Raw genomic sequence first — 56,732 nt, 5'->3', positions numbered from 1 at the left:
ACGCCCGGTTACATTCCGAACCCGGAAGCTAAGCCTCACAGCGCCGATGGTACTGCAGGGGGGACCCTGTGGGAGAGTAGGACACCGCCGAACAAATTTTAGGGAAAACCCCGCACCTCACGGTGCGGGGTTTTTCTGCGTTCAGGGGCTTTTCAGGGTGTTCTTTCCGTCCCCTTTCCGTTTCTGGGGCGGAAAGGGTCCGTGTTTCACAGCCGGCCCGCTGCTTTCAATGCCAGGTAGGCGTCCGCGAGTGCGGGAGCCAGGTTGTCCGGAGTCGCGTCGACGACGGTGACTCCCTGACGGCGCAGTTGTTCCGCGGTGCGCTGGCGTTCGCCCTGGGCCTGGGCCGCCGCAGCGGCTTCGTACACCGCGTCCGTGCTGCCCCGGGCGGCGGCCATGCGGGCCACGTACGGGTCCGCGACCGAGGCGACCAGTACGGTGTGCCGTTGTGTGAGCTGGGGGAGGACCGGGAGCAGGCCCTCTTCCACGGGGGCCGGGTCCAGGCTGGTGAGCAGGACGAGCAGGGAGCGGCGGGGCGCCGTGCGCAGTGCGGTCGCCGCGAGGCCCCGGGCGTCCGTCTCGATGAGTTCGGCTTCCAGCGTCGCCATGGCGTTGACCAGGGACGGGAGGAGCATTCCCGCGGCGCGGCCCTGGACGAGGGCCCGTACCCGGCGGTCGTAGGCGAGGAGGTCCACGCGGTCCCCGGCCCGGGAGGCGAGGGCGGCCAGGAGCAGGGCGGCGTCCATGGCGGCGTCCAGGCGGGGCGCGTCAGCGACCCGGCCGGCCGAGGTGCGGCCCGTGTCGAGGACGAGCAGGATGTGGCGGTCGCGTTCGGGGCGCCAGGTGCGGACGGCGACCGCGGACTGGCGGGCGGTGGCACGCCAGTCGATGGACCGGGTGTCGTCCCCGGGCACGTAGTCGCGCAGGCTGTCGAACTCGGTGCCCTCTCCGCGGGTGAGGACGCTGGTACGGCCGTCGAGTTCGCGGAGCCGGGCCAGTTTGGACGGCAGGTGCTTGCGGCTGGTGAACGGGGGCAGGACCCGTACCGTCCAGGGCACCTGGTGGGTGCCCTGGCGGGAGAAGAGGCCGAGCGGGCCGTAGGAGCGGACGGTGACACGGTCGGCCCGGCGGTCGCCGCGGCGGGTGGGGCGCAGCCGCGTCGTCAGCCGGCGGCGTTCACCGGCGGGGACGGTCAGGCGGTGGCGTGAGGCGTCGGTCTCCGTGCCGGGCTGCCAGCTGCTGGGCGGCCAGGCGTCGCGGATCCGGGCCCGGAGGGGGCGGCCGGACGGGTTGGTGACGGTGAGCGTGACATCGGCGGTGTCGCCCAGGCGTACGGAGGTGTCGCCGGAGCGGCTCAGGCCGAGGCGGCGTACGGGCGCGGCCAGGGCGTAGTCGCAGGCGCAGGCGACGGCGAGGGGCGCGTTGACGGCGAGGACGCCGGTCCAGCCGGCGTCCAAGAGGCCGACGGGGACGGAACCGAGGGCCGCGAGGAGTGCGGCGCGTCCGGTGAGGGCCATCAGCGGGGGACCGGGACGTGGGTGAGGACCGCGGTGATCACCGAGTCGGCGGTGACGCCTTCCATCTCCGCTTCCGGGCGCAGCTGTACGCGGTGGCGCAGGGTGGGCAGGGCGAGGGCTTTGACGTCGTCGGGGATGACGTAGTCGCGGCCGGTCAGCCAGGCCCAGGCGCGTGCGGTGGACAGCAGGGCGGTGGCGCCGCGCGGGGAGACGCCCAGGGAGAGGGACGGGGACGCGCGGGTGGCGCGGCAGATGTCGACGACGTAGGCGGCGATCTCGGGGGAGACGGTGGTCGCGGCGATCGCGGTGCGGGCGGCTTGCAGGTCGGCGGGGCCCGCCACGGGGCGTACGCCGGCGGTGTGCAGGTCGCGCGGGTCGAATCCGGCGGCGTGCCGGGTGAGGACGTCGATCTCGTCGTCCCGGGAGGGCAGGGGGATGGTCAGCTTGAGCAGGAAGCGGTCCAGCTGGGCCTCGGGCAGCGGGTAGGTGCCCTCGTACTCGACCGGGTTCTGGGTGGCGATGACCAGGAAGGGGGCGGGGAGCGGGCGCGGTGTGCCGTCGACGGTGACCTGGCGTTCCTCCATGGCCTCCAGCAGCGAGGACTGGGTCTTCGGCGGGGTGCGGTTGATCTCGTCGGCGAGGAGGAGGTTCGTGAAGACCGGGCCGGGCTGGAAGGAGAACCGGGTGGTGCGGGCGTCGTAGACGAGGGAGCCGGTGACGTCGCTGGGCATCAGGTCGGGGGTGAACTGGACGCGTTTGGTGTCGAGTTCGAGTGCGGCGGCGAGGGTGCGCACGAGGAGGGTCTTGGCGACTCCGGGGACGCCTTCGAGCAGGACGTGGCCGCGGCAGAGCAGGGCGACGACGAGACCGGTCACGGCGGGGTCCTGGCCGACCACGGCCTTGGCGATCTCGGCGCGCAGGGCCTCCAGGGAGGACCGGGCGGCGGTCGCGTCCCCGGTGTGCCCGGCGTTGTCAGTGGTCGGGTCCATCATGGACGGCGTACCTCTCTTTCGAGGGCGTCGAGTCGGTCGGCGAGGGAGACGAGGGCCGCGTCGTCGCCGGGCGGCGGGCCGAAGAGCAGGTCGTGCAAGGGCTGTGCGCCGCCGTCCAGGCGGGCGGACAGGGCGGGGAGGAGTGCCTCGGGTGTGTGCGCCTGGGTGGTGGGGATGCCGACGAGGGGAGCGAGGCGGGTGCGGGTGGCGGAGCGAAGAGCGGTGGCGGCGCGGTCGCGGGCGTTCACCTTGCGGTAGAGGCGGGCGCGGCCCTCGGTGGTTTCGGAGGCGCGGATCGCGACGGGGAGTTTCTCGGGCACGAGGGGGCCGAAGCGGCGTGCCCGCCACAGGGCCGCCAGTGCGGCGGCGATGAAGAGCTGGAGGGTGCCCCAGAGCCAGCCGGAGGGCAGCAGGTCGAAGAAGCCGCGCTCGCCGCTGTCGGGGGCGGAGGCGTCGTCGAGCGAGGGGAGGTACCAGACGAGATGGGGGCGCGAGCCGAGGAGTTGGAGGGCGAGCGAGGCGTTGCCCTGCTGGTCGAGGCGGTTGTTGAAGAGGATGGCGGGCGCGCCGAGGACGACGGTGTCGCCGCGCGCGGCCTGCGGGATGCGCAGCAGGGTGGGCAGGCCGTCGCTCGGGTAGCAGGAGTCGGCGCGCACGGTGGTCGAGTAGCGGATGCCGTCGCCGAGTTCGGCGGGTCCGGCGCGGCGGGCGGCGGGCAGGGCGCAGCCGGGTGCGAGCACGGTGTCGAAGCCGGGCGCGGTGTCGACGGTGACGCCGGGGGCCAGGCGGTCGAGGGAGGGAGTGCCGGGGGCGACGAGGACGGTGCGTCCGCCGGTGCCGGCGGTGGCGGCGCGCAGCCGGGACTGCTGGTCGCGCGTCAGCAGGTCGGGGACGGCGACGAGCAGGGTGGTGTCGGGTCCGGCCGCGGCGCGTGCCTCGTCGAGGCCGGTGACGACGCGGCTGCTGACGTGCCGGTCGGCGAGGAGAGCGGCGACGGCGCGGCTGCCGTGCGGGTCGGCGGAGCGCGGGTCGAGGCGGCCGTGCCGGTCCCCGGAGCGCAGTGCGGCCAGGACGAGGCCCGCGGCGAGCAGGATCAGCAGTGCGAGCAGGATGCCGCGCGCGCGGGTCCAGGTCTGCCGGGCGGTGGGCGAGGTCGAGGTGGCCGGGGGCGGGGCCGTGGTGGTTGCCTCGGTGGTCATCCGGCGGCTCCCCGGTGGGTGGTGCCGGTCGTGCTCGTCGTGCTCGCGGTCAGCTGGGGCCGGGTGTGCTCCAGGTCGCGGTCGAGTGCGGCGATGTGGCGGTACGTCTGCTCGGTGGCGCGGCGGCCGCCGTATGTGACGCCGTCGAAGTCGCGGGCGGCGGTGTGCAGCCGGTCGGCGTGGGCGGGCAGGGTGCGGCCCGCTTCGGCCGCGGCCTCGTCGGCGGTGCGGCCGGGGCGGGTGTCGAGGAGGGCGCGTTCCTCCAGGGAGCGGACGAGGGCGCGCATGCGTTCCTGGACGGCGGGGTTCCAGTGGCCCTGGGCGGCGTGTGCCTCGGCGGCGGCGCGGTGTTCGGCGGCGCTGCGGGGACGGTCGTCGAACAGGGCGGGGGCGGAGGCGGGTTCGCGGTGCGGTGTGCCCAGGCGCCACCACAGGGCGCCCAGTACGGCGAGGACGGCCAGGACGATCACGACGAGTCCGGCCGTGCCGCCGGGGGTGGCCGTCGAGGCGGAGTCGAAGAGTCTGCCGACCCAGTCCCAGAAGTGGTCGAGCGCGCGTTGGAACAGGCCGGGGTCGTTCTCGTGGTACACGCGCTTGGACAGTTCGCGGCGGGCGGCCTCCCGCGCGGGGTCGCGCGGGAGGGTCACCGGTGGTGTGCCGCCGGGGTCCGGCTGGGCCAGGGCGAGCGTGTGCCCGATGCGCGGCAGGGACCGCAGGATCCCGTCGGCGTGGTCCGCCGCGCGCGCGGGCGCGGGCGGCGCTGTGAGAACTCCCCCCGGCAGGCTCACGGCATCAGCTTCCGGAGGCGGGTGCGTCGGTGCCGTGGCCCTGGACGCCTGCGGCGCGGGCCAGTTCCAGGTCGAGGGCTTCGCGGCGGATGCGCTGGTCGACGTAGAGGAGCACGGTGACACCGGCCGTGATCGGAAGTTTGATCATGGAGCCGATCACCGAGCCGATGCCGGTGATGACCAGGTACGTCCAGCTGAGCTGGGTGCTGCCGTCCAGGAGGCCGGAGAACCCGCCGTCGCTGAAGGCGGAGGCGATCAGGCTGAAGGGGATGACGATGATCGCCGAGATGATGCCGACGATCAGCGCGGTCAGGAGCTGGATGCCGAAGATCCGCCACCAGGAGCCGTTGACCAGCTTGACGGAGCGGCTCATCGCCTTCTTGATGCCCTGCTTCTCCAGCATCAGCGCGGCCGGGGAGAGGGAGAAGCGGACCGCGAGCCAGATGGCGACCACACCGGCGCCCAGTGCGCCGAGGACGGCGATCGCGGTGCCTCCGACGGGGGACCCGGTCGCGGCGACGATGAGGCCGGGCACCATGCCCACGGCGAAGACGCCGAGGCAGATGACCAGCAGCACGAGGAGCAGACCGAGCAGCCTGGGCAGTTGGGGAGCGGCGTCGCGCCAGGCCTCGCGCAGGGTGACGGACCTGCCGAGCACCGCGCGGCTGGTGACCGTGGTGAGCAGGCCGGTGGCGAGGACGATGCCGACGACGCCGACCAGGAAGATGATGCCGGAGCCGAGGAGGCTGTCGCCCGTGGCCCGGAGCACTTCGCGGGGCGTGGCGTTCGGGTCCTTGAGCGCGTCGTTGTCGATGACGCCGTTCAGCGCCAGACGCTGCACCAGGATGACGACGATCTCGGTGACGACCGCGATGGCCAGCGCGATGCCGAGCACGGCCCGCCAGTGGGCGCGCATCGTGGACACGGCGCCGTCGAGGATCTCGCCCAGGCCGAGCGGGCGCAGCGGGATCACACCGGGCTTGGCCGCGGGCGGCGGCCCGCCCCAGCCGGCGCCCCAGGCGCCGTATCCGCCGGGACCGGGTCCGTGGCCGCCGGGTCCGTAGCCACCTGGGCCGCCGTACCCGCCGGGGCCTCCGGGGGCGCCGTACCCGCCGTATCCGTAGCCGCCGCCCGCGGGCGGCGGGGCGCCCCAGCCGGAGGGCGGCGGGGGCGGGGTCTGGCCGGGTGCCGGGGCCGCGGGACCCCCGGTGGGCGCGGACCACTGGCCGGCCGGAGGCTGCTCCTTGGACCACCTGGGGCCGGGGTTCTGCGGCTGCGCTCCGGGCTGGTCCGCGGGCCGCTCGGGCTGGGCCGGCGCGGACGGGTCGGGGCGGCCGGCGGGGTCGGCAGGGCCGGACGCGCCGGGTTCCTGCCCGTCGGACGGGGCGGATCCGGGCGAGGCCCAGCCCGGAGTGTCGTTCATCGTCGCTCCTTCACGGTGCCCGTCCGCGGTCGCGGCGGCAGGTGGGGTGCCATCGTGCCATGGGGCGGTGTCAGGGTGATCTGCCGCGGTGGCCGCTGTACGCCTTCCATTGTCCGCGGGATACGGGGAACACTGACGGCATGGCTGATCAGTACGCGCAGGCTCGCGAGGACAACCGGCCGCCGGGGATTCCCGCCCTTCGCTGGGAGGAGCCGCCCGAGGGCCCCGTCCTGGTCCTCCTCGACCAGACGAGGCTGCCCGCCCAGGAGGTCGAGCTGGTGTGCACGGACGCGCCCGCGCTGGTGGAGGCGATCCGGTCGCTCGCCGTGCGCGGGGCGCCGCTGCTGGGCATCGCCGGGGCGTACGGCGTCGCGCTCGCCGCCGCGCGCGGCTTCGACGTGGACGACGCCGCCGACGCGCTCGCGGGAGCGCGGCCGACCGCGGTGAACCTCTCGGTGGGCGTGCACCGGGCGCGGTCGGCCTATCACACCGCGCTGGCCGAGACCGGTGATCCGCTGCTGGCCGCTCCGGCGGCGCTGGCCGCGGCGCGGCAGCTGCACCGGGAGGACGCGCGGGCCAGCGCGCGCATGGCCGAGCACGGGCTCGCGCTGCTGGACGAGCTGCTGCCGGCCGGTGGGCACCGGATCCTCACGCACTGCAACACCGGGGCGCTGGTGTCGGGCGGGGAGGGCACGGCGTTCGCGGTGGCGCTGGCGGCGCACCGGGCGGGCCGGCTGCGCCGGCTGTGGGTGGACGAGACCCGGCCGCTGCTCCAGGGGGCGCGTCTGACGGCGTACGAGGCGGCGCGCAACGGTCTGGCGTACACGCTGCTCGCCGACAACGCGGCCGGTTCGCTGTTCGCCGCCGGTGAGGTGGACGCGGTGCTGATCGGCGCGGACCGCATCGCGGCGGACGGCTCGGTGGCCAACAAGGTGGGCAGCTATCCGCTGGCGGTGCTCGCCCGCTACCACCACGTGCCGTTCATCGTGGTCGCCCCGGTGACGACGGTGGACGAGCGGACTCCGGACGGGCCGTCCATCGAGGTGGAGCAGCGTCCGGGGCACGAGGTGACGGAGCTGGCGGCACCGCAGGCCCCGGGGACGGGCGCCGGGGGCGGCATCCCGGTCGCGCCGCTCGGTACGCAGGCGTACAACCCGGCGTTCGACGTGACCCCGCCGGAGCTGGTGACCGCGATCGTCACCGAACAGGGCGCCCTGTCGCCGGTGACGGCCGAGGGACTGGCCGAGCTGTGCGCGCGTTCGCGGCGGGCGGCGGAGGAACACGGGAGAGGGTAGGCGGCGGGGCGGAGAAGGGCACCGGCCGGGGCTCGTGCGGTGCCCGTTCCCGGGACGCGGGCAGACAGTGACGGCTCCGTACGACTATCGTCACAGGCCAGTGAGCTGTCTCACCTGGATCTTCGCCACCGTTACGAGAATGGGATGATGTCGTTTATGAAGGGACGAGTCCTTGTCGTCGACGACGACACCGCACTGGCCGAGATGCTCGGGATCGTGCTGCGTGGTGAGGGTTTCGAGCCGTCGTTCGTGGCTGACGGCGACAAGGCGCTGGCCGCTTTCCGGGAGGCCAAGCCCGATCTGGTGCTGCTCGACCTGATGCTGCCCGGCCGGGACGGCATCGAGGTCTGCCGCCTGATCAGGGCCGAGTCCGGCGTGCCGATCGTGATGCTGACCGCCAAGAGCGACACCGTCGATGTCGTCGTGGGCCTGGAGTCCGGGGCCGACGACTACATCGTCAAGCCGTTCAAGCCGAAGGAGCTGGTCGCCCGGATCCGGGCGCGGCTGCGGCGCTCGGAGGAGCCCGCTCCCGAGCAGCTCGCCATCGGTGACCTGGTCATCGATGTGGCCGGGCACTCCGTGAAGCGGGACGGGCAGTCGATCGCGCTGACCCCGCTGGAGTTCGACCTGCTGGTCGCGCTCGCCCGCAAGCCGTGGCAGGTGTTCACCCGCGAGGTGCTCCTGGAGCAGGTGTGGGGCTACCGCCACGCGGCGGACACCCGCCTGGTGAACGTGCATGTCCAGCGGCTGCGTTCCAAGGTCGAGAAGGACCCGGAGAAGCCGGAGATCGTGGTGACCGTCCGTGGTGTCGGCTACAAGGCCGGACCGAGCTGAGATGTCCGGGGACAGTGCCGCTTCGGCGCCCGGACGGACCGGGACCCGCGCGGAGCGGCCTGTCGGCCGGAAGGGCGCGGGTTCCCGCTGGCGACGCCTCCTGGAGGGCGGGCTGCTGCACGGCGGTGTGCAGGGCAGCCCGGTGCTGCGGCTGCTGATGCGCTGGGTGCGCAGGCCGCTGCTGCCCGTCATGCGCCTGTGGCGGCGCAACATCCAGCTCAAGGTCGTCGCCACCACCCTGCTGATGTCGCTGGGTGTCGTGCTGCTGCTGGGCTTCGTCGTCATCGGCCAGGTCCGTAACGGTCTGCTCGACGCCAAGGTCAAGGCGTCGCAGAGCCAGGCGACGGGCGGGTTCGCGGTCGCCAAGCAGCGGGCCGACGAGGCCGCGAGCGGCGCCGGGGACGATGCCGCCGGCACGCCCGCTGACGGGCACGCCTCGCAGAACGTCATCTCCTGGATGAGCGAACTGGTCTCCTCGCTCTCCAGCGGCGGCCAGGGCGCCTTCGACGTGGTGACGCTGCCCGCGGGCGAGGAGAGCGTCGGCGGGCGCGGTCCGCGCGCCTCCGGCCAGGTGGATCCGACCGTGAGCGTCCCGGAGGACCTGCGTGCCCGGATCAACGGCAGCATGACCGCCGCACAGAGCTACACGCGCATCGTCTACAAGGACGCCGACAAGGTGCCCCAGCCCGCCCTGGTCATCGGCAAGCAGGTCAACGACCCCAACGGCGACCCGTACCAGCTGTACTACCTCTTCCCGCTCACCCAGGAGGAGAAGTCGCTCGGCCTGGTCAAGGGGACGCTGGCCACGGCCGGGCTCTTCGTCGTCGTCTTGCTCGGCGCGATCGCTTGGCTCGTGGTGCGCCAGGTGGTGACGCCGGTGCGCATGGCCGCCGGGATCGCCGAGCGGCTGTCGGCCGGGCGGCTCCAGGAGCGGATGAAGGTCACCGGCGAGGACGACATCGCCCGTCTGGGTGAGGCGTTCAACAAGATGGCGCAGAACCTCCAGCTGAAGATCAACCAGCTGGAGGACCTGTCCCGGATGCAGCGCCGGTTCGTCTCCGACGTCTCGCACGAACTGCGGACACCGCTGACGACCGTACGGATGGCCGCCGACGTCATCCATGAGGCGCGCGAGGACTTCGACCCGGTCACGGCGCGGTCGGCGGAACTGCTGCTCGACCAGGTGGACCGGTTCGAGTCGCTGCTCGCCGACCTGCTGGAGATCAGCCGCTTCGACGCGGGCGCCGCGGCCCTGGAGGCGGAACCGGTCGACCTGCGCGAGGTCGTGCGGCGCGTGGTCAGCGGCGCCGAGCCGCTCGCGGACCGCAAGGGCACCTGCATACGCGTCACCGGCGACCAGCAGCCCGTCGTCGCCGAGGTCGACGCCCGGCGGGTGGAGCGCGTCCTGCGCAATCTGGTCGTCAACGCCGTCGAGCACGGCGAGGGGCGGGACGTCGTCGTCCGGCTGGGCACCGCGGGCGGCGCGGTCGCCGTCGCGGTGCGCGACTACGGCGTCGGGCTCAAGCCGGGTGAGGCGACCCGCGTCTTCAGCCGCTTCTGGCGGGCCGACCCGGCACGCGCGCGTACCACCGGCGGTACGGGTCTGGGGCTGTCGATCGCCCTGGAGGACGCCCGGCTGCACGGCGGCTGGCTCCAGGCGTGGGGCGAGCCGGGCGGCGGTTCGCAGTTCCGGCTGACGCTGCCCAGGACGGCCGACGAGCCGCTGCGAGGTTCGCCGATACCGCTGGAGCCCAAGGACTCGCGGCGCAACAGCGGCCGCGACGCGGCCGGTGCGGGCCGCGCCGCGAAGCGGGCCACCGTGCCCGCCCAGCCGACCGCGGAGCGCTGCGCGGGACAGAGCCGGGACCCGATAGCGGCCCGGTCGCCCGTGGCGGCCCCCACCGCCGATCCGACCGCGCTGCCGGGCAACGGCGCGCGCGTGGTGCCGCGGCCCGCCTCGGGCACACGGCGGCAGGACACCACCGCGTCGGCGCCGGAGGCGGGGACGTCCGCCGTGGAGCGGCCGGCCGAGGAACGTGCGGGCGGGGCCGCGAGCCCGGAGGGCGCCGGGCCCGGGGCCGCGAAGGAGCAAGGGGAGGCATTTCGTGGGCGCTGACCGCGAGGGGGGCGCGCGGCGTCGGCGGATGCGTGCGCTGGTGTGCGCCGCCTGGGGGGTTGTCCTGCTCGCGGGGTGCGCCTCGATGCCCGACAACGGCGACCTGCGGGACGTGGAGTCCACGCCGCGCCAGGACACCGAGGTACGGGTGTTCGCCATGCCTCCCAGGGACAACGCACCGCCGTCCGAGATCGTGCAGGGCTTCCTTGAGGCGCTGACCAGCGACGACCCGCAGTACGCGACGGCCCGGCAGTATCTGACGACGACGGCCGCGCGGCAGTGGCGGCCCGAGACGTCCACGACCGTGCTCGCCGACGGATGGGACATCGAGGTCGACCGGGCCACGGCGCACGAGGACACCGGCGACTACGCGTTCACGCTCACCGGCAGCAAGGTCGCCCGGGTGGACGAGCAGCAGTCGTACGCACCGCTGGACGGCCGCTACAGCCAGGCGGTGCACCTGACGCGCGACAGGAAGTCCGGGCAGTGGCGCATCGACACGCCGCCGCAGGGGGTCCTCATGGGCCGCTCGGACTTCCAGCGCAACTACATGCCCGTCAACAAGTACTACTTCGCCTCGAACACGCCGGGCGGCGTCGGGAGACCGGCCACGGCCGTCGCCGATCCCGTGTACGTACGGCAGCGCGTCGACGCCATGACCCAGGTGGTCCGCTCGGTGCTCACCGGCCCGACCCGCTGGCTGGACCGGGTGGTCAGGTCGAGCTTCCCGACCGGGACGGCGCTGCGCAAGGACGTCACCGGGCTGGCGCCCGACGACCAGAACCGGCTGACCGTGCCGCTGAACGCCAAGGCGTCCGGCGTCGGCGGCGAACGCTGCTGGGAGATGGCCGCGCAGGTGCTGTACACGGTGCAGAACCTCACGCCGACCGTGGAGACGGTGGCGTTGCAGCGCGCCGACGGGAGCACGCTGTGCACGCTCGGCGCGGACCGGGCCCGCACCGTGGCCACCCGCGGGCCGGTGAAGCGGCCCGAGTACCTGTACTTCCTCGACGACAAGCGCCGGCTGGTGCGGATCCCCGGCGCCAGCTCCGGGACGACCGTCGAACCGGTGCCGGGCGCCCTGGGCGAGGGCGTCCAGCGGCTCGGCTCGGCGGCGGTGGCATGGGACGAGCGCAGCGCCGCCGGGGTCAGCAACGACCGCAGGGAACTGTTCGTCGGGCCGCTGGAGCAGGGCGGCGCGCTCGGTACGCCGGTGCTGCGGAGCAACGGCAAGACGGAGAACGACCGGCTGACACCGCCGAGCTGGGACGCGCGCGGCGACCTGTGGGTGGCCGACCGCGATCCGGCCCGGCCGCGGCTGATGGTGCTGGAGCAGGGCACCGGCCAGCCGGTCGGGGTGGCCGTCCCCGGTCTCGACGGACGCATCGACGCGGTGCGGGTCGCCGCCGACGGTGTGCGCATCGCCCTGCTCGTGGAGCACAAGGACCACACCAAGTCCCTGCTCATCGGGCGGATCGAACGGGATGCCAAGGCCGATGGGCGGTCCGCGGTCGCGGTGCTCGAACTGCGGTCGGCGGCCCCCGACATGGAGGATGTCACCGCCATGTCCTGGGCGGGCGACAGCCGCCTCGTGGTCGCCGGACGCGAGCAGGGCGGTGTGCAGACCATGCGGTACGTGCAGGTCGACGGCTCCACGCCGGACGTCCCCGCGCCCGCCGCGCTCACCGGGGTGCGCTCCATCGCCGCGTCCGAGGACGAGCGGCTGCCGCTGGTGGCCTACTCGGAAGCGGACGGGCTGGTGCGGATGTCGTCCGTGGCGCAGTGGCAGAAGGTGGTCAAGGAGGGGGCGGAGCCCGTCTATCCCGGGTGAGTCTCGGCTTCGAGGTGAGTACGGCTTTCCTCCGGCCTCCGGCCTCCGGGCCCCGGGCCCCGACCCCGGTCCCGGTCCCTTCTTGGGCCGGGGCCTTCACTCGTGCGGGTGAAGCCCTGCCCGGCGTCGTAGGGGTTGTCCACAGGGCGTCGCGCCCCGTTGTCCACAGGGGTGGCCGACGCGGCGCCGCCTCGGCACAGTGGATGTATGCGCAGGTGGTGGCGGGACCTCACCGACCTGGTACTGCCGACCGAGTGCGGAGGCTGCGGCAGGCCGCGCACGGTGCTCTGCCCCCGGTGCCGTGCGGCTCTCGGCCGGGCCGCGCCGGGCCGGGTGCGGCCGGACCCGGCGCCGCGCGGTCTGCCGCCCGTGCACGCGGCCGCTCCGTACGCGGACGAGGTCAGGGCGGCTCTCCTCGCCCACAAGGAAAGGGGAGCGCTGGCCCTGGCCGGACCACTGGGCGCGGCGCTGGCGGGCGCCGTGCGGTCCGGGCTGCGCGCGGCCGGGACCCGGGACCCGGTCCGGGGCGGCACCAGACCGGTGCTGCTGGTGCCGGTGCCCTCCGCGCGGGGCGCCGTGCGGGCCCGGGGGCACGATCCGGTGCGGCGGATCGCGCTGGCGGCCGCCGGTGAGCTGCGCCGTTCGGGACTGCCGGCCCGGACGCTCACCGTGCTGCGGCAGCGGCGCGCCGTGGCCGACCAGTCGGCGCTCGGCTCCCGGCAGCGGCAGGCGAACCTCGCCGGTGCGCTGCGGACGGTCCCGGGCGGCGGCCCGCTGCTCCTGGAAGGGCCCGTCGTGCTGGTCGACGACCTGATGACGACGGGTGCCTCGCTGACGGAGGCGGCGCGCGCGGTGAGGTCGGCCGTGTACACGGCGCGGGTCCGGGAAGGGATGGAGGAACGGAAGCCGGTAACACGGCGGAAGGAGGGGAACCCGTTGTACGGCACATCCGAATTGGCGGATGCCGGCGCAAGCGGTGACGTGATCTGCGCGGCCGTCGTCGCCGCTCCACCGGATTCCTTCGAAATAGAAGGAACTGACAGCGGAGACGCATCGTTGCAGGTAATGACAGGGTCAATTCACCTGGATGGAGGTACACCGCGGTAGAGGGTGACGCCATCCCACCCGGCGAGATATGTTCGGGGTGTGAGGGAAAGGCGCAGGCCGTTCCCGTCATATCCGAATGCCGTGCCGCGAGTTTGCGCTTTTTCGCAATCTCCCCGTATCGGCAGGGTGGAGATCTCGCACGCGGGGAAGGGGAGGTGGACGTCACCGAGTCCGAGGTTCCGGACCTGACCGGAACCGGGTGCGAAAGGGAGATGCTCCGCCGTCGAAGCGGAGCGATCCGGGAACGGAGTTCTGCGTGGACATCGTCGTCAAGGGCCGCAAGACAGAGGTGCCCGACCGGTTCCGCAAGCACGTGGCCGAGAAGCTGAACCTGGAGAAGATCCAGAAGCTCGACGGCAAGGTGATCAGCCTCGACGTCGAGGTGTCCAAGGAGCCCAACCCCCGGCAGGCCGACCGTTGCGACCGAGTGGAGATCACGCTCCGCTCCCGCGGTCCGGTGGTCAGGGCGGAGGCGGCGGCCAGCGACCCGTACGCGGCACTCGACCTCGCGGCGGAGAAGCTGCACGCGCTGCTGCGCAAGCAGCACGACAAGCGTTTCTCCCGGCGCGGTGCGCGGCGGATCCCGGCGTCCGAGGTCCCCGACCGCGTGCCGGGTGTGGCCGCGCTCAACGGCAGCGGGCAGACCGCCGCCGAGGAGGCCGCTGACCACGTGCCGACGAAGAGGGTGGGCTCGCTGGAGGTGCAGGGCGACGGCCCGCTCGTGGTCCGCGAGAAGACCCACCTCGCCGCTCCGATGACCCTCGACCAGGCTCTTTACGAGATGGAGCTGGTCGGGCACGACTTCTACCTGTTCGTCGACTCGGAGACCAAGGAACCGAGCGTGGTCTACCGGCGGCACGCCTACGACTACGGCGTGATCCACCTCAGGACCGACACGATGGTGGCGGTGGAGAACTCGCCCGAGGCGGGCGGCATGCTGGGCGGCTGACCACCCGCCCCGTCCCGCTCCGGCGGACACAGCCGGGCCGGTGCCCCCGGAGTGCGCGTGTGCGCCCCCGGGGGCACCGACGTGCGACCCCCTCGCGCCTCGCTCGGTCACCGCGGGGGGCGCCGAGCATGGAATCATGGCCGCAACGGCCCAACGGCTGGGCCGTTGCCTCGGGTTGGCCAGCCACGGCACCCCACACCGGGCCACAGCCTCAGGGGGAGGAACAACGATGACGGACAGCTTCGGACCGATGCGGGACGAGGACGCCGACCGCGGCGCCGTCGGCATGGGTCCGGACACGGGCCCGTCCCGTGCGGAGCCGATCAGGGTCCTGGTGGTCGACGACCACGCCCTCTTCCGCCGCGGCCTGGAGATCGTGCTCGCCGCCGAGGAGGACATCCAGGTCGTCGGCGAGGCGGGCGACGGCGCGGAGGCCGTGGACAAGGCCGCCGACCTGCTGCCCGACATCGTCCTGATGGACGTGCGGATGCCCCGGCGCGGCGGGATCGAGGCGTGCACCTCCATCAAGGAGGTCGCCCCCAGCGCGAAGATCATCATGCTGACGATCAGCGACGAGGAGGCCGACCTCTACGACGCGATCAAGGCGGGCGCGACCGGATATCTCCTCAAGGAGATCTCCACGGACGAGGTGTCCACCGCGATCCGCGCGGTGGCCGACGGGCAGTCGCAGATCAGCCCGTCCATGGCGTCCAAGCTGCTCACCGAGTTCAAGTCGATGATCCAGCGCACCGACGAGCGCCGTCTCGTGCCCGCCCCCCGGCTGACCGACCGGGAGCTCGAGGTCCTCAAGCTGGTGGCGACGGGAATGAACAACCGGGACATCGCCAAGGAGTTGTTCATCTCCGAGAACACCGTGAAGAACCACGTCCGCAACATCCTGGAGAAGCTCCAGCTGCACTCCCGGATGGAAGCGGTGGTGTACGCGATGCGGGAGAAGATCCTGGAGATCCGCTGAGCCGCCGCGCTTCCTCTCCCAGCCCCGTGTCTCCCCGCCCCGGTCGTCCCTCCCGCCCGCCGCCTGCCGCCCCGTTCGGCACCGCTGTCGGCCGCCTCTCTCCGTGCGAGCGGTCAGCGCAGGGCCGCGGCCAGCGCCCGGCTCACCTCCTGGGTGAGGGGTTCGCGCAGCTCCGGGGCGTCCACCCGCTCCACGCGCACGTCCGTGATGCCCACCCAGCCCGCCGCCTCGACCAGCGCCTGGGCCACCGCGGGGACCGCCTTGGGGCCGTCCAGGGTGACCTGCCTGGCCACCAGCGTGCGGCCCTCGCGGGCCGGGTCGACACGCCCGACCAGCCGGCCGCCCGCCAGCACCGGCATCGCGAAGTAGCCGTGCACCCGCTTGGGCTTGGGGACGTACGCCTCCAGGCGGTGGGTGAAGCCGAAGATCCGCTCGGTGCGCGCCCGGTCCCAGATCAGCGAGTCGAACGGGGACAGCAGAGTGGTGCGGTGCCGGCCGCGCGGCGGGGTCGCCAGGGCCTCCGGGTCCGCCCAGGCGGCCCTGCCCCAGCCCTCGACCGTGACCGGGACCAGACCCGAGTCCGCGATCACCGCGTCGACCTGGTCGCCCTTGAGCCGGTGGTAGTCGGCGATGTCCGCGCGCGTGCCCACGCCCAGGGACCGGCCGGCCAGCCCGACCAGGCGGCGCAGGCACTCGGTGTCGTCCAGCTCGTCGTGGAGCAGGTCGGCGGGGACGGCGCGCTCGGCCAGGTCGTACACCCGCTTCCAGCCGCGGCGCTCGACGCAGACCACCTCCCCGTACATCAGGGCGCGCTCGACGGCGACCTTGGTCCCCGACCAGTCCCACCAGTCGCTGGTCCGCTTGGCGCCGCCCAACTCGGTCGCCGTCAGCGGGCCTTCGGTGGTCAGCTGCTTGATCACCTGGTCGTAGGTGCCGCCGGGCAGCCGGTGGTTCCAGTGCGGGCGGCCCCGGTAGGCGCGGCGGCGGAAGGCGAAGTGCGGCCACTCCTCGATGGGCAGGACGCACGCGGCGTGCGACCAGTACTCGAAGGCGTGGGTGCCGGTCCAGTAGGCCTGCTCCACGGTGGTGCGGCCCACCGCGCCGAGCCGGGCGTAGGGGATCAGCTCGTGGGAACGGGCGAGCACCGAGATGGTGTCCAGCTGGACCGCGCCGAGATGGCGCAGCACGCCCCGCACACCGGACCTCCGGTCGGGGGCGCCGAGGAGGCCCTGGGCGCGCAGGGCGATACGGCGGGCTTCGTCGGCCGACAGATCGGCGATGGGGCGCGGGACGCTCGTCATGGACCGCACGATAGGGCCTGCCACTGACAGCCCGCCCCGGCCTGGGCGTCATCCGCCGGAGGACCGGGCAGGGGCGGGCACATAGGGAGCCGTCGCGGGCAGCCCCAGGTCGGAGGGGAGCAGGGAGCCCACCCAGCAGTCCCGCCGTACGCCCTTGTTGTCGAGCGCCGCGCGCAGGGTGCCCTCGACGGTGAAACCGGTCCGCTCGGCGACCGCGCGGGAGGCGGTGTTGCCGACCTCGGCGCGCCACTCCAGGCGGTCCACGGCCAGGTGCGCGAAGGCCCAGCGGGCGGTGGCGCGGACCGCCTCGGAGACATAGCCGTTGCCGCGGTGCTCCCTGGTGCCCCAGAAGCCGACCTCGGCCGTGCCCGGGGCGCGCCGGGTGATGCCGAGCATGCCCACCAGGCTGTCGCCGGGCGCGGGCAGGAAGAGCCCGAAGGTGAACATCGAGTCGTCCGCCCAGCCGTCGGGCGCGATCCGCTCGGTGAAGCCGCGCGCGTCCTCGTACTGATAGGGGGAGGGGACCGTGGTCCAGCGCTGGATGTCCGGGTCGAGCGCCGCGGCGTACACCGCGTCGGTGTCCTTGGACCCGACGGTGCGCAGGACGAGACGGGCGGTGGTCAGGATGACGGGTTCCATCGGCCGATTCTGCTCGCGGGCCGCGGGGGGCGCCATCGTGTTTCCCGCGCGGTGATCGGGCGGTCACGGTTCGCGCACATCCCGGGGCGGGCGCGGCACCATCCGCGGCTCCCGTCCGTTGTTCCCTGTGGAGGCGGCGCGGGGCACAGTGGAGGAGTGCCCTCGCGGCAGGCCCTCCCGGCTGGGCCGGGTCCTCGCATACGATGGCCGTTGCTCAGCCAAGCCAATGGAAACCGACCGTCCCAGGCCCGACCGGCAAGGAGACCAACCCCCGTGTCCGTCCTCTCGAAGATCATGCGTGCAGGCGAAGGCAAGATCCTGCGCAAGCTGCACCGCATCGCGGGCCAGGTCAACTCCATCGAAGAGGACTTCGTCGACCTCTCCGACGCCGAGCTGCGGGCCCTCACCGATGAGTACAAGCAGCGGTACGCCGACGGCGAGAGCCTGGAGGACCTGCTGCCCGAGGCGTTCGCCACCGTACGCGAGGCGGCCAAGCGCGTCCTGGGCCAGCGGCACTACGACGTGCAGCTGATGGGCGGCGCCGCCCTGCACATGGGGTATGTCGCCGAGATGAAGACGGGTGAGGGCAAGACGCTCGTCGGCACCCTGCCCGCCTATCTGAACGCCCTGTCCGGCGACGGCGTCCACATCGTCACGGTCAACGACTACCTGGCCGAGCGCGACTCCGAGATGATGGGCCGCGTCCACAAGTTCCTCGGCCTGGACGTGGGCTGCATCCTCGCCAACATGACGCCGGCCCAGCGCCGCGAGCAGTACGGCTGCGACATCACCTACGGCACGAACAACGAGTTCGGCTTCGACTACCTGCGCGACAACATGGCCTGGGCGAAGGACGAACTGGTCCAGCGCGGCCACAACTTCGCCATCGTCGACGAGGTCGACTCCATCCTCGTCGACGAGGCCCGTACGCCGCTGATCATCTCCGGCCCGGCCGACCAGGCCACCAAGTGGTACGGCGACTTCGCCAAGCTCGTCACGCGCCTGAAGAAGGGCGAGGCGGGCAACCCGCTCAAGGGCGTCGAGGAGACCGGCGACTACGACGTCGACGAGAAGAAGCGCACCGTCGCCATCCACGAGTCCGGCGTCTCCAAGGTCGAGGACTGGCTGGGCATCGACAACCTCTACGAGTCGGTGAACACCCCGCTCGTCGGTTATCTGAACAACGCCATCAAGGCGAAGGAACTGTTCAAGAAGGACAAGGACTACGTCGTCATCGACGGCGAGGTCATGATCGTCGACGAGCACACCGGCCGTATCCTCGCCGGCCGCCGCTACAACGAGGGCATGCACCAGGCGATCGAGGCGAAGGAAGGGGTGGACATCAAGGACGAGAACCAGACCCTCGCCACGATCACCCTGCAGAACTTCTTCCGCCTCTACAACAAGCTCTCCGGCATGACCGGTACGGCGATGACCGAGGCCGCCGAGTTCCACCAGATCTACAAGCTCGGCGTGGTCCCGATCCCGACCAACCGGCCGATGGTCCGCAAGGACCAGTCCGACCTGATCTACCGCACCGAGGTCGCCAAGTTCGAGGCGGTCGTCGACGACATCGCGGAGAAGCACGAGAAGGGCCAGCCGATCCTGGTCGGCACCACCTCGGTCGAGAAGTCCGAGTACCTCTCGCAGCAGCTCAGCAAGCGCGGCGTGCAGCACGAGGTGCTCAACGCCAAGCACCACGAGCGGGAGGCGTCCATCGTCGCCCAGGCCGGCCGCAAGGGTGCCGTCACCGTGGCCACCAACATGGCCGGCCGCGGTACGGACATCAAGCTCGGCGGCAACCCCGAGGACCTCGCCGAGGCGGAGCTGCGCCAGCGCGGCCTCGACCCCGAGGAGCACATCGAGGAGTGGGCCGCGGCGCTGCCCGCCGCCCTGGAGAAGGCCGAGCAGGCCGTCAAGGCGGAGAAGGAAGAGGTCGAGAAGCTCGGCGGCCTCTATGTGCTGGGCACCGAGCGGCACGAGTCGCGCCGTATCGACAACCAGCTGCGCGGTCGTTCCGGCCGTCAGGGCGACCCGGGCGAGTCCCGCTTCTACCTCTCCCTGGGCGACGACCTGATGCGTCTGTTCAAGGCGCAGATGGTCGAGCGCGTGATGTCCATGGCGAACGTCCCCGACGACGTGCCCATCGAGAACAAGATGGTCACCCGCGCGATCGCCTCCGCCCAGTCGCAGGTCGAGCAGCAGAACTTCGAGACCCGTAAGAACGTCCTGAAGTACGACGAGGTCCTCAACCGGCAGCGCGAGGTCATCTACGGCGAGCGCCGCCGCGTCCTGGAGGGCGAGGACCTGCACGAGCAGGTGCAGCACTTCATGGACGACACCATCGACGCCTATGTGCAGGCGGAGACCGCCGAGGGCTTCCCGGAGGACTGGGACCTGGACCGGCTGTGGGGCGCGTTCAAGCAGCTCTACCCGGTGAAGATCACCGTCGAGGAGCTGGAGGAGGCGGCCGGTGACCGTGCGGGCCTGACGGCCGAGTTCATCGGCGACTCCATCAAGGACGACATCCACGAGCAGTACGAGACGCGCGAGACGCAGCTCGGCTCCGAGATCATGCGTGAGCTGGAGCGCCGCGTGGTCCTGTCGGTCCTGGACCGCAAGTGGCGCGAGCACCTCTACGAGATGGACTACCTCCAGGAGGGCATCGGCCTGCGCGCGATGGCGCAGAAGGACCCGCTGGTCGAGTACCAGCGCGAGGGCTTCGACATGTTCTCCGCGATGATGGACGGCATCAAGGAGGAGTCCGTCGGCTACCTGTTCAACCTGGAGGTCCAGGTCGAGCAGCAGGTCGAGGAGGTCCCCGTCGAGGAGGCGGCGCCGTCCCTGGAGAAGGCGCCGCAGGACGCGGTGCCCGCGCAGGCGGGCGCCCGCCCGGAGATCCGCGCGAAGGGGCTGGACGCGCCGCAGCGGCGTGACCTCCACTTCTCCGCGCCGACCGTGGACGGGGAGGGCGGTGTCGTCGAGGGCGAGTTCGCCAGCGACGACGAGCCGGTCCGCTCCGAGTCGGACGGTCTCACGCGCGCGGAGCGCCGCAAGCAGGCGAAGGGCGGCCGTCGCCGCAAGAAGTGACAGCGGCTCCCTGTCTCCGGGGAGCGGCATCCGACCGAAGGGCCGGGCACGGTTCGGTGCCCGGCCCTTCGGCGTGCGCCCGGCGGGGCGCACGCGGGCACGGGGCCCGGTGGGATGCCTGGCCGACGCCCGGCCCGCCCCACGGAGCTCGGCGGCGGGCTGGTCCGCCTGCCCGCCTCCCGCCCGCCCGGCGGTGTGCCGGTGGGCGGGGCCTCAGGCGGGCCTGTGAGCGGCTGTGGGCTGTGCCGGGGGACCCCGGAGGGGCTCGGGGGCTCGGGGAGGACTCGGGGCATCCTCGGGCTTTCCGGGCCGTCTCAGGGACTTGGTGGGCTCATCCGGCCCTGCTGTGCCCCTGTTGTGCCCCTGCTGCGCCCCGTCGGGGCCTCCGGCCCGCTGCCGTTCCGGGCCGCCCCCGCTTCTCGGGCTCTGTCACTCCTCCCGTGGGCGTGGGCGTGGGCCGCGGGGGAGGGCCAGTTCCACGGCGGTGCAGCGCCAGCGGCGGTCCCGGCCGCGTTCGAGGCGGAAGGCCAGGGCGCGCAGTTGGGGACCGGCGCCGATGCGGGCGAAGACCTCCAGGGCGCCGGGCCGGGGCTCGAAGTAGCCGATGTCGCGGACGACGGGATGGGCGCCGCGGGCCCGCAGGGGGCCGTGTGCGGCGAGGCGGACGAGTTCGTCGTAGGCCTGGCCGGCGGTGTGCCGGAGCATCCAGTGGACGGGGCGCAGGCCGCTCAGTACGGCCAGGAGCCGGTCGGCGAAGAGGTCGGTGGTGGCGGGAGCGGCCGCGAGAGCCGACGCGGCGGCGCGCTCCCGTTCCGGGACGCCCCCGCTGTCCCCGGGAAGCCCGGCGCGCCCGGATGCGGCCGGTGGACGGGCGTCGGCGGTGCTGTGGTGCGGGGCGGTCCGGCGCGTGGCCGGTGCGGTGGGCGGGCGGTTGTCGGTGGGGCCGGTGCGGGCGGGGCCGGTGCCCCGGGGGGAACCCGGCGGGCGGCCGTCGCTCGCGGTGCGTGCCGGGCTGCCGCCCGGTGTGCGCGGCGGGGTGCCGCCGGGGCGGCGGGCGTCGCGGCGGCCGGGCGGGCGGGTGCCGGGGCGGCGCTGCGCCCTGGTCATGACCTTGTTCATGCGTCCCCGTTCTCGGTGTGCTCTGGCTGTGCGCCGTGGAACGCGGGCCGCCGGTCGGTGCGAGCCCGCAGTACCGAGCAGTAACTTCCTGCTGGGGACCTTGTACGGGACCCGTCGCGGGGGAGCAAGGAAGGTTCCGCGCGGGTCGACGGTGTGCCGGTTTCACCTGTCCGGGTGAACTTGGGCGGACGGGCCCCCGTAACGGCGCGGCGGAACAGGGGTGCACCGGGTGAAGCGCGGGGCGCGCGGTGGACGCCCCGGAGGGTGCGGCCGGGGACACGAAAGGGGGCCTCCGCACGTATCCTGAAGGCCGTCCGGGTGGCCCTCCCACCGGCTCCCGGCGCCCTGCGGACCTTCATCCCACCGAGAGAGCGGCCGGCCATGCGCGTCTACGTCCCCCTGACCCTCCCCGGGCTCGCCGCGGCCCACACGGCCGGGGAGCTGGGACCGGAACCGCTCGTCGCCTACGCCGTGACCCCCGCGCTGCGCGAGTGGTACGTCTCCGACGACCTGGAGGAGCTGGAGTACGCCGCGCTGAACCGGGCGGCACTGGCCTCGCTGCGGCTGCTGGCCCTGGACCCGCAGGCGCCGCGCCGCCGGGTCGTGGTGGCCGTGGACGTCCCCGACCGCGCGGCGAGCGCCGACCCCGACCGGGGCCTGGACCCCGCCGCGCTCGGCGAGGTCACGGTGACCGGGACCGTACCGCTGGCCAAGGCGGCGGCGGTGCACGTCGACGCGGACGACGCGGTGGCGGACGTGACCGCGGCGGCCGGGGCCCTGGGCGCGGCGGACACCGGCGACGACGACGCGCAGTTCGTCGTCGACGGCGCCGAGGACCACGAGCTGCTCTGGTACGCCACGCAGGAGATCCCGAACCTGATCTGAGCCGGGCGGACCGCCCGGACCAGATGGTCCGCCCCGCCCCCGCCCCGTGCCCGTTGCCCCCGCCCCGTGCCCGTTGTCAGTGGCGGCGGGTACGTTCTTCGGTATGGGGATGCAGTCGGGAGCGCACATCGTCTGGGACTGGAACGGCACGCTGTTCCACGACAACGACGCGATCATCGGGGCGACGAACGCGGCCTTCGCCGAGCTGGGCCTGGAGCCGATCACGCTGGAGCGCTACCGGGCGCTGTACTGCGTGCCGGTGCCGAAGTTCTACGAGCGGCTGATGGGGCGGCTGCCCACGGACGCCGAGTGGCAGGTCATGGACGACACCTTCCACCGGCACTACACCGAGCACCGGGCCCGCTGCCGGCTGGCCGACGGCGCGGTGGAGCTGCTCACGGGCTGGGCGTCGGCCGGGCACAGCCAGTCGATCCTCAGCATGTACGGGCACGAGGACCTGGTCCCGCTGGTGCGGGGCTTCGGGATAGAGACGCACTTCATACGCGTGGCGGGCCGGACCGGACCCTCCGGCGGCAGCAAGGCCGAGCACATGGTGCGGCACCTGGGCGCGCTCGCCGAGGACGTCGACCCGGCGCGCACGGTGGTGATCGGCGACGCGGCCGACGACGCGCTGGCCGCGCGGCACGCGGGGGCGCGGGCGGTGCTGTACACGGGCGGGTCGCACAGCCGGGCCAGTCTGGAGGGCGTCGGCGTCCCGGTGGTGGACACCCTCCGGGAGGCGGTCGCCGAGGCGCAGCGCCTCGCCGCCTGAGGGCGCCCGGCGGCGCCGGAAGGTGACCGGGCGCCGGGCGGCGGCGGCACGCACCTCCCGTCCCGTCTGTCCCTGTGCAGAACGTCAAAGTTCCACCCCCGGTTTTGTACACATACGGCTCATGACGGGGCACCCGTGAAGAGCGATAGCCTGGTGGCGTGATCAGCGCGATAGTTCGCGGGGGCGCGCTCGCCTCCGCTCTGCGCCCGGAGTGCACGGACCACATCCGTGACCGGGCGGCGGTCGCTGGTCCTCGCGGGTCGGCCGGGGCCTTCGTGTACCCCCGCGCCTCCAGGACGCCGGGCCGATGCCCGGCCGCGGCGCGGGCGAGAGCAGCGTCACACTCCACGGACGCGTCGAAGTTGGCCGATAACCCCCCGCTCTTCTCACCTCTCGGCATAGCGTCGGAAAGGTCCGGACACCCCGGACCGCGACGTCACGCCGGAAGGGCCGAGACCGTACTTCCTTCAACGTCACGCAACGGCGCGCGACAGGAGCCAGAGGACAATGCAGACCAAGCTGGACGAAGCCAAGGCCGAGTTGCTCGAAAGGGCCGTTCGGGTAGCTGAGAACAGTCCGGCCGGGGGGCACCTCCCGGCCGGGATGACGGGCGAGGGCACCCCGGACCGGGACTGTGTGCTCGCCTTCCTCCAGCGCTACTACCTGCACACCGCACCCGAGGACCTCGCGGACCGCGACCCGGTCGACGTCTTCGGAGCCGCTTTCTCGCACTACCGGCTGGCCGAGAACCGCCCGCAGGGGACGGCCAACGTCCGGGTGCACACCCCGACCGTCGAGGAGAACGGCTGGACGTGCAGCCACTCCGTGGTCGAGGTCGTCACCGACGACATGCCCTTCCTCGTCGACTCGGTCACCAACGAGCTGACCCGCCAGGGCCGCGGCATCCACGTCGTCGTCCACCCGCAGGTCGTCGTCCGCCGCGACGTGACCGGCAGGCTGCTGGAGGTACTGCCCGCCGCGCCTGCCGGTGAGCCGCTGCCGCACGACGCGCACATCGAGTCCTGGATCCACGTCGAGATCGACCGCGAGACCGACCGGTCCGACCTCAAGCAGATCACCGCCGATCTGCTGCGCGTCCTGTCCGACGTCCGCGAGGCCGTCGAGGACTGGGAGAAGATGCGCGACGCGGCCATCCGCATCGCCGAGGGCCTGCCCGACGAGCCGGTCCCCGCCGACCTGCCCGGACAGCAGGTCGAGGAGGCCCGCGAGCTGCTGCGCTGGCTCTCCGCCGACCACTTCACCTTCCTCGGCTACCGCGAGTACGAGCTGCACGGCGACGACTCCCTGGCCGCGGTGCCCGGCACCGGTCTGGGCATACTGCGATCGGACCCGCCGCACGCGGGCGAGGACAGCCACCCGGTCAGCCCGTCCTTCGAGCGGCTGCCCGCCGACGCCCGCGCCAAGGCCCGCGAGCACAAGCTGCTCGTGCTGACCAAGGCCAACAGCCGGGCCACCGTCCACCGGCCGTCCTACCTGGACTACATCGGCGTCAAGAAGTTCGACGCGAACGGCGAGGTGATCGGGGAGCGCCGCTTCCTGGGCCTGTTCTCGTCCGCCGCGTACACCGAGTCGGTGCGCCGGGTGCCGGTGATCCGCCGCAAGGTGGAGGAGGTCCTCGACCTCGCCGGCTTCTCGCCCAACAGCCACGACGGGCGCGACCTCACCCAGATCCTGGAGACCTACCCGCGCGACGAGCTGTTCCAGACGCCGGTCGCCGAGCTCCAGGCGATCGCCACCTCCGTGCTCTACCTCCAGGAGCGCCGCCGGCTCCGGCTGTACCTGCGCCAGGACGAGTACGGCCGCTACTACTCGGCGCTGGTCTACCTCCCGCGCGACCGCTACACCACCGGCGTGCGCCTGCGGATCATCGACATCCTGAAGGAGGAGCTGGGCGGCACCAGCGTCGACTTCACGGCCTGGAACACCGAATCGATCCTGTCCCGGCTGCACTTCGTGGTCCGCGTCCCGCAGGGCACCGAGCTGCCCGAGCTGTCCGACGTCGACAAGGAGCGCATCGAGGCCCGGCTGGTGGAGGCCGCCCGCTCCTGGGCCGACGCCTTCGCCGAGGCGCTCACCGCCGAGCTGGGCGAGGAGCGCGCCGCCGAGCTGCTGCGCCACTACGCCGCCGCCTTCCCCGAGGGCTACAAGGCCGACCACAGCCCGCGCGCCGCCGTCGCCGACCTGGTCAACCTGGAGCAGCTCGACGACGACAAGACGTTCGCGCTCAGCCTGTACGAGCCGGTCGGCGCCGCCCCCGAGGAGCGCCGTTTCAAGATCTACCAGAAGGGCGGCTCGGTCTCCCTCTCGCAGGTGCTGCCGGTGCTCAGCCGGCTCGGCGTGGAGGTCACCGACGAGCGGCCCTACGAGCTGCGCTGCGCGGACCGCACGACGGCCTGGATCTACGACTTCGGTCTGCGCATGCCCAAGGCGCCCGCGGGCGGCGGCGACTACCTCGCCGACGACGCCCGCGAGCGCTTCCAGGACGCCTTCGCCGCCGCCTGGACCGGCAAGGCGGAGAACGACGGGTTCAACGCGCTGGTGCTGAGCGCCGGACTGGGCTGGCGCCAGGCCATGGTGCTGCGCGCCTACGCGAAGTACCTGCGCCAGGCGGGCTCCACCTTCAGCCAGGACTACATGGAGGACACCCTCCGCAACAACGTCCACACCACCCGGCTGCTGGTCTCCCTGTTCGAGGCGCGGATGGCGCCCGAGCGGCAGCGCGCGGGCCACGAGCTGGTCGACGCCCTGCTCGAAGAGCTGGACGCGGCCCTGGACCAGGTGGCCTCCCTCGACGAGGACCGCATCCTGCGCTCCTTCCTCACCGTCATCAAGGCGACCCTGCGCACCAACTTCTTCCAGGAGAGCGCGGCCGGCCGCCCGCACGACTACGTCTCCATGAAGTTCGACCCGCAGGCCATCCCGGACCTGCCCGCGCCGCGCCCGGCGTACGAGATCTGGGTGTACTCGCCGCGGGTGGAGGGCGTGCACCTGCGCTTCGGCAAGGTCGCCCGCGGCGGTCTGCGCTGGTCCGACCGGCGCGAGGACTTCCGCACCGAGATCCTGGGCCTGGTCAAGGCGCAGATGGTGAAGAACACCGTGATCGTGCCGGTCGGCGCCAAGGGCGGCTTCGTCGCCAAGCAACTCCCGGACCCGTCCGTGGACCGGGACGCCTGGCTGGCCGAGGGCATCGCCAGCTACCGGACGTTCATCTCGGCGCTGCTCGACATCACCGACAACATGGTGGCGGGCGAGGTCGTGCCCCCGCGGGACGTGGTCCGCCACGACGGCGACGACACCTACCTGGTGGTCGCGGCCGACAAGGGCACGGCGACGTTCTCGGACATCGCCAACGAGGTCGCCGAGTCCTACGACTTCTGGCTCGGCGACGCCTTCGCCTCCGGCGGCTCCGCGGGCTACGACCACAAGGGCATGGGCATCACCGCCCGCGGTGCCTGGGAGTCGGTCAAGCGGCACTTCCGCGAGCTGGACGTCGACACCCAGTCGCAGGACTTCACGGTCGTCGGCATCGGCGACATGTCCGGCGACGTGTTCGGCAACGGCATGCTGCTCAGCGAGCACATCCGCCTGGTCGCCGCCTTCGACCACCGGCACATCTTCATCGACCCGAACCCGGACGCGGCCACCGGCTACGCCGAGCGGCGCCGCCTGTTCGACCTGCCGCGCTCCAGCTGGGCCGACTACGACACCGCGCTGCTGTCGGCCGGCGGCGGGATCTTCCCGCGCACGCTGAAGTCCGTCCCGGTCAACGCGCACATCCGCGAGGCGCTGGGCATCGAGGACGGCGTCACCAAGATGACCCCGGCCGACCTGATGCGGGCCATCCTCACGGCCCCGGTGGACCTGCTGTGGAACGGCGGCATCGGCACGTACGTCAAGGCGTCCACCGAGTCCAACACGGACGTCGGCGACAAGGCCAACGACGCCATCCGGGTCGACGGCCGCGACCTGCGGGTCCGGGTCGTCGGCGAGGGCGGCAACCTGGGCTGCACCCAGCTCGGCCGGATCGAGTTCGCGCAGACCGGCGGCCGGGTCAACACCGACGCCATCGACAACAGCGCGGGCGTGGACACCTCCGACCACGAGGTGAACATCAAGGTCCTGCTCAACGGGCTGGTCACCGACGGCGACATGACCGTCAAGCAGCGCAACAAGCTGCTGGCGGAGATGACCGACGAGGTCGGCGCGCTGGTGCTGCGCAACAACTACGCGCAGAACACGGCGATCGCCAACGCCCTCGCCCAGTCCAAGGACATGGTCCACGCCCAGCAGCGCTTCATGAAGCACCTGGTGCGCGAGGGCCATCTGGACCGGGCGCTGGAGTTCCTGCCCACCGACCGCCAGATCCGCGAGCGGCTGGCCGCCGGACACGGCCTGACCGGTCCGGAGACGGCCGTCCTGCTGGCGTACACGAAGATCACCGTCGCCGAGGAGCTGCTGCACACCTCGCTGCCCGACGACCCGTATCTGCGCGGGCTGCTGCACACCTACTTCCCGACCCAGCTGCGCGAGCGGTTCGAGGAGCAGATCGACCACCACCCGCTGAACCGCGAGATCACCACGACCGTCCTGGTCAACGACACGGTCAACACCGGTGGTACGACGTATCTGCACCGGCTGCGCGAGGAGACCGGGGCGTCGCTGGAGGAGATCGTCCGGGCGCAGACCGTGGCCCGCGCGATCTTCCGCTCGGCACCGGTGTGGGACGCGGTCGAGGCGCTGGACAACCAGGTCGAGGCCGACGTCCAGACCCGTATCCGGCTGCACTCGCGCCGCCTGGTCGAGCGCGGCACCCGCTGGCTGCTGAACAACCGGCCGCAGCCGCTCCAGCTCGGCGAGACGGTGGAGTTCTTCGCCGACCGGGTCGAGCAGGTGTGGGCGCAGCTGCCCAAGCTGCTCAAGGGCGCGGACCAGGAGTGGTACCAGCAGGTCTACGACGAGCTGTCCGCGGCCGGTGTGCCGGACGAACTGGCCGCGCGGGTGGCCGGGTTCTCCTCCGCCTTCCCGGCGCTCGACATCGTCTCGGTGGCCGACCGCATGGGCCGGGACCCGATGGACGTCGCCGAGGTGTACTACGACCTGGCCGACCGGCTCGCCATCACCCAGCTGATGGACCGCATCATCGAGCTGCCGCGGGAGGACCGCTGGCAGTCCATGGCCCGCGCGGCGATCCGCGAGGACCTGTACGCGGCGCACGCGGCGCTGACGGCCGACGTCCTCGCCGTGGGCGACGGCGCCGCCACGCCGGGGCAGCGCTTCGAGGTGTGGGACGAGAAGAACGCGGCGATCCTCTCCCGGGCCCGCACCACCCTGGAGGAGATCCGCGGTTCGGACGCGTTCGACCTGGCCAACCTCTCGGTGGCCATGCGGACGATGCGGACCCTGCTGCGCACCCACTCGTAGCGCACACCGCCGTTGTACGAGGGCGCCCCGGGCCGCACGGCCCGGGGCGCCCTCGCGTCGTCCGGGCCTCTCCGGCCCCTCCGGGGGCCTCGTTCCGCCGGGCCGGGAAACGCCGTACGGCGCCCGGTACCCTTTCCGGCTAATCGGGATCATTCGGTTAAAGTTGCGCGCGTGATGGTGAAACGCGCCCGGTACACCGCCTCCGCCGCCCACCGCGCCCCGGTCCTTGCCCGCGATGCGCGCCGCGCCGCCTGAGGCGCGTTCCGCCGGACGAGCGGCGTCCCTGCCGCCGGTCGTCCGCGTGAAACGTTCCGCCGCGCCCCGGGCCGCTGTCGCGCTGCTCCTCGTCCTGCTGCTCCTGGTGATCGTCCGGCTGCCCTGGGCCGGTGACCTCGGCATGCACGCGGCCACCGTCGAACGCCTGCGGCACGGCCTGCTGCACCCCGGCAACCCGCTCGTCGCCGCCGACACCCCGAGCCCCTACTACTCGCCGTGGATGCTGCTGCTCGGCTGTGTCGCGCGGGCCGGCGGCTGGTCGGTCTTCATCGTGCTGCGGCTGGCCGCGCTCGCCGGACTCGCGCTCCTGGTCACCGGCGTACGCCGGTACGTACGGACCCTGAGCCCGCATCCGGCCGCGCCCGCCCTGGCCGCGCTGAGCCTGGTGCTGCTCTGGGGCACCGTGCTCATCAACTGGAGCGGCTTCCTCTCCCTGAACTCGCTGGCGCTGACGGTCTCCTACCCCAGCGTGTTCGCCCTCGGGCTCTCCTTCCACCTGTGGGCGTGGCTCAGCCGGACGCTGCGCGCGCCGGCCGGCTGGGAGGTGTGGCTGGGCACCGGCGTGCTGTGGGCGGTGATCCTGCTCTGCCACCAGTTCACCGGAGTGGTCGCCACACTGGGCGCGCTGGCCACGGTCGTCGCCGCCCGGCCGCCGCGCGCGTGGTGGCCGCGGATCGCCGCGGCGGCCGGGCTGGGCCTGCTGGTGCTGTGGCTGTGGCCGTACTACGACTTCTTCGCGCTGTTCTCGGCCGGTGACGGGCTGGCGAGCGTGCACCGCGCCCTCTACACGGACTTCGCCGGCCGGTACTGGCTGGCGCTGCTCGGGGTGGCGGCGCTGGTGCTGCGGTACCGGCGCGACCGGCGGGACCCGCTGGTGGTCTTCTGCGCGCTGGGCGCGCTGGTGTGCGCGGCGGGCTTCGTCAGCGGCCACTACTCCTGGGGCCGGGCACTGCCCGCCGCGCTGGTCCCGGCGCAGCTCGCCATCGCCCTGGAGGTGTTCGGCGGCGGCCGGCGTACGGTGCGCCTGCGCTGGGCCTGGGCGCTGGCCGCCGCGCTCGCCGTGGGCGCCTGGACGCAGGCGGGGGTGGCCGGGTACGTCGTGGGGCGGGACGCGCTGCCCCCCGTGCTCGCCGCGCGCTACACGCCGCCCTGGACCGGATACCACTGGATCACCCCGCATGTGCGGTACGGCGATGTGGTGATGGCCCGTGACTTCCCGTCCCGGCTGGTGCCCGCCTACGGCGCCTACACCGTGGCGCCCGGCTACCCGGAGTTCTTCCTGCCGGACGCGGCCCGGCGGGAGCGGGCCGCCGCGCGCTACTTCGCGCGCGGCACACCGCGCGGCGCCCGCCGGGACATCCTGCGGACGTACCGCGTGCGCTGGGTCCTCGACGGCCGCCGCCCGCAGCGGGATCCCGGCCTGCGCCCGGTGGCCGGCGGACCGGGCGGGCAGGTGCTGTACGCGGTGACGCGGTAGGCCCGAGCGGCGGCCGGCTACTTCCGGGTGAAGGTCTCGTACGCCTTCAGGACCTCGTCCGTGGGGCCGTCCATGCGCAGCTCGCCGCGTTCGAGCCACAGGACGCGCTCGCAGGTGTCGCGGATCGAGTTGTTGTTGTGGCTGACCAGGAAGACCGTGCCCGCGTGCTTGCGCAGTTCGCGGATGCGTTCCTCGGAGCGCATCTGGAACTTGCGGTCGCCGGTGGCCAGCGCCTCGTCGATGAGCAGCACGTCGTGGTCCTTGGCGGCGGCGATGGAGAAGCGCAGCCGGGCGGCCATGCCGGAGGAGTAGGTGCGCATGGGCAGCGTGATGAAGTCGCCCTTCTCGTTGATGCCGGAGAAGTCGACGATCTCCTGGTAGCGCTCCCTGATCTGCTCGCGGGACATGCCCATGGCGAGGCCGCCGAGATGGACGTTGCGCTCGCCGGTCAGGTCGTTCATCAGGGCCGCGTTCACCCCGAGCAGGGAGGGCTGGCCGTCGGTGTAGATCTTGCCGCTCTCCACCGGGAGCAGCCCGGCGACCGCCTTGAGCAGGGTGGACTTGCCGGAGCCGTTGGTGCCGATGAGGCCGATCGCCTCGCCCTTGTAGGCGATGAACGACACCTTCTTCACCGCGTGCACCCGGCGCACGCCCGCCGCCTTCTCCGCCTTCCCGGGCCGCAGGATGCGGTTGAGCGCGGCGGTCGCGGTGCCGCGTCCGGCGCCCGTGCCGTGCACCCGGTAGACGATGTCGACCCGGTCGGCGATGACGGTGGGGATGTTGCCGCTGCTGTGCTCAGCCACGTCCGTACCTCTCCTCGGCCTTCCAGAAGTAGACGAAGCCGCCGACGCCGGCGAGCAGCGCCCAGCCCAGCGCGTACGCCCACACGTGGTGCGGGAGCTGGTGGGCCTTGAAGCTGTCGATGAGCGCGAAGCGCATCAGGTCGATGTAGACGGCGGCCGGGTTGATCTCCAGCAGCGTCTTGACGACATGCGGCATGCTGCTGTGCTTGAGGGTCGCGTCGATGCTCCACATGACCCCGGAGACGTACATCCAGGTGCGCAGCAGGAACGGCATCAGCTGGGCGATGTCCGGGGTCTTGGCGCCCATCCGGGCCACGACCATCGACACGCCCGCGTTGAAGACGAACTGGAGCACCAGCACCGGGACGGCCAGCGCCCAGGAGGCGGCGGGCATCACACCGAAGCAGAGCAGGATCACCACGAGCGCGGCCATCGAGAACAGCAGCTGCTGGAGCTGCTGGAGCGCGAAGGAGATGGGCAGCGCGGCGCGCGGGAAGTGCAGGGCCCGCACCAGGCCGAGGTTGCCGGAGATCGCCCGGGTGCCCGCCATGATCGAACTCTGCGTGAACGTCCAGATGAACACGCCGGTGACCAGGAACGGGATGTAGTCGGACACGCCCCGGCTGGTGCCGAGCAGGACGCCGAAGATGAAGTAGTAGACCGCCGCGTTCAGCAGGGGGGTGGCGACCTGCCAGACCTGGCCGAGCTTCGCCTGGCTGTACTGGGCGGTGAGCTTGGCGGTGGCGAACGCCGTGATGAAGTGCCGCCGTGCCCACAGCTCGCGCAGATACGCCGACAGGGTGGGGCGGGCGCCGCTGACGGACAGGCCGTGATGGGCGGCGAGCGCCGCCGGATCGTCCTCGGCGGCGGCCGGGGCGGGGGGCGGTGTGTGGAGGACCTGGCTCACATCCGCTGCTTTCGGTCGGGGGGAGGGGGTGCGGGGGCGGGACGCTTGTCCGCCGCCCGTTTCCTTACGGTTCTCTTCACGTTCTCTTACGTCGGAACGGGACCGTATCGTCGCAACGTGAGCGTAGGCCCAAGTGACGTCGCAACGCAACCGTTTCGTCGTCACGCCCTATGCTGGAGGCCATGACGACGAACCCCGGCGAACCCGAGACGCGCCCGCGCCGCCGCACGCCCGCCGGGGCGGCCGTCCTGCGGGAGGACGTCACGGAGGCGATCCGGGCGGCCGTCTTCGGCGAACTGGCGGCCGTCGGCTACGCGCGCATGTCCATCGAGGGCATCGCCCGGCGCGCGGGCGTCGGCAAGACCGCCGTGTACCGCCGCTGGCGCTCCAAGCTGCACCTGGTGCTCGACGTCGTCTCGGCGCTCGCCGTCCAGGGCCTGCCCGCTCCCGACACCGGATCCCTGGAGACGGACCTGCGCCTGCTCTACGAGGTGACCTCCCGCGCCCTGCGCCATCCGGTGGCCTCGCAGATCCTGCCCGACCTCCAGGCGGAGGCGGCCCGCAACCCCGATCTCGCCGAGGCCGTGCAGAAGGCCCTGCGCGACGGTCAGGAGGGCGTCGCCAGCAGCATCCTCGCGGCGGCGGCGGAGCGCGGCGAGATCCGTGCCGGTCTCGACCGCGACCTGGCCCTCGACCTGATCTCCGGGCCGTTGTACTGGCGCGCGGTCGTCATCCGTGCCCCCAAGCTCCCCAAGGGCTATCTGGCCGCGCTGGCACGCGGCACCGCGGCGGCGCTCAAGGCGCTGTGAGGCGGGGCGGGCCGCCCACCGGGCCCGGCCGGGCAGCGGCATGTGCGGCGGCCTCGCGGAAGGCGGCCTCACGGAAGGCAAAGGGCTCCCCGGCGGCCGGTGCGGCCGCCGGGGAGCCCCTGTGACCGGCGTCCGCCCCGCGGGGTCCGGGCGGGCCGTCGCCGCTGCTCTCAGACGCGGGCCGCCCCGGGGTGGTGGTGGACCCAGCCCGCCCAGGCGGAGGTGATCATGTCCTGGACGTCATGGCGGGCCTTCCAGCCGAGCGCGGCGGCGGCGCGGTCGGCGGAGGCGACGACGCGGGCCGGGTCGCCGGGGCGGCGCGGGGTGACCGCCGGGGCGCGGTGGCGGCCGGTCACGGCGCCGATCGTGTCGATCATCTCGCGCACCGAGACGCCCTCGCCGCGTCCGATGTTCAGGGTCAGGTCGCGGCCGGGGGCGGCGCGCAGCGCGCGGGCCGTGGCGACATGCGCCTCGGCGAGGTCCACCACATGGATGTAGTCGCGCACGCAGGTGCCGTCGGGAGTGGGGTAGTCGTCGCCGAAGATCCGCGGCGCCTCGCCCTCCGTCAGCCTTTCGAGGACCATGGGCACGAGGTTGTAGACGCCGGTGTCCGCCAGCTCGGGACAGGCCGCGCCCGCCACGTTGAAATAGCGCAGGGAGGCCGTGGCCAGCCCGGTCGCCCGGCCCGTCGCGCGCACCAGCCACTCGCCGGCCAGCTTGGTCTCCCCGTACGGCGACAGGGGCGCGCACGGAGTCTCCTCGGTGACCAGGTCCACGTCCGGCATGCCGTAGACGGCCGCGGAGGAGGAGAGGACGAAGGCGTCCACCGAGGCCGCCGTCACGGCCTCCAGCAGGACGCGCAGGCCCTCCACGTTCTCCCGGTAGTAGTGCAGGGGCAGCTCCACGGACTCGCCGACCTGCTTCTTGGCCGCCAGGTGGACGACGCCGGTGATCCGGTGCTCGGCCAGGGTCCGCGCCAGCCGCTCGCCGTCCAGGGTGGAGCCGACGACGAGCGGGACGCCGTCCGGGATACGGTCGCCGAGCCCCGTGGAGAGGTCGTCGTAGACCACGGTCTGCTCGCCCGCCTCGGTCATCGCGCGGACGACATGGGCGCCGATGTAGCCGGCGCCTCCGGTGATCAGCCAGGTCATGGTGGGCGTCTCCTCGTCAGTTGGCCCGGGTGGTGCGGTGGTGCGGTGGGACGGCCGGGGCGTTATCCGGTGCCCCGGCGGAGCAGTCGGCGGAGTCTGCCGCGCAGCACGGACGTGGCTCCGCGCCAGCCGGTGGCCAGGCGCAGGGCCAGCGCGCCGGAGTGCGTGGCGTAGGGCTGGACCAGCAGGGCGCCGAACCGCAGGCTCGGCACGACGCTGCGGCGGAGCATGCCGGTGCCCGCCCAGGCGTGTCCGGTCACCGCGCGGCTGGTGCCGTCGGCGAAGTGCACCCGCAGGTGCAGGTCCCAGGTCCCGGCGCCCAGGGCCGCCAGGTCCACGACCGTCTCGGCCCGCCAGGTGTCACCGGTGGGCCGGAGCGGGACCGTGGCGCGCTGGGCCGCGTGGCCCGCCTCGCGGTGGCGCCACTCGGCCTCCAGCGTGCGGGGGCCGGTGGCCGCGACCCTGCCGTACATCTCGTGCAGGCGCAGCCGCAGGACGGTGGTGCGCGTGCTCGGGCGCAGCGCCGCGTCCACCGCGAGCGGCAGCCGGTGCGCGTCCCGGGTCAGATACGGCTCCAGGGTGACCTGGGGCAGGTCCCGGGACCAGACGGGGACGCCGCCCTCGCCGCGCGCGTAGGGCGGGCACAGCCGGGCGGGGCGGGCGGCCAGCTCCTTGAGCCGGGGCAGGTCGCGCGGCTCGGGGGAGGCCAGGATCACCCGGGCCAGCAGCCGGCCGGGCGCGGTCGGCTCGGACGCCCAGTCGGCGGCGTCGTAGCCGCGCAGGTAGGCGCGGGTGTGCGTCCACCAGGCGCGGCGGTACTCGGGATCGCGCAGGCTCAGCTCGCGCGCGTACATGCGCAGCTCATGGTCGAGGAACTTGGCGCGGGCCGCCCGCGCCAGCTCCTTCTGCCCGGCGTTCAGCAGGATGTCGTACGCCTGCTCGCTCGCCTCGGTACGGGCACGCCAGTTCTCGATGCGGGCCCGGTCCAGGGAGATCGACAGCCGTTCGGCGGAGCGGCGCACGTGCCAGAGGTAGACCCGGTCCGGGACGAGGGCCATGCGCGGCGCGGCGGCCAGCATCCGCGCGGTGAAGACGAAGTCCTCGTAGGGGAAGCGGCCCTCGGGGAAACGGATGGCGTGTTCGCGCAGGAAGTCGGTGCGGTACAGCTTGTTGACGCACAGCGTGTCGTGCACGAGCGCGGGCAGCTGCGCGGGGTGGCCGAGGACCGCGCTGTGCGCGTACAGCGCGCTCTGCCAGGGCACGTCGTGCCCGGAGGGCAGCTCGCGGCGTACGCACAGACCGGCCGCGACCTGGGCGTCCTCCGCCTCGGCGGCGGTGAGCAGCGCATGCGTCGCGCCGGGCGGCAGGACGTCGTCGCTGTCGAGGAACATCAGGTACGGGGAGGTCGCCGCGTCGATGCCGGTGTTGCGTGGGCTGCCGCAGCCGCCGCTGTTGGTCCTGCGCCTGATCACCCGCACTCTGGGCTCCTCGGCGGCGAGGCCGAGGAGGAGTTCGTGGGTGCCGTCCGTCGAGCAGTCGTCGACGGCGATGACCTCGCGGACCGCGGGCCCCTGCGCGAGTGCGGAACGCACCGCCTGCGCTATGCGGGCGACGTCGTTGTAACCGATGACGACGATGCTGACGGGCGGGTTCTGGCGGGAATGCGGGTGCATGGAGTCCACGGGCGCGATCGTAGGTGCGGTCGGTTGTCCCCCGTTAAGAGGGACTCAGGGTCCCCTGCGGAAGACGGTGCGGGTCCTGCTCGGGTTGTCTGCGGGGTACCTCCGCCTTCGTCGAGCGCCACAGCCGGACGAACGAGACTACCGTGGCCGCCGCCAGCAGGCCGTTGCGGGCCAGCATCAGCGCGCATCCGGCCCAGGTGGAGGCGGCCACCTGGCCGTAGAGCGTGGGATAGGCGACCGCGCTGACCAGGCAGGCCGGGGCGAGCAGGGCGGCGACGGGGCGCTGGGTCGTGTGCCGTGAGGTGAGACACACCGCGGCGAGTCCGAGCAGCCAGATCATGTACTGCGGGCTGATCACCCGGCTGGTCACGGTGAACAGCAGGGTGGCGCTCAGCGCGGCGTCGCAGGGGGTGTCCGGGGCCTGGCGCCGGGCGCGCAGACGCCAGAGCAGCAGCGTCGCGAGGGCCGCGGCGGACAGCGCCAGGAAGACATGGGCCACGGTGCTGACGTACGGCCCGGTGAACTCCAGCGAGCCGTAGCGGTAGCGGACGACGCCCGGCCAGCCCGCGTGGGTCGCCAGGGCGAGCAGGGTGCCGCCGAACGACTCGATCTGCACCCCGCGCCCGCCCTGCCCGTGCAGGAAGGCCAGCGGATTGCGGAACACCGCGGCGAGCACCAGCGCGGCGAGCGCGCCGGTCCCGGCCGCCCAGGTCCACGCCGAGCGGGTCGTACGGCCCCGCGGGGTGCCCAGCAGCACCAGCGCGGGCCACACCTTCATCAGCGCGCCCAGCGCGGCCAGCGCCCCGCAGGCGCGCGGGGAGCGGCGCAGGGCCAGCAGGGCGAGCACGGCGAAGGCGGTGACCTGGAGGTCGTAGCGGGCGAGCGGGACGTGCAGCAGCAGCGGCAGGCCCAGCGTCCAGCAGCAGGCGCCGCGCAGGCTGCCGCCCGGCCGGGTGCCCGCGCGGGCCAGGGCCGCCGCGATCACCGCGTCCGCGGCCAGGGCGAGCGCCACGAACGCCTGGAAGTACGTCAGCCACGGCAGCAGCGCGGGGGAGAGCAGGACCGGTGCGGCGCCCGGCGGGTACTGCCAGAGCGGGTCGTGCGCGGGGAAGGCGCCGTGCGCCAGCACCAGGTACCAGTGGTGGTACAGCTTCCACACCTCGCGCGCCACGGCGCCGCCGCCCAGCGGGGGCAGCGTGTCGTGGGCGAGCAGTGTCAGCGTCGCCGCGCGGGTGAGGAGCCAGGCGGCCGTCAGGGCGAGGAGGCGGTGTCGCGTCGAGGCGCGGGCCGACGGCCGCGGCACGCTCCGGAAGGCACTCATCACCGCGGATCGTAGACCGCGCCCATGCCCTGTCCGTGCCGATACACGGCCGCAGACGGGTAAGAAGGCGGTAGATGTGGTCAAGCGGGTGTTCCGGGCCCGGGGGAGTCGGGAGTGTGGCGGCCGCGCCCGTCCGCCGGGGGCAGCGGCTCAGCCGCAGTGCGCGGTGCCCTCCGGGTCCGTCGCGTCGGCCGCGGGCCCGGACAGGCCCGGCACCGCCGAGTCCAGGGCGTCGGTGAGCCGGGCGAGGCGGACGTGCAGGTCCTCGATCTCGTCCGGGCCGAGGCCGGTGGCCGCCATGATCCGGGGCGGTACGAGCGCCGCGCGCCCGCGCAGCGCCGTGCCCTCGGCGGTGAGCCGGACCCGGACCGAGCGCTCGTCGTGCGCGCTGCGCTCCCGGGTCACCAGACCGGCCGCCTCCAGCCGCTTGAGCAGCGGGGAGAGGGTCCCGGAGTCGAGGCGCAGCCGCTCGCCGAGCTGTTTGACGGGAATCTCGTCGCGCTCCCACAGCACCAGCATCACCAGGTACTGCGGATAGGTCAGGCCCAGGTCCTTCAGGAGCGAGCGGTAGACGCCGGTGAAGGCGCGCGAGGCGGCGTGCAGCGCGAAGCAGATCTGGTGGTCCAGGCGCAGCCACTCCTCGTCGGGGGCGGGGGTCCGCGGTACCTCGGTCGTCATGTGCCTCAGGGTACCCGAGGTACCTCGCGCATCATTCAGTTGTGCACAACTTGATTGTGTGCTCTACTCGTGGCGCAGAAACCGCAGAAACCGAAACCGCAGCAATCGCAGGAACCGCGGAACCGCGCACCGATGTCTTCCGAGAGGGCTGGATCGCCATGGAAACGCTCTACACCGCCGTCGCCACCGCCACCCACGGCCGCGAGGGCCGCGCCTACAGCTCCGACGGCAAGCTGGACGTGCAGCTCGCCGCGCCCGTGGAGCTGGGCGGCGACGGACAGGGCACCAACCCGGAGCAGATGTTCGCCGCCGGATACGCGGCCTGCTTCGCCGGTGCCCTCGCCGTCGTCGGCCGCCGGGCCAAGGTGGACCTGAGCGACGCCGCGGTCACCGGCGAGGTCGCCTTCGGCAAGAAGGGCGAGGGCTTCGCGCTCGCCGTCACCCTGCGCATCGAGCTGCCCGACACCGTGGACGAGGCCACCGGGCGCGAGCTGGTCGAGCAGGCCCACCAGGTGTGCCCCTACTCCAACGCCACCCGCGGCAACATCCCGGTCGACCTCGTCATCGAGTGACCCGCGCGCACGCTCAGGACGGTGCGAGCCGGTCGTGCCCGGACGCCTGCGCGGGCACCTGGGCGCCGCCGCCCGGCGCCGTCCGCGCGGCGGCCGGGGCGGGCGCGGGCGGCGTCCAGTCCCGCTCGCCCAGCAGCAGCGTGCGCACCACCCGCTCCGCCGCCCAGCCGTCGTCGAACTCGCAGAACCGCGCCCGGAACGCCGCCCGCAGCCGCGCCGACTCCGCGTCCCGCCAGGTCCCCGACGCCAGCAGCCACGCCAGCTCGCGGTAGGAGCGCGCCACATGGCCCGGCGGCTCGGCCCGTACGTCGAAGTACACGCCCCGGCTCGCCGTGTACGCGTCGAAGTCGTCGGCGTGCACCACGATCGGCCGGTCCAGGTTGGCGTAGTCGAACATCAGGGCGGAGTAGTCGGTGACGAGCACATCGGCGGCGAGCAGCACGTCCTCCGCGTACGGCTCGTCCGTCGCGTCCACCAGCACCCCGCGCCGGTGCAGCTCGGCCAGGCCGAGGCCGCGCGCCGGACCGGCCGCGAGCGACGGGTGCAGCCGGACCACGAGGGTGTGCCCCTCGCCCAGGTCGGCGGCGAGCCGGGCGGGATCGAACCGCTCGACGTGCCCGCCGCGCCGGTACTCGCGGCGCGTCGGCGCGTACAGCACCACGGTGTGGTCCGCCGGGACGCCGAGCCGGGCGCGCACCGCCGCCCCGGCGTCCGGCGCCGCGCCCACCAGGACGTCGTTGCGCGGGCTGCCGGTGCGCGCGGAGCCGAAGCGGCACGGGTAGGCGCGCTCCCACACCAGCTCGGAGTGGCGGTTGGCGACCAGGCTGTGGTCCCAGCGGTCGGCCCGGCGCAGCATGCCGGGGACGTCCACGCCGAGCCGGGCGCCGGGCTTGTCCAGCAGATCGGCCCCCATGTACTTCAGCGGCGTCCCCTGGTGCGTCTGGATGTGCACACTGCCGGGCCGCTTGCCGGGGACGTCGGGCCAGTTGACGTTGTTGACGAAGTACGCGGCGCGCGCGGCGAGCTGCCGAAAGCGCGGGCCGCCGGGCACGACGTACTCGGTGCCGGGCGGCAGCAGCCCGGCGAGCCGGGCCCGCTCGGGGTCGCGCACCACCCACACCCCGCGCAGCTGCGGGGCGATCTCCCGGGCCCTGCGGTACACGGCGGCCGGGTCGCCGAGCACCCCGCGGTGCGAGAAGGCCGAGTACAGGACCAGGTCCTCGGCCGGCGGCCGGCGGGCGTGCAGCGCGCCCCAGCCGTCCTTGGCCCGGCGCGCCGCGGCCCGGCGGACCTGCCGCGCCCGACGGCCCGCCTCCCGCCGCGCCCGCGCGGCCTGCCGCCGCAGCGCGTACGCCGCGTAGCCGCCCTCCAGGACCCGCAGTCCGTCGGGCACGGGCGCCCCGGCGGGCCGGTGCGCGGCGAACAGCTCGGCCGTGCGGCGGAAGAACTCCGGCTTGTCGGCCGGGGGCACCCGGTCCGGCTTGGCCAGGATGTCGAGGCAGTGCTCGCCCGCCTTGCGGTGCAGGTACGGCCGCCAGGACGCGAGGTCGGGCCGCTCGTCCAGATACGCGAACACCCGCTCGTACTGGTCGTGGATGTCGAAGTGCTTGCGGCTGGTGGTGGACAGGATGCTGCCCTGGCGGCGCTGGCGGTAGTTCAGGCAGATCCGGTCCAGCACGGCGATCCGGTCCGCGGTGAGCAGCACCGGGAAGGTCCAGGGCGTGTCCTCGTAGTAGCCCGGTGGGAAGGCGAAGCCGTGCTTGCCGACGAAGTCGCGCCGGTACAGCTTGTTCCACACCACCATCAGCAGATCGAGGATCTCCGGGCGCTCGGCCGCGGTGAAGGTCCCCGCGCCGCCCGCCTCGGCCAGCACCCGTGCCAGGGCGTTGCGGCGCGTGCCGCCCCACCAGTAGGTGCGCGCGTAGTCGAAGACCAGCACGTCCGGGTCGTCGGTCTCGGCCAGCCGGTCCGCCATGGCGCGCAGCGCGCCCGGGGTGAGCGTGTCGTCGCTGTCGAGGAAGAAGAGGAAGTCGCCGGTGGCCCGCTCCGCCCCCGCGTTGCGGGCGCGGCCCAGACCGGCGTTCTCCGGCAGGTGCAGCACGCGCACGCGCGCGTCGCGCGCCGCGTACTCGTCGAGGATCGCGCCGGAGCCGTCCGGGGAGCAGTCGTCGACGGCGATCACCTCGACGTCCCGGAAGGACTGCCCGAGGACCGAGTCGAGGCACTCGCGCAGGAAGCCCTGCACCTGGAAGCAGGGGACGATGATGCTGAAGCGGGGCACTGCTGTCGTCAGCTCCTCACGAACGGGGCGGCGGACCTCGGGAAGGGCACGGCGGCCGGGGCCGGGGTGCGCGCGGCGAGCGGGACCACGGGCGGCAGCGCCTTCTCCGGCTCGCCGAGGAACACCCGGCGCACCACCCGCTCGGCGGCCCGCCCGTCGTCGAAGGCGCAGAACCGCTCCCGGAACGCCGCCCGCAGCGCCGTCGACCGGGGCCCGGCGAACGCGCCGTCGCGAAAGAGGCCGGCCAGCTCGCCGGGGGTGCGCGCCACCGGTCCCGGCGGGGTCTCCAGCAGGTCGAAGCAGACGCCCCGCGTCTCGCGGTACACCTCCCAGTCGTCGGCGTACACGACGACCGGGCGGTCCAGGACGGCGTAGTCGAACATGATCGACGAGTAGTCGGTGACCAGCGCGTCGGCGGCCAGGCACACCTCCTCCGTGGAGCGGTGCCCGGTCACGTCGATGACCCGGCCGCTGCCCGCGCGCCCGCCCCGGTCGTAGAAGTAGTGGGCGCGCAGCAGGACGACGACGTCGTCACCCGCCGCCGCGCAGAACTCCTCCAGGTCCAGGCCCGGTGCGAAGCCGGTGCGGTGGTCGCGGTGGGTGGGGGCGTACAGCACGGCCGTCGCGCCCTCGGGCACGCCCAGCGCGCGCCGGATCGCGGCCACCTCCCGCGCACCGGCCGTCAGCAGCAGGTCGTTGCGCGGATAGCCGTACTCCAGCGTCTCGTACGCGCCCGGGAAGGCCCGCTCCCACACCTCGGTGGAGTGCCGGTTGGCGGACAGGTTGTGGTCCCAGCGGTCCACCCGGCGCAGCAGCCGGGTGAAGCTGCCCGACTGCGCCGCGACCACCGGGTACACCGACTGGTCGCAGCCCATCGTCTTCAGCGGGGTGCCGTGCTGGGTCTGGAGGTGCACGCTGCCGGGCCGCTTGACGACGGCGTCCGCGAAGTTGGCGTTGTTCACCAGGTACTTGGCGCGGGCCAGCACCTTCCAGTACCGCGGGCTGCCGATCACCGCGTGGTCGACGCCCTCGGGCAGGGTGTGCTCCTGGCCCGCCTCGACCAGGAACACCCCCCGCAGCTGCGGGGCGAGTTCGCGGGCCCTGGCGTGCAGCGCGGCCGGATTGCAGGCGTAGCCGCGCCCCCAGTAGGCGCAGTACACGACGAGGCGCTCGTCGAGCGGCCGGTGCAGGTGCCAGCGGTAGCCGAGGCGGGCGCGCACCCGGCGCAGGGCAGCGGCGGCCGTACGGCCCGCCCGCGCGGACCGTGCGGCGGGCCCGGCGGCGGCGCCCAGCGCGCGCAGCGCCGGGTACGCGCCGGTGGCGAGCAGCCGGTGCGCCGCGCCCGCGGCGCCCGCGGGCGGCCGGAACCCGGCCGGGCGGTGCGCGCGGTACAGCGCGCGGGCGGCGCGCGAAAACGCCCGGCGGCGCCCGGCGGGCAGCCGCTCCGGATGCCGGGCCGTCTCCACGACCAGCTCCATGACGTGCGCGAACAGCGGCGCGTACCGCTCGGCGGGCAGGCCCGCCTCCGTGGCCCGGACGAGCACCCGCTCCGACTGGTCGAGGAGGTCGAAGTGGTGCTCGCCCGGGAGTCCGAGCCTGCTGCCCCGGCGGCGCAGCAGATGCCGTACGACGCTCTCGCGCAGCACCGCGACCCGCTCGGCGGCGAGCACCGCGCGCACGCCCCAGCCGAGGTCGGTGTGGTGGCCGCAGGAGAAGACGAGGCCGTGGGCGCTCACGAAGGCCCGGCGGTGGACGGCGCTCCACGCGGGCAGCCCCGCACCGGTCAGCCGGGGGGCGTCGGCGGGCGCGAAGACGCCGTCGGGCAGCGATCCGCCGGTGTCCCCGGCCGGGGGCACCCGCTCGGCCGTCCCCTCCCACCAGGGCGTCCGCTCGTGCGCGCAGTACAGCACGTCGACATCGCCGGTCTCGGCCAGCCGCCCGGCCAGCGCGGTCAGCGCACCCGGCGCGAGCACGTCGTCGCCGTCGAGGAACAGCAGATAGGCGCCGGTCGCCGCAGCCGTGCCCGCGTTGCGCGCGCCGCCCAGACCGGCGGACGGCGGCGAGTGCACGGGCCGCACCCGCGAGTCCCGGCGGGCGTGGTCGGCGGCCACGCCCGCGGCCGGGGCACCGGGCCCGTCGCAGACCGGGATCAGCTCGAAGTCGCCGTAGGACTGGGCGAGGACGGAGTCCAGCGCCAGGGACAGCCTGCCCGCCACGCCGTGGGACGGGACGATGATGCTGAAGCGGGGCATCCTGCTCTCTCTCCAGTGGCTCGCGGGGGACGGCTCAGTGGCTCTCGTGGACGGTCTGGGGGCCCGCGGGCGGGGGCACGGTGGCCAGCCGGGACCTGGCCCGGACGGCCGCGGCCCGCGACGGCACCGGACGGCGCTCGGCGAGCGGCACGACGGGCGGCAGCCCCGCCGCCTCGTCCCGCTGCCCGAGCACCACATGGCGCACCACCCGCTCGGCGGCGCGCCCGTCGTCCAGCGGGCAGAACCGCTCCCGGAAGGCGGCCCGCAGCCGCGCGGAGCGGGAGCCGTGCCAGTGGCCGCCGGTGAGGATGTCGACGAGTTCGTCGGCGGTGCGGGCGACCGCGCCGGGCGGCTCGGCGCGCACGTCGAAGTAGGTGCCGCGGGCCGCCTCGTACGCCGCCCAGTCGTCGGTCAGCAGCACGATCGGGCGGTCGAGCACGGCGTAGTCGAACATGATCGACGAGTAGTCCGTGAGCAGAGCGTCGGAGGCCAGGCACAGCTCCTCGACGCTCGGGTGCCCGCTGACGTCGACGACTCGGCCGCCCGCCGCCGGGGCCCGGTGCGCGGACGGGGCCGGGCCGCCGGTGAGCGGGGCCTCGGCCAGGTAGTGGGCGCGGGCCAGGACGACGAAGCGGGGGCCCAGCCGGTGCGCGAAGCGCTCCAGGTCCAGCGCGGGCCGCTGGGTGCGGCGGTAGTCGCGGTGGGTCGGCGCGTACAGCAGCGCCACCACGTCGTCCGGGATGCCCAGGGACGCGCGCAGCGCCGCCACGTCCGCCGAGGTCGCCCGCTGGAAGATGTCGTCGCGCGGGCAGCCGTACTCCAGCGTGGTGTACCGGCCGGGGTAGACGCGCTCCCAGGTCAGCGTGGTGTGCCGGTTGCCGGAGACGACGTAGTCCCACTTGTCGACGCCGCGCAGCAGCTCGGCGAAGTCCATGCCGCGGGCCGCCGCCGGGTGCTCCTGGAGGTCCAGGCCCATGTGCTTGAGCGGGGTGCCGTGCTGGGTCTGCACGAACACCTGGCCGCGCCGCTTGACCAGACGGCGGTCGAAGTTGACGTTGTTGACCAGGTACTTGGAGCGGGCCAGCGCCGTCCAGTACGCGGCCGTGCCCGGGGTGAGCCGACGGGTGCCGGGCGGGGTGCGGCCGTGGTGGCCGGGCCGGGCGATCCACGCGGTGCGGATGTGCGGCGCCAGCGCGCGGAACGCCGCCTCCAGCGCCCCCGGGCTGCACCCGTGCCCGCGCCCCCAGTACGCGGCGAACACCGCCCGGTCGGCGCGCACCGGCAGGCACAGCTGGATCCGGTAGTGCGCCTGGAGCAGGGCGGCGCGCAGCGCCCGCAGGCAGCGCAGACCGCCTCGGGCCACCCGGCGGCGCAGCGTCATCGCCAGCCGCAGCCCGCGGAAGACGCGGTGCAGGCCGAGCCGGACCAGGGCGTGCCGCAGCCGGGTCCGCGGGGCGAGGCGGGCCCCCGGGCAGCGGTGGCGGCGGTAGTACGTCCGGGCCAGGCGCAGGAACTCGGCGCGGCTGCCGCGCGGCAGCCGGCCGGGGCGGGTGAACACCGTCGTGAGGTGGTCGACCATGCGCCGGAACAGCACCGGCCGCCAGGCGGCCAGTCCGGGACGCCGGTCCAGGAAGGCGAAGACCCGGTCGTACTGCGCGAACACATCGAAGTGGCGGCGGCTCGTGGTGCCCAGGATGCTGCCCCGGCGCCGCTGCCGGTAGTGCACGCAGACCCGGTCCAGGGTCGCGATCGACCCGGCCGCCAGCAGCGCCGGGTACGTCCAGGGCGTGTCCTCGTAGTAGCCGTCCGGGAAGGCGAGTTCCTCGCGGCGCACGAAGTCGCGGCGGTACGCCTTGTTCCAGGCCACCATCAGCACCCGCAGCAGGTCGGGGCGGTCGGCCAGCCGGAAGGGCGCCGGGCCCTCCTGGCACAGCAGGCCGCCGGCCGGGTCGGGCTCGGGCCGGCCGGTCCAGTCGGTGCGGGCGAAGCCGTAGACCAGGACGTCGGGTTCACCGGTCTCCTTGAGCCGGGCGGCGATCGCCCACAGCGCCTCGGGGGTGAGGGTGTCGTCGCTGTCCAGGAAGAGCAGGTACTCGCCGGTGGCGCGGGCCATGCCCGCGTTGCGGGCGGCGCCCAGGCCCTGGTTCTCCTCCAGGTGGATCGCGCGCACGCGCGGGTCGCGGGCGGCGAACTCGTCGATGATCTCCCCGCAGGCGTCCGGTGAGCAGTCGTCCACGGCGATCAGTTCGAGGTCCATGAAGGACTGGGAGAGCACGGACTCCAGGCACGCGTGCAGATACGCCTGGACCCGGTACGCGGGGACGATGACACTGAACCTGGGCAACGGGACATCCAAGGGTCGCGCGGGCGGTCGGTGCTGCCGTGCCCGGAAACGGCCGATGGAGTGAATTGGTTACGGTTCGCTACGGCATACGGGGGACCGTGGGTGAACGCAAGGGGGCGGACCGGCGTCGGTCCGCCCCCTTGCGCCGTACGCGGCCGCCCACGCGGCTACTTGACCGCGCCCGCCATCACGCCGGACACGAACTGCCGCTGGAAGGCGAAGAACACGGCCAGCGGAATCACCATCGAGATGAACGCGCCCGGCGCCAGCACGTCGACGTTGTTGCCGAACTGGCGCACCTGGGTCTGGAGGGCCACCGTGATCGGCTGGGTGCCGGACTTGGTGAACACCAGCGCGACCAGCATGTCGTTCCACACCCACAGGAACTGGAAGATGCCGAGGCTCGCGATGGCCGGACCGCCCAGCGGCAGCACGACCCGGGCGAACAGGCGCAGTTCACCGGCGCCGTCGAGGCGGGCCGCCTCCAGCAGTTCGCGCGGGATCTCCGCGAAGAAGTTCCGCAGCAGGAACACCGCGAACGGCAGTCCGAAGCCGGTGTGGAACAGGATCACCCCGAAGATGGTCCCGAACAGGCCGATCTTCCCGAAGAGTTCGGCGATCGGGATGAGCGCCACCTGCACCGGCACGACCAGCAGGCCCACCACGGCCAGGAACCACCAGTCGCGGCCCGGGAACTCCATCCAGGCGAACGCGTAACCGGCCAGCGAGCCGACCACGACCACCAGGACCGTCGCCGGGACGGTGATCAGGGCGGTGTTGAGCAGGGAATGGGTGATGTCGCCGTTCTCCAGCAGCTTCCGGTAGCTGCCGAAGGTCAGCTGGGAGGGCCGGGTGAACACGGTCCACCAGCCGCTCGCGCTCATGTCCTCGGGGGAGCGCAGCGAGGACAGCAGCAGCCCGATCGTGGGGACCAGCCAGAACAGGCCCACCAGGATCAGGACCACCCGCACCACGCTCCCGCCCGCGATCTCCGCGAGCCGGGAGCCGAGCGGGCGGCGGGCCCGCGCGGGCGGCACGGGCACCGCCCGCGCCTCGGTGACCGCCTCGGCCGTCATCGCCGCACCTCCCGCCGCAGCCGCCGCATGTTGCTGTGTCCTTCCGGGGGACGACCCCCGGACCCCCGGCAGAACGCATGGGGCGCCCTCATCGCCGCACCTCCCGCCGCAGCCGCCGCATGTTGAACACCATCACCGGGATCACCAGGAGCAGCAGGAACACCGAGATCGCACTGGCCACGCCGGGGCGGCCCTCGGAGAAGCCCTTGCGGTACAGCTCCAGGGCCAGCACGTTGGCGTCGTCCTGCGAGGAGCCGGGCGCGATGATGAAGACCAGGTCGAAGATCTTCAGTACGTTGATCATCAGAGTGACCGCGACGACCGCGAGCACCGGCGCCAGCAGCGGCACGGTGATCCGGCGGAACACCTGCCACTCGTTGGCCCCGTCCACCCGGGCGGCCTCCAGCAGCTCCCGCGGCACGCCCGCGAGCCCCGCCGCGATCAGCACCATGGCGAACCCGGCCCACATCCACACGTACGCGCCGATGATGGCCGGGGTGACCAGCGACGGGCCCAGCCAGTCCACGCCGTTGTACGGGGCCTTGAAGTTGTCGGCGGGCAGCCGCAGCAGGGCGCCGTCGGCGGACGCGGGCAGCGTGAAGGTGCCGTCGGCGGCGGCCTTCGTGCGGGCCACCACCGCACCGTCCTTGACCGCCTCGATCCGCATGCCGTCGTAGCCCAGTTCGGACGGGTCGACCGCGCCGGGCCGGCCGACACCCTTGCCGCGGGTGAAGTCCTGCCAGGCGGTGCCGGTGATCTTCCCCGGGTCGGCCGTCGCCTCGGCGGCCCGATTCGCGCCGTCCGGCATCTGGTCGGGGGCGACCCCGACCAGCGGCAGCGCCACCGGCCGTCCGGTGTGCACCGGCCGCGCGGTGAGGAAGCCGCCGTGGTCGGGCCTGAGCGGCGAGTCGCGGCCCGGGTGGGCCTTCGGGAACGCCGAGGACCGCGCGAACGTGTCGTGGACGCCGACCCACACCGCGTTGGCGACGCCCTTGTCCGGGTCCTGGTCGTACACCAGCCGGAAGATGATCCCGGCCGCGAGCATCGAGATGGCCATCGGCATGAAGACGACCAGCTTGAACGCCGTGCCCCAGCGCACCCGTTCGGTCAGCACCGCGAAGACCAGCCCGAGCGCGGTGGCCACCGCCGGGGCGGCCACCAACCAGATGATGTTGTTCTTCAGCGCGGTGCGGATGCCGTCGTCGGTGAACAGGGCCCTGTAGTTGTCGAACCCGGCGAAGGAGTCGCCCGAGGAGTCGTAGAAGCTGCGGACGAGCGAGTACCCGATCGGGTAGACCACGAGCGCGCCGAGCAGTACCAGGGCGGGCAGCAGGAACAGCACCGCCACGGTCCTGCGGGTGCCGGTCACGCTCTTGCGCTTCGGCGGAGGGGCGGAGGGGGGCGCGGTGCTCCCGGCGACCCCCTCGGCGGCGGCCGGCGTCATCGCCGGATCAGCTCCCGCCGCCGTACGCCGCCGCCGCGTCCTTCTCCAGCTTCGCCTGGGTGCCCGCGACGTCCGACGGGTTCTTCAGGAAGTCCTGGAGGTCCTTCCACTCGCCCTTGCCGGGCGTGCCGCCGAACGCCTGCGGGGCCTGGTCGGACATGTCGAAGCGGAAGTCGTCGCCGGACGCGACCAGCGCCTTGGCGATCTTGCGCTGCACGTCGTTCGGGTACGCCGACTCCGGCACGTTCTTGTTCGGCGAGAGATAGCCGCCGAGCTTCGCCTGGATGATCGCCGCGTCCGACGAGGCCAGGAAGGTGACCAGGGCCTGCGCCGCCTTGGAGTCCTTGAAGACCACCGCCGCGTCGCCGCCGGAGACCACCGGCGCGCTCGCGCCCACGGCCGGGAACGGGAACACCTTGGCGTCCGTGCCCACCTTCGCCTTGGTCTCGCCGATGTTGACCTGCGCGAAGTCGCCCTCGTAGACCATGGCGGCCTTCGGCTGGTCGCCGCCGGTGAAGGTCTGGGTGACCGACGCCGGGAACTCCACCTGGAGCGCGCCGCTCTGCCCGCCCGCGACATAGTCCTTCTTGGACCAGATCTGCGCGAGCGTGGTGAGGGCCTGCCCGACGGACGGGTCCGTCCACTTGATCCTGTGCTGGGCGAGCTGGTCGTACTTCTCGGGGCCCGCCTGGGACAGATAGACGTTCTCGAACCAGTCGGTGAGGGTCCACCCGTCGGCGCCGCCCACGGAGAACGGCGTCACCCCGGAGTCGTAGACCGTCTGCGCGGTGGCCAGCAGGTCCTTCCAGGTCTTGGGCTCGCCCGCCCCCGCGTTCTCGAAGACCTTGGCGTTGTACCAGATCAGCGACTTGTTGGCGGCCTTGTAGTAGGCGGCGTACTGCTTGCCGTCGACCTTGCCGATGTCCTGCCAGCCCTGCGAGTAGTTCTTGGCGAGCTGCGCCTGGGCCTCGGCGCCGAGCGGTTTGGCCCACTTCTTCTCCACGGCCTGCCGGACGGCGCCCGGCTGCGGGAGCAGCGCCACGTCCGGCGGCTGGCCACCGGCGATCTTCGAACCGAGGAAGTTGATGATCGGGTCCTGCGCGGGGACGAAGGTGACCTTGGCGCCGGTGCGCCGGGTGAACTCCGCGAGGACCTTCTTGAAGTTGGCCTGCTCGGCGCCGGTCCAGACGGCGGCCACCTCCAGGGAGGCGCCGTCCAGCCGGGGCAGGGTGACGGTGGCGCCGCTCCCGCCGTCCCCGCCGGACGCACCGCTGCCGGGGCTCGCGTCGGCCTTCTTGTCGTCGTCCGAACCGCCGCACGCGGTCAGGGAGAGCGCCAGCGCCCCGGCGACGGCGACCGCCGCGAGTCTGGCGGAGGAGCGGGTGGTGCGGCTGGTGCGGCCGGTTCGGGTGGCTTGGCTGGTGCGGCTGGTTCGGGTGTTTCGGGTGATGGACCTGGCGGACCGTACGGTCCGGATGGTGCCGCTCGTGCTGCGCATCACTGCCCCGTTCTTCGTCCTCGTCGAACGTCCGAGCACTGTCCCGTGGTGCACTGTCCTACGCCGGGGCCCGCGGGTCGGCAAGAGCGCCCGCGACGTCAACGGCCCGATCGTGACCAGGTCGTGACGGCGCGTCAGGACGGTTCGAGAGGGGATCGCACGCGGCTCGCCGGGGCGACGAGCCGCACCGGAGCGGCGCTCGCGATTCCCTCAGATCAGGGACGGCACCCGGGCCGCCGACACCTCCCGCGCCGCCCGCTCCAGCGCGCTCGCCAGCAGGGCCAGATCGGTCGGGCCGTTGCCCAGTTCCCGCACCGAGCGGCGGGTGGGCGGATCGCCCATCCGGTGCCAGTCCAGCGGCACCACCGTGGGGCGCTGGGTCGCGGTGCGCGGGATACGGCCCGTCACCCGGCCGCCCTGGAAGGGCGTCGCCCGCCCGTCGGCGCTGGTCAGCCGCCCCCGCCCCGGCGCCGGGCTGCCCGCGGCCTCCGGGCCGGGCGCGCCCGCCGGGGCGCTCCCGCGGCCGGACACCGGCGGCTCCAGCAGGACGCGCAGCGTGGCGCGGCGGACCGGTTCGGTCCGCTCCGTCCGGCCGCCCGGCGCGGTGGCCGCCACCAGGTGCACGCCCAGCCGCTCGCCCTCCCGGGCCACCGCCTCCAGCGCGCGGACCACCGAACCGGCCGCGGGGCGGCCGGGCGAACCGAGCGCCGGGGAGACCAGGGCGTCCAGATCGTCGACGACCACCACCAGCCGGGGCAGCGGCGGCGCCGCCTCGGCCCGCGCCCGCGCCGCGGCGGGCCGCAGCCGCAGGGTGGAGCTGGGCGGGGAGTCGAGATCGGCCGCTCCCGCCCCGGCGCCCGCCGGGGTGCCCGGGGGCGCGGTGCGCTGGGCGACGACCCGGCCGCTTCCCGTCCGCCGCCCGTGCCAGGCGGCGAAGTCGGATATCCCCAGCAGCTCCGCCCGCCGCTTCAGCTCGGCGCTCAGCGACTGCGCGAACTCCCGCATGCGCACCGGGTCGTTGGCCGTGAGGTGGGTGGTCACATGCGGGACGTCCGTGCACACCCGCAGGCCCTCGGCGGGTCCGCCGGTGCCGGTGCCGTCGCGGCCGTCCACCAGCACCACGCCGAGCCGGTCGGGGCGCTCGGCGGCGGCCAGCGAGGCCACGACCGAGCGCAGCAGCTCCGTACGGCCGCTGCCCGCCGGTCCCTCGACGAGCAGATGCGGCCCGTCGGCCACCAGGTCGGCGCAGACCGGCCCGCGCGGACCGGCCCCGAGTATCGCGCAGGCCCGGCCGCCCACGGCCCCGCTGTCGTCGGCGGCGTCCGCCCAGCGGGCCTGGAGGGACGCCGGGGTGGCACGGGCCAGCCCCAGCTCGTCCAGCAGGCGGGCCGACAGCGGCAGCGGGGCCGACACCCGCGCGGGCCGGTTCCCCTCCGCTCCCTCCGGCCCGTCCACCGGCCGCAGCGGCGCCAGCGCCCGCGCGAACCGCTCGGCCCAGGCCGGGGAGACGGCGTCGACGACGGCCACGGTGCCCGGGGCCACCGGCCCGCGCGCCCGGCCGTCCGCGCGCGCCACCCGCATCAGGTGCAGCGCCGTCGCCACGTCACCGCTGAGCAGGGCGACGGCTCCGCACTCCCGGAACACCGGCGACACCGCGCACGCCGCCTCGTACGTCTCCGTCACCGGCGAGGTGGGCGAGGCGGCCTCCGCCTCCGCGAGGCAGACCACGTGGATCCCGGCCCGGGGGCCCTCCTGCGCCAGCCGGACCAGCGCGTCGCGCACCGTGGCGCCGCCGGGGTCGCCGTCCACGACGACCACCGTGTACGGCCCGGTGTGACCGGCGCCTGCACCGGATGCCTCCTCGTCCCGCGCCCAGGAGGGACGGCGGGCGGGCGGGACGGCGGCGGGGGCGGCCTCCGGGGGGTACGGCGCGGGGGGCGCGGCTCCGTCGGCGGGCGGTGCCTGGCCGGTGGCCGGGCGGTCTGCCGGGTGGTCCGCCGGGTAGGCGGCCGTGGCGGTGGCCGGGTGGGCGGCCGTGGTGGTGGCCGGGTGGATGGCGGGGTCCGGGGTTCCGTCCGCCGCCCGGTCCGGGGTCCGGGTGTCCGTCAGGTGGTCCTCCAGGCGGCGGAGGAGCTCGCCGGTGCGGGCCGCCGCCTGCTCGCGGTCGTAGGCCAGCAGGAGCCGGCAGTCCTGGCCGTGGCCGGGGCGCACCTGGGGGAGCCAGCCGAGCCAGGACCACTCCGCCGCGCGCTCCTGCGGCGGGCGGGCCCGGTCCGTGCTGAGCAGCACGATCTCCAGCGTGCCGGGGGAGTGCAGCGCGGCGAGCTGGGCCAGCACCGCGCGGGCCAGCCCGGACAGGCGGGCACGCGGCCCGGTCAGGCCCAGCGCCCCCACCTCGCGCAGGTCCGCGGTCACCGGCACCGCGGGCAGCAGCCGCCCCGAGCCGTCGGGGGCCGGCCGGTCGGCCGTGCCGAGGCGCACCGTGAGCGCCTCCGGGTGGCCGGGGCCGCGCTCCCACAGCCGGGGGCCGGGGCCCAGCGCGGTCAGCAGCAGCGCCGCCGGGTCCGGCCAGGTCTCCGGCAGCCGGGCGGCCGTCCCCGTCTCGGGCACGGCCGGGCCGGGCGCGTCGGCCACTCCGTCGTCGTACGCCGGGTACGCCTCGTGTGCCGGGTACGTCTCGTCGCGGGCCGCCGCCGGTTCGCCGCGCCCGCCGGTCAGCCGCCGCGCCCAGGCGCCCAGCCCGCCGCGCCTGCGCAGCCCCTGGGGCACGTCGGTCCCCCGGAGGGGCGTGCCCTTGCGGCCGCTCCCGCCGAGGCCGCTGTCCGGGAGGCCGCCGTCCGGATCGCCGGTCCGGTCCGCCTGATCGCCGTACTCCGCCCGATCGCCGTACTCCGGGTGGGTGCCCGGGGGCGCGGTGGCTCCGAAGCGTCCCGCGTGGGTGTCCCCGCCGCGGCTCTCGATCCGCGGCGCGCCGCCCTGCGCGGGCACCACGGTGGGGTCGAAGGGGGTGGGCGCGGGGGCGGCCCAGGCGGCGGCGCCGGTGCCGGAGGTGGTCATCGCGCCCGCGGGCCCACCGGCCTCCGGGCGGTCTGCGGCGCCGTCCCCGGTCCGGGCGGGCGCCACGCGCGCGTGGCCCTCGCCGTCCGGGGCCGTCTCCAGGCGGTCGGCGGGGCCTGCGGACGGCGTCAGCCGCAGGACCGACTCGCCGACGCGCAGCAGCGCGCCCGGGACGAAGCGGACCGGGCGCGGGTCCACGGGCCGGCCGTCCAGCACGGTGCCGTTGGTGGAACCGAGGTCGGCGACCGAGACCCGGCCGTCGGGGGCGAGGGTGACCGCGCAGTGCGCGCGGGACACGTCGGGGTCGTCGAGCGGGACGTCCGCGTCGGCGGAGCGGCCGACCGTGATCTGACCGCCGTGCAGCAGATGGACACCGCCCGCGTCCGGACCGGCGACCACATGCAGCCGGGCCGGTGCCTCGTCCAGCTCGGGGTGCGGTTCGGGCTGGGCGGGGGCGCCCACGGACAGCACCGCGCCGTCCAGCAGCGGGGGCTCGCCGAGCGTGCAGCGCTGGGCGTCCAGCCGGTCCGCGCCCGCGTACAGCACCACCGGTCCGGCTCCCGGCTCCCGGGCGCCGCGCCCGTCCGCCGCGCCGCCGTCCCCGGCGACGGCGGCGGCCAGGGCGGACGCCACCGCGGCGAGGGCTGTGCCCGCGGGGGCCGTGACCAGCACGTCTCGGCTCGCGGCGCGCCCTGGGGCCATGGGGGAGGGCGGGCCCAGCGGGTCTACGACGGTCAGCCGGATCTGCATCGCCGTCAGCGGTCCCTTCTGCGCGGGCGCCCGCGAACGGGGGAGGGACGATGCCGCTCCGCGGCCCCCCAACCGCGGACATTCCCCCCACCGCCGCACGGGCACGTCGGCCAGTACTGGGGGCATCCTCGCACCTGCCACTGACACCGCGCCCGCCGCCCACCGCGAAGTGATCTTGAATGGTCGGCTCTGCCCCCAAAAGTGCCTGGCCGATGCCCCGCGGCCGACCGTTTGAGATCGGTCACGTCCGCATTCCGGCAACCTGAGGGTCCCGATCGGACGTCTTGCCTTCGAACGACGACATCGGACGGCGACGTCGGACGGCGCACCGAACGACGCACCGGACGGCACCGCGGCGGAGTCGGGCACCGGGATCTCCGACAGGCCGGTGCCGGGCAGGACGGCACTACAGTGTGTCGGAACGTAGGCAAGCGACGTAGGCAAGCGACAGGGAGCGCATGACGTGCGGCCGGTAGGCAGCAAGTACCTCCTGGAGGAACCGCTCGGACGCGGCGCCACCGGGACCGTCTGGCGAGCCCGCCAGCACCAGAGGGCGGGAGCCGAGGCGGCCGTGCCCGGCCAGCCCGGCGAGACCGTCGCGATCAAGGTCCTCAAGGAAGAGCTGGCGAGCGACGCCGACATCGTGATGCGCTTCCTCAGAGAGCGCTCGGTACTGCTCCGGCTCACCCACCCGAACATCGTGCGGGTGCGCGATCTGGTCGTCGAGGGCGATCTGCTGGCGCTCGTCATGGACCTCGTCGACGGCCCGGACCTGCACCGCTACCTGCGCGAGAACGGCCCGCTCACCCCGGTCGCCGCCGCGCTGCTCACCGCCCAGATCGCCGACGCGCTCGCCGCGAGCCACGCCGACGGCGTGGTCCACCGGGACCTGAAACCGGCCAACGTGCTGCTCAAGCAGGACGACGGCCGTATGTACCCGATGCTGACCGACTTCGGCATCGCCCGGCTGGCCGACTCGCCCGGACTGACCCGCACCCACGAGTTCGTCGGCACGCCCGCGTACGTCGCGCCCGAGTCCGCCGAGGGCCGCCCGCAGACCTCCGCCGTGGACATCTACGGCGCCGGCATCCTGCTGTACGAGCTGATCACCGGGCGCCCGCCGTTCTCCGGCGGCTCCGCCCTCGAGGTCCTGCACCAGCACCTGAGCGCCGAGCCGCGCCGCCCCTCCACCGTGCCCGACCCGCTGTGGACGGTCATCGAGCGCTGCCTGCGCAAGAACCCGGACGAGCGGCCGAGCGCGGAGAGCCTGGCGCGCGCCCTGCGCGTGGTCGCCGAGGGCGTCGGCGTGCACGCGAACGCCGCGCAGATCGCCGCCGCCGACGGCGTCGGCGCGCTCCTCGCCCCCGATCCCGCGCCCGCCACCGTGCCCGCGCCGGACGGTGTGCCCGGCGCCGCCGACCCCACGACGGTGCTGCCGCAGGGCGCGGCGGGCGCACCACCGGCGTACGACCCGAACGGCGCGACCAGCGTCCTGCCGCACACCGGCGGCCCGCAGGGCCCGGACGGCGTGCCCGGCGCGGCCGACCCGACCACGGTGATGCCGCAGGGCGCGGCGGGCCCCACCCGCGTGATGCCGCCCGTGCCGCCGGGCCAGCAGGGACAACACGGTCAGCAGGGCCAGTACGGCCAGCCCGGCCAGCAGGGCCAGCAGCCGGAGGAACCGCACCCCTGGCAGTCCCAGCTGCGCGCGGCCCGCGACCGCAACGACCAGACGCAGGTCCAGTACCTCGACCCGACCGAGGACCCGCTGCGCCGCCGCCCCCAGCGGCAGGTCGCCCGGCCGCAGCAGCAGCCGCCGCAGCGGCAGCGCCCCCAGGGCCCGCCGCAGTCGCAGCAGCCCGGCTACGGCTATCCGCAGCAGCCCGGCCAGGGATATCCGCAGGGGCAGCAGCAGCCCCGGTACGCGACCCCGCAGCCGCAGCAGTACGCCCCGGCCCCGCAGCACCAGCCCCGCGAGCCCCAGCGGTACGCGCCGCCCGCCCCCGAGCCGCAGCGGCCCGCGCGGGAGCCGAGGGAGCCGCGCCGCCGTGGCGCGAACCCGATGAAGATCCCCGGGCTCGGCTGCCTGAAGGGCTGCCTGTTCACGGTCGTCATCCTGTTCGTCGCGGGCTGGCTGGTGTGGGAGCTGAGCCCCCTCCAGAGCTGGATCGGGACCGGCAAGGGCTACTGGGCGCAGCTGGGCGACTGGTTCGACACGGCGACCGGCTGGGTCAAGGACCTCGGCGGCAGCTGACCGGTGCTCGGCGCCCGGCGGCCGCCGTCGACGCGAGTTCATGGATTTGTCGACACCCGGCGGGTGATTTCGGCCGCCGCGGTGAAGGTCGCCCCGCCGGACGCGTAGTTTTGTCGGCAACACGCGTCTGTAGGAGCAGTCTTGGCACGGAAGATCGGCAGCCGGTACACCGCGCACCAGATCCTGGGGCGGGGCAGCGCCGGGACGGTGTGGCTGGGCGAGGGACCGGACGGGCCCGTCGCCGTGAAGCTCCTGCGCGAGGACCTCGCGTCCGACCAGGAGCTGGTGGGCCGCTTCGTGCAGGAGCGCACGGCCCTGCTGGGCCTCGAACACCCGAACGTGGTCTGTGTGCGCGACCTGGTGGTCGACGGCAACGACCTGGCCCTGGTGATGGACCTGGTCCGCGGCACCGACCTGCGCACCCGGCTGGAGCGCGAGCGGCGGCTGGCGCCCGAGGCGGCGGTGGCGATCGTGGCCGACGTCGCCGACGGGCTGGCCGCCGCGCACGCCGCCGGGGTCGTGCACCGGGACGTCAAGCCGGAGAACGTCCTGCTGGACATGCAGGGCCCGCTCGGTCCCGGCGGCGCCCACCCGGCGCTGCTGACGGACTTCGGTGTGGCCAAGCTCATCGACTCGCCCAAGCGCACCCGCGCCACCAGGATCATCGGCACGCCGGACTACCTGGCCCCGGAGATCGTGGAGGGGCTGCCCCCGCGCGCGGCGGTGGACATCTACGCCCTGGCCACGGTCCTCTACGAGCTGCTGGCCGGCTTCACCCCGTTCGGCGGCGGCCACCCCGGCGCGGTGCTGCGCCGCCATGTCACCGAGACCGTGGTCCCGCTGCCCGGCATCCCCGACGAGCTGTGGCAGCTCATCGTGCAGTGCCTGGCGAAGGGGCCCGCCTCCCGGCTGCGCGCCTCCGAGCTGGCGGCCCGGCTGCGCGAGCTGCTGCCGCTGCTCGCGGGCATGCCGCCCCTGGAGGTGGACGAACCGGACGCCGACGCCGCCGGGGACGGTGCGGACGAGGCGCCCGAGGAGACGGCGGCACCGGCCGGGGACCGGGCCCGCCGCCGGGGCGCGGTCCCGCTGGTGCCCGGCGCGCAGCCGGACTCCAACCGCGACACCCACACCTCGATGCGGGTGCCCGCGCCGGACGAGCTGGCCGGCGGCGCCCGCGGCACCGCCCGCGCGCCCCGGGCGCCGGGCGCGCCCCGCCCCGGTTCGGCCCGCCACCGCACGGCCGCCCGGCGCCGCCGGATCACGCTCAGCGTGGCCGGTCTGGTGCTGGCGGGCGCGGTGGGCGCGGGCGCCTGGTGGGCGTCCTCGGGCGACGGCGCGGACGGCCCGGCCCGGGACACGGAGCACTCGGCGCCCGCCGCGCCCTGACCCCGCGGGCCCCCGCCGCCCGAGGCGCCCCGGCCCCGCGGCCCCGCCGCCCTCCGCGGCCCGCCCCCGCGGGCACCCCCGCCCCGGCCCGGCGCTGGCCGCCCGGCGGAGCCGTTACGCTGGAGGCGTGGCAGTCGTCGACGTATCCGAAGAGCTCAAGTCCCTCTCCTCGACCATGGAGTCGATCGAGGCCGTTCTGGACCTCGACAGGATGAGGGCAGACATCGCCGTGCTCGAGGAGCAGGCGGCAGTGCCCTCCCTGTGGGACAACCCGGACGAGGCGCAGAAGATCACCAGCAAGCTCTCCCACCTCCAGGCCGAGGTCAGGAAGGCGGAGGGGCTGCGCGGACGGATCGACGATCTCGCTGTGCTGTTCGAGATGGCCGAGGAGGAGGACGACCCGGACACCCGCGCCGAGGCCGAGTCCGAGCTGGCCTCC

Annotated in this window: 38 protein-coding genes and 1 rRNA gene (1 of these 39 cut by a window edge); 18 read left to right on the top strand and 21 right to left on the bottom strand. The window is 73.9% G+C overall.

Annotated elements, in window-relative coordinates; genetic code table 11:
• Positions 1-93, top strand: a 5S ribosomal RNA gene (rrf, locus tag ACWDYF_RS22600); the annotation flags it as partial.
• Between the two features lie 113 nt (positions 94-206).
• Here rrf and ACWDYF_RS22595 read toward each other — a convergent pair.
• From ACWDYF_RS22595 to ACWDYF_RS22575, 5 genes are read right to left on the bottom strand one after another with little or no spacing between them, the layout of a single operon-like run.
• Complete coding sequence (locus tag ACWDYF_RS22595; protein WP_389465755.1) at positions 207-1,517, bottom strand: DUF58 domain-containing protein; 1,311 nt, start codon at positions 1,515-1,517, stop codon at positions 207-209.
• Positions 1,517-2,506: an AAA family ATPase gene (locus ACWDYF_RS22590; RefSeq protein ID WP_389466190.1), complete on the bottom strand. Its 990-nt coding sequence runs from the start codon at positions 2,504-2,506 to the stop codon at positions 1,517-1,519. Before ACWDYF_RS22590 ends, ACWDYF_RS22595 begins: the two co-directional genes overlap by 1 nt.
• Positions 2,506-3,708, bottom strand: coding sequence for a DUF4350 domain-containing protein (locus tag ACWDYF_RS22585; RefSeq protein ID WP_389465758.1), 1,203 nt, complete (start codon positions 3,706-3,708; stop codon positions 2,506-2,508). The genes ACWDYF_RS22590 and ACWDYF_RS22585 overlap by 1 nt, the downstream gene beginning before the upstream one ends.
• The gene (locus tag ACWDYF_RS22580) at positions 3,705-4,496 is read right to left on the bottom strand and encodes a DUF4129 domain-containing protein (protein ID WP_389465762.1); all 792 of its coding nucleotides are present in this window, start codon (positions 4,494-4,496) and stop codon (positions 3,705-3,707) included. The genes ACWDYF_RS22585 and ACWDYF_RS22580 overlap by 4 nt, the downstream gene beginning before the upstream one ends.
• A gap of 4 nt (positions 4,497-4,500) precedes the next feature.
• Entirely contained in the window at positions 4,501-5,919 is a 1,419-nt protein-coding gene (locus tag ACWDYF_RS22575; protein ID WP_389465765.1) for a glycerophosphoryl diester phosphodiesterase membrane domain-containing protein, read from the bottom strand.
• 140 nt (positions 5,920-6,059) lie between these two features.
• Here ACWDYF_RS22575 and mtnA point away from each other — a divergent pair, with 140 nt between their 5' ends.
• The 7 genes from mtnA to ACWDYF_RS22540 all read left to right on the top strand — a co-directional run bounded on the left by mtnA (position 6,060) and on the right by ACWDYF_RS22540 (position 15,027).
• Positions 6,060-7,214 (top strand): S-methyl-5-thioribose-1-phosphate isomerase, encoded by a 1,155-nt coding sequence (mtnA, locus tag ACWDYF_RS22570; RefSeq protein WP_389465768.1) that lies wholly within the window; start codon positions 6,060-6,062, stop codon positions 7,212-7,214.
• Between the two features lie 144 nt (positions 7,215-7,358).
• Positions 7,359-8,048 (top strand): two-component system response regulator MtrA, encoded by a 690-nt coding sequence (gene mtrA / locus ACWDYF_RS22565; RefSeq protein WP_009188938.1) that lies wholly within the window; start codon positions 7,359-7,361, stop codon positions 8,046-8,048.
• A gap of 1 nt (position 8,049) precedes the next feature.
• Entirely contained in the window at positions 8,050-10,164 is a 2,115-nt protein-coding gene (mtrB, locus tag ACWDYF_RS22560) for an MtrAB system histidine kinase MtrB (RefSeq protein WP_389465772.1), read from the top strand.
• On the top strand, positions 10,154-11,995 hold the full coding sequence (locus ACWDYF_RS22555) for an LpqB family beta-propeller domain-containing protein (protein ID WP_389465775.1): 1,842 nt from the start codon (positions 10,154-10,156) through the stop codon (positions 11,993-11,995). Before mtrB ends, ACWDYF_RS22555 begins: the two co-directional genes overlap by 11 nt.
• Before the next feature lie 207 nt (positions 11,996-12,202).
• The gene (locus ACWDYF_RS22550; protein ID WP_389465778.1) at positions 12,203-13,102 is read left to right on the top strand and encodes a ComF family protein; all 900 of its coding nucleotides are present in this window, start codon (positions 12,203-12,205) and stop codon (positions 13,100-13,102) included.
• A gap of 256 nt (positions 13,103-13,358) precedes the next feature.
• Complete coding sequence (hpf, locus tag ACWDYF_RS22545) at positions 13,359-14,051, top strand: ribosome hibernation-promoting factor, HPF/YfiA family (protein WP_018565488.1); 693 nt, start codon at positions 13,359-13,361, stop codon at positions 14,049-14,051.
• Between the two features lie 229 nt (positions 14,052-14,280).
• Complete coding sequence (locus ACWDYF_RS22540) at positions 14,281-15,027, top strand: response regulator (protein ID WP_018565489.1); 747 nt, start codon at positions 14,281-14,283, stop codon at positions 15,025-15,027.
• A 113-nt stretch (positions 15,028-15,140) separates the two neighbouring features.
• Here ACWDYF_RS22540 and ACWDYF_RS22535 read toward each other — a convergent pair whose 3' ends face one another.
• Together ACWDYF_RS22535 and ACWDYF_RS22530 are read right to left on the bottom strand one after the other, a co-directional pair.
• Complete coding sequence (locus ACWDYF_RS22535; RefSeq protein ID WP_389465783.1) at positions 15,141-16,328, bottom strand: winged helix-turn-helix domain-containing protein; 1,188 nt, start codon at positions 16,326-16,328, stop codon at positions 15,141-15,143.
• Between the two features lie 48 nt (positions 16,329-16,376).
• Positions 16,377-16,967: a GNAT family N-acetyltransferase gene (locus ACWDYF_RS22530; RefSeq protein WP_381740575.1), complete on the bottom strand. Its 591-nt coding sequence runs from the start codon at positions 16,965-16,967 to the stop codon at positions 16,377-16,379.
• Positions 16,968-17,240: 273 nt separating this feature from the next.
• Between ACWDYF_RS22530 and secA the strand changes: the two genes are divergently transcribed.
• The gene (gene secA / locus ACWDYF_RS22525; protein WP_381740576.1) at positions 17,241-20,057 is read left to right on the top strand and encodes a preprotein translocase subunit SecA; all 2,817 of its coding nucleotides are present in this window, start codon (positions 17,241-17,243) and stop codon (positions 20,055-20,057) included.
• A gap of 429 nt (positions 20,058-20,486) precedes the next feature.
• Here secA and ACWDYF_RS22520 read toward each other — a convergent pair whose 3' ends face one another.
• On the bottom strand, positions 20,487-21,176 hold the full coding sequence (locus ACWDYF_RS22520; protein WP_389465788.1) for an Rv3235 family protein: 690 nt from the start codon (positions 21,174-21,176) through the stop codon (positions 20,487-20,489).
• Positions 21,177-21,557: 381 nt separating this feature from the next.
• Between ACWDYF_RS22520 and ACWDYF_RS22515 the strand changes: the two genes are divergently transcribed.
• The 4 genes from ACWDYF_RS22515 to ACWDYF_RS22500 all read left to right on the top strand — a co-directional run bounded on the left by ACWDYF_RS22515 (position 21,558) and on the right by ACWDYF_RS22500 (position 30,028).
• Complete coding sequence (locus ACWDYF_RS22515; protein WP_037897328.1) at positions 21,558-22,061, top strand: DUF6912 family protein; 504 nt, start codon at positions 21,558-21,560, stop codon at positions 22,059-22,061.
• A gap of 103 nt (positions 22,062-22,164) precedes the next feature.
• Positions 22,165-22,833 (top strand): HAD family hydrolase, encoded by a 669-nt coding sequence (locus tag ACWDYF_RS22510; protein WP_389465791.1) that lies wholly within the window; start codon positions 22,165-22,167, stop codon positions 22,831-22,833.
• Between the two features lie 507 nt (positions 22,834-23,340).
• Positions 23,341-28,275, top strand: coding sequence for an NAD-glutamate dehydrogenase (locus ACWDYF_RS22505; protein ID WP_389465794.1), 4,935 nt, complete (start codon positions 23,341-23,343; stop codon positions 28,273-28,275).
• Between the two features lie 235 nt (positions 28,276-28,510).
• Complete coding sequence (locus ACWDYF_RS22500; protein WP_389465797.1) at positions 28,511-30,028, top strand: hypothetical protein; 1,518 nt, start codon at positions 28,511-28,513, stop codon at positions 30,026-30,028.
• Positions 30,029-30,045: 17 nt separating this feature from the next.
• Here ACWDYF_RS22500 and ACWDYF_RS22495 read toward each other — a convergent pair whose 3' ends face one another.
• Together ACWDYF_RS22495 and ACWDYF_RS22490 are read right to left on the bottom strand one after the other, a co-directional pair.
• Positions 30,046-30,831, bottom strand: a complete 786-nt coding sequence (locus ACWDYF_RS22495; RefSeq protein WP_037897334.1) for an ABC transporter ATP-binding protein — start codon at positions 30,829-30,831, stop codon at positions 30,046-30,048.
• The gene (locus ACWDYF_RS22490) at positions 30,824-31,738 is read right to left on the bottom strand and encodes an ABC transporter permease (protein ID WP_018565499.1); all 915 of its coding nucleotides are present in this window, start codon (positions 31,736-31,738) and stop codon (positions 30,824-30,826) included. The genes ACWDYF_RS22495 and ACWDYF_RS22490 overlap by 8 nt, the downstream gene beginning before the upstream one ends.
• A 182-nt stretch (positions 31,739-31,920) precedes the next feature.
• Between ACWDYF_RS22490 and ACWDYF_RS22485 the strand changes: the two genes are divergently transcribed.
• Positions 31,921-32,547: a TetR/AcrR family transcriptional regulator gene (locus ACWDYF_RS22485; protein WP_078510188.1), complete on the top strand. Its 627-nt coding sequence runs from the start codon at positions 31,921-31,923 to the stop codon at positions 32,545-32,547.
• A gap of 170 nt (positions 32,548-32,717) precedes the next feature.
• Here the strand turns inward: ACWDYF_RS22485 and galE are convergent, their stop codons facing one another.
• From galE to ACWDYF_RS22465, 4 genes are all read right to left on the bottom strand, one after another.
• Entirely contained in the window at positions 32,718-33,698 is a 981-nt protein-coding gene (galE, locus tag ACWDYF_RS22480; RefSeq protein WP_381740586.1) for a UDP-glucose 4-epimerase GalE, read from the bottom strand.
• 62 nt (positions 33,699-33,760) lie between these two features.
• The gene (locus ACWDYF_RS22475) at positions 33,761-35,371 is read right to left on the bottom strand and encodes a glycosyltransferase family 2 protein (RefSeq protein ID WP_026252147.1); all 1,611 of its coding nucleotides are present in this window, start codon (positions 35,369-35,371) and stop codon (positions 33,761-33,763) included.
• A 43-nt stretch (positions 35,372-35,414) separates the two neighbouring features.
• On the bottom strand, positions 35,415-36,701 hold the full coding sequence (locus ACWDYF_RS22470; protein WP_381740588.1) for a glycosyltransferase 87 family protein: 1,287 nt from the start codon (positions 36,699-36,701) through the stop codon (positions 35,415-35,417).
• 150 nt (positions 36,702-36,851) lie between these two features.
• Entirely contained in the window at positions 36,852-37,379 is a 528-nt protein-coding gene (locus ACWDYF_RS22465; protein ID WP_389465805.1) for a MarR family winged helix-turn-helix transcriptional regulator, read from the bottom strand.
• A 158-nt stretch (positions 37,380-37,537) separates the two neighbouring features.
• Here ACWDYF_RS22465 and ACWDYF_RS22460 point away from each other — a divergent pair, with 158 nt between their 5' ends.
• Positions 37,538-37,951 carry an organic hydroperoxide resistance protein gene (locus tag ACWDYF_RS22460; protein ID WP_381740592.1) on the top strand — a complete coding sequence of 138 codons (414 nt, stop codon included), beginning with the start codon at positions 37,538-37,540 and terminating at the stop codon, positions 37,949-37,951.
• Positions 37,952-37,964: 13 nt separating this feature from the next.
• Here the strand turns inward: ACWDYF_RS22460 and ACWDYF_RS22455 are convergent, their stop codons facing one another.
• The 7 genes from ACWDYF_RS22455 to ACWDYF_RS22425 all read right to left on the bottom strand — a co-directional run bounded on the left by ACWDYF_RS22455 (position 37,965) and on the right by ACWDYF_RS22425 (position 52,653).
• Positions 37,965-40,232 (bottom strand): bifunctional glycosyltransferase/CDP-glycerol:glycerophosphate glycerophosphotransferase, encoded by a 2,268-nt coding sequence (locus ACWDYF_RS22455; RefSeq protein ID WP_389465808.1) that lies wholly within the window; start codon positions 40,230-40,232, stop codon positions 37,965-37,967.
• 8 nt (positions 40,233-40,240) lie between these two features.
• Entirely contained in the window at positions 40,241-42,484 is a 2,244-nt protein-coding gene (locus ACWDYF_RS22450) for a bifunctional glycosyltransferase family 2 protein/CDP-glycerol:glycerophosphate glycerophosphotransferase (protein ID WP_389465811.1), read from the bottom strand.
• Between the two features lie 34 nt (positions 42,485-42,518).
• Positions 42,519-44,828, bottom strand: coding sequence for a bifunctional glycosyltransferase/CDP-glycerol:glycerophosphate glycerophosphotransferase (locus tag ACWDYF_RS22445; protein ID WP_389465814.1), 2,310 nt, complete (start codon positions 44,826-44,828; stop codon positions 42,519-42,521).
• A 167-nt stretch (positions 44,829-44,995) separates the two neighbouring features.
• Entirely contained in the window at positions 44,996-45,904 is a 909-nt protein-coding gene (locus tag ACWDYF_RS22440; protein ID WP_381740596.1) for a carbohydrate ABC transporter permease, read from the bottom strand.
• An 88-nt stretch (positions 45,905-45,992) separates the two neighbouring features.
• Positions 45,993-47,273: a carbohydrate ABC transporter permease gene (locus ACWDYF_RS22435; RefSeq protein WP_389466196.1), complete on the bottom strand. Its 1,281-nt coding sequence runs from the start codon at positions 47,271-47,273 to the stop codon at positions 45,993-45,995.
• Between the two features lie 82 nt (positions 47,274-47,355).
• The gene (locus tag ACWDYF_RS22430; RefSeq protein ID WP_389465818.1) at positions 47,356-48,846 is read right to left on the bottom strand and encodes an ABC transporter substrate-binding protein; all 1,491 of its coding nucleotides are present in this window, start codon (positions 48,844-48,846) and stop codon (positions 47,356-47,358) included.
• Between the two features lie 210 nt (positions 48,847-49,056).
• Positions 49,057-52,653, bottom strand: coding sequence for an FHA domain-containing protein (locus ACWDYF_RS22425; protein ID WP_389465821.1), 3,597 nt, complete (start codon positions 52,651-52,653; stop codon positions 49,057-49,059).
• Between the two features lie 463 nt (positions 52,654-53,116).
• On the opposite strand from ACWDYF_RS22425, the gene ACWDYF_RS22420 reads away from it, so the two are divergent.
• The 3 genes from ACWDYF_RS22420 to prfB all read left to right on the top strand — a co-directional run.
• Positions 53,117-54,907 (top strand): serine/threonine-protein kinase, encoded by a 1,791-nt coding sequence (locus tag ACWDYF_RS22420; protein WP_389465824.1) that lies wholly within the window; start codon positions 53,117-53,119, stop codon positions 54,905-54,907.
• A gap of 141 nt (positions 54,908-55,048) precedes the next feature.
• The gene (locus ACWDYF_RS22415) at positions 55,049-56,293 is read left to right on the top strand and encodes a serine/threonine-protein kinase (RefSeq protein WP_018565515.1); all 1,245 of its coding nucleotides are present in this window, start codon (positions 55,049-55,051) and stop codon (positions 56,291-56,293) included.
• Between the two features lie 127 nt (positions 56,294-56,420).
• On the top strand, positions 56,421-56,732 hold the start of the coding sequence (prfB, locus tag ACWDYF_RS22410; RefSeq protein ID WP_018565516.1) for a peptide chain release factor 2. 804 nt of this gene lie beyond the right edge of the window; only the first 312 of its 1,116 coding nucleotides appear in the window; the start codon lies at positions 56,421-56,423; its stop codon lies off the right edge, out of view.

The sequence above is a fragment of the Streptomyces sp. NPDC003284 genome (genome assembly GCF_053589675.1).
Note: the sequence above shows the minus strand (reverse complement) of the source record. Positions and strands in the feature narration are given on the sequence as shown.

What these genes read in the sequence shown, in the direction of transcription:
- ACWDYF_RS22595 (WP_389465755.1), bottom strand. Translation starts at nt 1,517, where the DNA reads ATGGCCCTCACCGGACGCGCCGCACTCCTCGCGGCCCTCGGTTCCGTC.
- ACWDYF_RS22590 (WP_389466190.1), bottom strand. Translation starts at nt 2,506, where the DNA reads ATGGACCCGACCACTGACAACGCCGGGCACACCGGGGACGCGACCGCC.
- ACWDYF_RS22585 (WP_389465758.1), bottom strand. Translation starts at nt 3,708, where the DNA reads ATGACCACCGAGGCAACCACCACGGCCCCGCCCCCGGCCACCTCGACC.
- ACWDYF_RS22575 (WP_389465765.1), bottom strand. Translation starts at nt 5,919, where the DNA reads ATGAACGACACTCCGGGCTGGGCCTCGCCCGGATCCGCCCCGTCCGAC.
- mtnA (WP_389465768.1), top strand. Translation starts at nt 6,060, where the DNA reads ATGGCTGATCAGTACGCGCAGGCTCGCGAGGACAACCGGCCGCCGGGG.
- mtrA (WP_009188938.1), top strand. Translation starts at nt 7,359, where the DNA reads ATGATGTCGTTTATGAAGGGACGAGTCCTTGTCGTCGACGACGACACC.
- mtrB (WP_389465772.1), top strand. Translation starts at nt 8,050, where the DNA reads ATGTCCGGGGACAGTGCCGCTTCGGCGCCCGGACGGACCGGGACCCGC.
- ACWDYF_RS22550 (WP_389465778.1), top strand. Translation starts at nt 12,203, where the DNA reads ATGCGCAGGTGGTGGCGGGACCTCACCGACCTGGTACTGCCGACCGAG.
- ACWDYF_RS22540 (WP_018565489.1), top strand. Translation starts at nt 14,281, where the DNA reads ATGACGGACAGCTTCGGACCGATGCGGGACGAGGACGCCGACCGCGGC.
- ACWDYF_RS22535 (WP_389465783.1), bottom strand. Translation starts at nt 16,328, where the DNA reads ATGACGAGCGTCCCGCGCCCCATCGCCGATCTGTCGGCCGACGAAGCC.
- ACWDYF_RS22530 (WP_381740575.1), bottom strand. Translation starts at nt 16,967, where the DNA reads ATGGAACCCGTCATCCTGACCACCGCCCGTCTCGTCCTGCGCACCGTC.
- ACWDYF_RS22520 (WP_389465788.1), bottom strand. Translation starts at nt 21,176, where the DNA reads ATGAACAAGGTCATGACCAGGGCGCAGCGCCGCCCCGGCACCCGCCCG.
- ACWDYF_RS22515 (WP_037897328.1), top strand. Translation starts at nt 21,558, where the DNA reads ATGCGCGTCTACGTCCCCCTGACCCTCCCCGGGCTCGCCGCGGCCCAC.
- ACWDYF_RS22510 (WP_389465791.1), top strand. Translation starts at nt 22,165, where the DNA reads ATGGGGATGCAGTCGGGAGCGCACATCGTCTGGGACTGGAACGGCACG.
- ACWDYF_RS22505 (WP_389465794.1), top strand. Translation starts at nt 23,341, where the DNA reads ATGCAGACCAAGCTGGACGAAGCCAAGGCCGAGTTGCTCGAAAGGGCC.
- ACWDYF_RS22500 (WP_389465797.1), top strand. Translation starts at nt 28,511, where the DNA reads ATGCGCGCCGCGCCGCCTGAGGCGCGTTCCGCCGGACGAGCGGCGTCC.
- ACWDYF_RS22485 (WP_078510188.1), top strand. Translation starts at nt 31,921, where the DNA reads ATGACGACGAACCCCGGCGAACCCGAGACGCGCCCGCGCCGCCGCACG.
- galE (WP_381740586.1), bottom strand. Translation starts at nt 33,698, where the DNA reads ATGACCTGGCTGATCACCGGAGGCGCCGGCTACATCGGCGCCCATGTC.
- ACWDYF_RS22475 (WP_026252147.1), bottom strand. Translation starts at nt 35,371, where the DNA reads ATGCACCCGCATTCCCGCCAGAACCCGCCCGTCAGCATCGTCGTCATC.
- ACWDYF_RS22470 (WP_381740588.1), bottom strand. Translation starts at nt 36,701, where the DNA reads ATGAGTGCCTTCCGGAGCGTGCCGCGGCCGTCGGCCCGCGCCTCGACG.
- ACWDYF_RS22465 (WP_389465805.1), bottom strand. Translation starts at nt 37,379, where the DNA reads ATGACGACCGAGGTACCGCGGACCCCCGCCCCCGACGAGGAGTGGCTG.
- ACWDYF_RS22460 (WP_381740592.1), top strand. Translation starts at nt 37,538, where the DNA reads ATGGAAACGCTCTACACCGCCGTCGCCACCGCCACCCACGGCCGCGAG.
- ACWDYF_RS22450 (WP_389465811.1), bottom strand. Translation starts at nt 42,484, where the DNA reads ATGCCCCGCTTCAGCATCATCGTCCCGTCCCACGGCGTGGCGGGCAGG.
- ACWDYF_RS22440 (WP_381740596.1), bottom strand. Translation starts at nt 45,904, where the DNA reads ATGACGGCCGAGGCGGTCACCGAGGCGCGGGCGGTGCCCGTGCCGCCC.
- ACWDYF_RS22430 (WP_389465818.1), bottom strand. Translation starts at nt 48,846, where the DNA reads ATGCGCAGCACGAGCGGCACCATCCGGACCGTACGGTCCGCCAGGTCC.
- ACWDYF_RS22425 (WP_389465821.1), bottom strand. Translation starts at nt 52,653, where the DNA reads ATGCAGATCCGGCTGACCGTCGTAGACCCGCTGGGCCCGCCCTCCCCC.